Below are 57,671 nucleotides of genomic sequence, written 5' to 3'. Positions count from 1 at the left end.
AAGCCCGCCGGGGCGGGCGCGGCGGGCCCGGCGGCGACGGCCGGTCCCGCGAGGGCACACAGGGCGGTCACGGTGGTGGCGGCGCCGACGGCAATGCGGAGAAGTTGGTTCACAACGGGATCCTTCATGTCATAGGCGTGGTACTCGATCGCACGACGGGACCCGGGAGTGGAGGTTCCGCCCTTGTCGATGTCTGGATTGTTTCTTGAGTACCGTCCCCGCAACCAGGAGTGATGCCTGTCATTAAAGTGTCATTTCACCGGGGGACAGGGGGAGAAATATGATCAGAACAGACAAAACGGAACTAACGCATGGTCAGGCCGGATGCCAGACCGACGCAGTACGGCCGGAAGACACCGGCGCGACCGATGTGCGGGTCTATGACCACGTCCGCACGCACGGCCGCCTCGATGTCACCGACCTCGGCCGGGCACTCGGCATCTGCGCGCAAGAGGCCGGCGCGGCCCTGGACCGGCTCGCCGAACGCCATCTGGTCCGCCGCGATCCGGCCGACCCCCGGCAGGGCCACGCCCTGCCACCGCAGATAGCCCTCGCGGACCTCACCGCTGAGACCGAGGCCCGCATCGCCGCCGAAACCGCTGTCCACCAGCAGCGTTTGGCCGCCATGCGCGAGGAGATCCAGCGCTTCACCCGGCTCGCCCACCCCGGTGTCCCCGACACCGGGCAGGACGGGGTGACGCTGCTGCCCGACATCGAGACGGTGCACACCCTGCTCCAACAGGAGGCCGCCCGCTGCCGCCACGAGGTCATCGCCTGCCAGCCCGGCGACGTCTCCCGCAACCCGGCCAACCTCGAACCGGCCCTGGCGCGCGACCGCGCCCTGCTCGAACGAGGCATCCGGATGCGCACGCTCCAGCAGCACTCGGTCCGCTTCCACGGCCCCACCCAGGCCTACGTCGCCGCGGCGACCGCCCTGGGCGGCCAGTACCGCACGGCCCACGAACTCTTCGGCCGCCTCATCGTCTTCGACGAGACCGTCGCGTTCCTGCCCGCGGACACCACCACCTGGGGCGCCGTCGTCGTCCGGGAACCCCATCTCATCGCCTACCTGCGCGGCATCTTCGAACAGGCCTGGACCCACGCCCGCGTCTTCGTCGACGCCACCACCCTGGGGGCCGAAGCCCTCGAACAGGCCGCCCGCGACATCGACACCACCCTGCTGAGACTGCTCGCGGCCGGCCTCAAGGACGAGACCATCGCCCGCCGCCTGGGCCTGTCGCTGCGCACGGTGCGCCGTCGCGTCGCCGACATCCTGGAACGCCTCGGCGCCGAGAGCCGCTTCCAGGCCGCCGTCATCGCCACCCGCACGGGCCTCCTCGCCACCGACGACGACGCCCCCGACCCCCGCCCGCCCCTCTGACCGACCACCCCCGAGGACCGAGGCCCTGGCCTCGGTCCTCGGGCATCCGGACGTACCGCTCGAAGGCCACTTCGACCACCCGCCGCGCCCTTGCCCAGCTCGGTCAGGGTGACCTCGAACCCGCCCTGGCCACGGCGATGAAGGTCGCCACTGACGCCGCCACGCGGCACCCGCGCGTCACCGGGATGCTGCGCACCTTCGGCGCTCAGCTCAATGCCGCGGCGCCGGACAGCACGCCGACCGGGACCTGGACCCAGTACGCCCGCGACACCCGGAGGACCACCGCATGACGCCATCCGCCGGTACGGCTCTGGTTCTGCCGGCACGAGGAAGCCCCCGCCGGCCGGCTCAGTGCCGGTGCGGAGGCTTCCCGGGGCCTGTGGTTTCGGGGCTTCGGGCTGTGTCCCGCCCGGGCCCCGGGCGGTCGGCTTCCTAGGCCGTTTCTTACCGATCGTCTGATCGTTGGTTGATGTGTGTCGTTGACTGACGCCCAGTGGCGAGGATTGAGCCGTTGCTGCCGGCCCGGATCCCTCGGCGGAGTGGGCGGTGGCGGGATCACCGGCATGTGATCGACGCGATCGCGTTCAAGTACCGGACCGGGACGCCGTGGATGGACCTGCCCGAGCACTTCGGGTCGTGGGAGGGTGTCCATAACCGGCTGCGGATGTGGGCGGCCGACGGCATTTGGGAGACGGTCTTCACCACCCTGCTGGCTCAGGCCGACGCTGAAGGCGACCTGCACTGGGTCGTCGCGGTCGATTCCACGATCGTGCCTGCTCACCAGCACGCCGCCGGGGCCCGCCAAGAGGGGCCCCGGCTGGCGAGCCGGCCGACCATGCCCTCGGACGCTCCCGCGGCGGCCTGACCACGAAGATCCACCTCGCCGCCGACAGCCGTTGTCGACCTCTGGCCTTCGTCATCACGCCCGGCCAGGCAGGTGACGCGCCCGCATTCGAGCAGGTCATGACCCGGTTGCGGGTGCCACGACGGACCGGCCGTCCCAAAGTCACGCCGGACATGGTCCTGGCCGACAAGGCCTACTCGTCCCGGGCGATTCGCCGCCACGTTCGACGGCGCGGCATCCGGGCCGTCATTCCACAGCCCGCGGGCCAAGCCGCCAACCGCAAACGGCTCGGCCGGTTCGGCGGCCGCCCGCCGGCCTTCGACCGCGAGGCCTACAAGCAGCGGAACACCGTCGAGCGGTGCATCAACAAGCTCAAGCAGTGGCGAGGCCTGGCCACCCGCTGCGACAAGACCGCCACCATCTACCTCGCCGGGCTCCACCTCGCTGCCATTTTCATCTGGTCGGCAAGATGATCCGAGTCTGCGTGCTATTGGTTCCGCCAGTTCACGAAGGACGCCTCGTCCGGTAGGACGATGTTGATCTTCCCTTCTCGAAACGCCGCATCGCTCAGGAGCCGATGAAGGAACTCCGCCATCCCTAGAGGGACCAACCGCATGACGTCGTTGCCCCTTGAGAAGATCAGGACCGGCCATCGTTCCGGGTCGTCGCCCGCGGTCACCCAGGAGTAGATGTCCGCGCCCGAGGTCACGCCCCACGCAACGATGGACTCGGGGTCCACGTCGAAGTCGGTCTCGTCGCGAAGCATCTCCCACGTCTCGCGAGCGACGTCGGTCTCGTCCTGGAGGCCCGGGTCAGTTTGGTAAGGCCACCCCTCGACACGCGGTGTCGGCAGCAGGATGCTGATCGTCTCGCTGATTGCCCCCGCCCCGTACACCTCCATGAAGCGGACGTAGTCCGAGGGGAATCGGGTCCCCCAGACGGCCTCGACCTCGCCCCAGTCGACGCGCTCGTCGACCCCGTCAGTCACCGGCATGAGCTCGGCAAGTGCCGCCACCGCGTCCGTCCCGCGCATGTCTCCCCCTTCGCCCCGCCGCCCACACAGCGCGGTCTGTCGTCTCCGAGGGGCAATCTACGAGGACCGGCTCTACAGCGAACTCCTGGGGTGCAGCCTTCTGAACCCTGCTAGATCCGAAGAAAACGGCCTACATGTCCCAGAACTGTGCTGCATGCGCTCTGAGCTGGACCGAGCACTCCCTCGATCCGGTGGCGAAGGAGTGCAGGACACTCGGCCGTGCGGGGTCAGACGAGTGAGGGCAACAGCCCGCGGGGGAAACGGCCGAGCCAGAACGCTGCGGCGGACGGCTGGTCCTGGTCCTCGGTCGAGCCGTCGTGCAGCAGGTACTCCGTGGGGGCTATGTAGCCGTCGCCGGGTTCGAGGCGGATACGGATGATGCGGATGGGGTAGCCAGCCGCGACGTAGGCCCGGAAGTCGTTGGTGTGGGGGTAGCGGTGCTCGTGGCCGGCGCCTTGGACCGCGCGGCACACGGTCTGGGCGTCCAGGGCGCCGAGGATGATGTACCGGGTTCCGGGCCCCAGGTTGATCGCGAGCCTGCGGCGGCCGGTGTGACGGTCGGAGCAGCGGAGCTTGTCCCAGTTGTCGAGGTGCAGACCGATCAGGCGCCCGTCCTCGTAGTTGTCCGTGGTGGTGACCATGCCCGGTTTGGCCGGGGCCTGCCCCAGGTACACCGCGTCCGGATCGCCCAGGGGCCGGGTCAGGTCTTCGAGGGCCTGGCCCTCCTGGAAGGGGGGCCTGACGATCTCCACCATGATGCTGTCCAGGGGCCTGCGTGGGGCCGAGGCGGTCTTGACCTCAGCAGCGGTCATGCGGCGCCACTGTCCGTCCGGGACCACTGCACCGGACTCGTAGGCGGTCTCGTTCTCGCGGGTGGTCCGGACGGTGCCAACTTCACAGCGGTCGCGCAGCGCGGCCGGGTCGCTGTGGGTGAGGTGCAGGGGCGTGTGGGTCTCCGGTCAGTCGTCGCTGACGTCGATGTCGAGGTCGGCCACCAGGGCCTGGGCGAGGTCGGCCCGCTGGGCGGGCGTGATGCGGATCTTCGACAGGTTGGCGACGCCGCGGATGCTGGAGAGATCGTTGCCCCGGAGATCGGCGTCCCCGTACCGGCCGGCGCCGAATTCGGTCAGCCGCAGCGTGCACTCCGAGAACACCACGTCGGACAGGCCGGGGTCGTACACGCGGGCGCCCTCGTGGAGCCACCCCGGCAGAGACTTGTGGGACGCGGGGCGCGGGGTATTGATCACCCTTCGTTCTCCGGCTGCATCTCGCTGCGGCGCAGGAACCGTTCCCAGCCGCCCGCCGCCCCTATCCGCAAGTCCCGGCTCGGCGCTCCGGGGAGCGGCCCGGGGGTGGCACTACCGGAATCCGCGGAGGGTGCGAGTGCTACGCCCCGTAGCAGTTAGGCGAGGGTGGCGCTGATGATCTTCGCGACCTTGCGGGATCGAGAGGTGGTGGCGTGGCCGGCGCGCTGGGCGATGACGCCGGGGAGCGTTTGGTGGCGCACCCATTCCGGGTGTTCCGTGCAGACCGTCAGCAGGGTGTCCAGGCAGGTGTCGTACTGCTTCGTGTCGCACTGGGCGAGGGCGATGTCGAGCTGGAGGCGGTTCTGCGCGGCCTGGTGCAGAGAGGAGGTGTCGTGCAGGTCCCGGGCGAGCTGGAGGGCTTTCCCGGCCTTCCCGGTGGACACGGCGATGCCAACGGCCTGGGCGGTGACGGCGGCGGGTCCGAACGCGGTTCCGTTGACCATGACATCACGCCCCAGCCGTGCGGCCACGGCGGAACCCTGGGACAGCAGGTCATCGGCGGAGGTGGTGTCGCCCTGGCGGGCGGCGACGACGGCCGCGAAGGTCACGTGCCATCCGTAGGTGGCGAGGAGTACGGGATCCCGGTCGCCGTAGGTCGGTTCGATGCTGGTGTACGAGATACCTGCGGTGTGCTCGGCGTCGTCGAGGCGGGCGTCACGCAGGTAGACCCACGAGCGCCCGGAGGCCACGGAAGCCTCGCGCACCGGGTCTCCGCCCTGCCGGGCCTGGTCGGCGGCGTGGCCGATGGCGGCGTATGCGAGGTCACGGGCACCGAGTTGGTTGGCGACGTAGGCGGAGAGGCGGTATGCGTCGGCGAGGACTCCGCGGGCGGTCATGCGGCGGCCTTCGGGTGCGGCGGTGATGGCCGTTGCAGCGTCTCTGACGCAGGACGTCGCGAACTGGCCGGCGACCCCGATGCGCCCGGCCCGGTAGGCGTCCCACCCTGCTGCGAGATCGGCGGCGAAGTCGACGGGTTCCCTGTCGGTGCCGATCCCGGCTGCGGTGTCGTGGACCGCTCGGGACAGTTCGCGCAGGGTGAGGCGGTCGTCCGCGAGCATGGCCCTCCTGGGGGCCTGCTGACCCACGATCACCGAGACGTCGGCGCCCAGGGCGTGGGCGAGCCGCAGCAGGGTGGGGAGTGAGACCTGCCCCCGGTCCTGTTCGGCTTTGCGGATCGTGGCGATGGACAGACTTGCGTTCTCGGCGAGTTCTTCCTGAGTGACGGCTCCGCGCAGCAGCTTGATCCGCTGGCCGGTGGTGTGCTCGTTCCACTTCATGGCGTCCCCTTCGTCTACTGGGACGGTACCGCCGAGGAGTGGTTGGTGGCGGTCCTTGGCCAAGGGATCCCAGAACATGGAGAGCGCCCGATTCCGTTACGCGGATACCCACTTCCACGTGACCTGATGAACCGTCAAGTGCTCGGGATGAGCAGACATCGCTTGCTGCCGGGCCACGAGGAACCTGACGAGTACGAGACCGCAAAGACCATGTACGAGACGTACGGGGCGCCAGACAGCAGGTACGGATAGTCGGGCTGGAGGGCCATCGGGAAATGTTCGACGCGGCGAACAAGCGGGTCGAGGAGGAGGTGTCGGATCCGATCCTGGTGAAGCTGGGGATCACGTCGGACCAGCAGTCGCAGGTGTACAACCAGATGCTGCGCAAGGCGAAGGAGAAGCACGGCTGACCTGATCCCCGCCAGGAGACGCGAAGGCCCCCACCTGATCCGGATCACTCCGGGGGCGGGGGCTGTCTTGCGCAAGGCGATGGAAAACGCGGGAAGGCGTCGACAGGTGCTGGAAGCTGTTTCCGCAGGTCAGGGGCCTATTTCGAGGGCTTCGAGCGATGCCCTCCTTGATCCCTTTTCGTCTTGATGCCTAGATGTCGCGGAAGATTTCGATCTGCGCTCCGACCGAGTTGAGGCGCTCGGCGAGTTCCTCGTAGCCGCGGTTGATGACGTAGACGTTGCGCAGGACCGAGGTGCCCTCGGCGGCCATCATGGCGAGGAGGACGACCACGGCGGGGCGCAGGGCCGGGGGGCACATCATCTCGGCGGCGCGCCAGCGGGTGGGGCCCTCCACCAGGACGCGGTGCGGGTCCAGGAGCTGGAGGCGGCCGCCGAGGCGGTTGAGGTCCGTCAGGTAGATGGCCCGGTTGTCGTACACCCAGTCGTGGATCAGGGTCTGGCCCTGGGCGACGGCGGCGATGGCCGCGAAGAACGGGACGTTGTCGATGTTCAGCCCGGGGAAGGGCATCGGGTGGATCTTGTCGATCGGCGCCTCCAGCTTGGAGGGGCGGACCGTGAGGTCGACCAGGCGGGTGCGGCCGTTGTCGGCCACGTACTCCGCCGAGCGGTCGTGGTCGAGGCCCATCTCCTCCAGGACCGCGAGCTCGATCTCCATGAACTCGATCGGGACCCGGCGGATCGTCAGCTCCGACTCCGTGACGACGGCGGCGGCCAGCAGGCTCATCGCCTCGACCGGGTCCTCGGAGGGGGAGTAGTCGACGTCGACGTCGATGACGGGGACGCCGTGCACGGTGAGCGTCGTGGTGCCGATGCCCTCGACCTTGACGCCCAGCGCCTCCAGGAAGAAGCACAGGTCCTGGACCATGTAGTTCGACGAGGCGTTGCGGATGACGGAGACGCCGTCGTTGCGGGCCGCGGCCAGCAGGGCGTTCTCGGTGACCGTGTCCCCGCGTTCGGTCAGCACGATCGGGCGGTCGGGGGAGACCCCGGCTTCGATCTGGGCGTGGTAGATGCCCTCGGTCGCGGTGATGTCCAGGCCGAAGCGGCGCAGGGCGATCATGTGCGGCTCGATGGTGCGGGTGCCGAGGTCGCACCCGCCGGCGTAGGGCAGCTTGAAGCTGTCCATCCGGTGCAGCAGCGGCCCGAGGAACATGATGATGCTGCGGGTGCGGCGGGCCGCGTCCGCGTCCATGGCGTCCATGTCGAGGCGGGCCGGCGGGACGATCTCCAGGTCGACGCCCTCGTTGATCCAGCGGGTGCGGACGCCGATGGAGCCCAGGACCTCCAGGAGCCGGTAGACCTCTTCGATGCGCGCCACGCGGCGCAGCACGGTCCGGCCCTTGTTCAGGAGCGAGGCGCACAGCAGGGCCACGCACGCGTTCTTGCTCGTCTTGACGTCGATGGCCCCGGACAGCCGGCGGCCCCCGACGACGCGCAGGTGCATCGGTCCCGCGTAGCCCAGAGAGACGATCTCGCTGTCGAGTGCTTCACCGATTCGGGCGATCATCTCAAGGCTGATGTTTTGATTGCCGCGTTCGATGCGGTTCACCGCGCTCTGGCTGGTGCCGAGTGCGTCGGCGAGCTGACTCTGTGTCCAGCCGCGGTGCTGCCGGGCGTCACGGATGAGCTTGCCGATGCGTACGAGGTAGTCGTCTGCCATGGATGCACCGTATCTCAGATATGAGATGCCTTCTGTTTCTGGTGGGGCAGACGGGTGTTACCGACCGTCAGGTCACCAGATTTTCCGAACATCGCGCCGATTACGGACATCTCACCTCGTAAGCACACCGGCCGCCCGTCAGTGCCGCTCGGTTCCGGCCGCCTCCCGTCAGTGCCCGCAGGCGTGGTGGCGCCCGCCGTGCACCGCCGCGTACGTCGCCGGGCGCGGCCCGGATCCCGCGCGCGCCGCCCGCGCCACGGCGGCCCGGCCCGCCGCCGAATCCGCGTCGTGCACCACGCGTCCGCCGACCAGGGTCATCCGTACGCCCGTCCCGCTGATGTCGGCCACCGGACAGCGGGTCACATCCCGGTCCAGCAGCACCAGGTCCGCCGCCTTGCCCGGCTCCACCGTGCCCGTCAGCCCCTCCTGCCTCAGCTGCCACGCCGTCCCGGCCGTGTGCATCCGCAGCACCGAGGTCCGGCCCAGCCCCTCCAGCTCCCGGTGCAGCGCCCCCGAACCGAAGGCGCCCTGCCGGTCGATCGCGGTCCGCAGCTGGTTCCACACCTGGAGCGCGTCCACCGGCCAGTCCGAGCCGCCGCTCAGCCGGGCCCCGGCGCGCTCCAGGCTGCGCGCCGGGTACATCCACCGGTGCCGCCGCTCACCGATGTACGGGAGCAGGGCCTCCATCGTCCAGGTGTCCTCGGCCGCCCACTGGAGCTGCATGCAGGCCGCCACGCCCAGCTGCGCGAAGCGCCGCAGGTCCGCCGGGTCCACGATCTGAAGGTGGGCCACGGCGTTGCGCGCGTCCCGCCGCCCGTTCACCCGGAGGGCGTACGCGTACCCGTCCAGGGCCGTCCGCACCGCCCGGTCGCCGAGCCCGTGGGCGTGCATCTGCCAGCCGGCCCTGTTGAACGCCGCCGTCAGCCGGCCGTAGTCGGCCGCCGAGGTGTACAGCTCGCCGCGGTTCCCCGTCGGCTTCCCGTTGCCGTCCAGGTACGGCTCCAGCAGCGCGGCCGTCTGCGCCGGGTACTCGATGACCCCGTCCAGGAACACCTTGACCATCCCGAACCGCAGGTCCCGGACCCCCTCGAACTCCCCCCGCAGCCCGCGCGCGTACGCCAGCGCCGCCGCCGGGTCCGTCGTCTGCCCGGCGTCGAGCCGGATCGCCGGCACGATCCGCTGCGGCAGCTTCCCCGCCGCCGACAGGGCCTGGTAGAGCTCCAGCTCGTGCCGTCCGACCAGGGCGTCCATCATCGTCGTGACCCCGGACGCCGCCGCCAGCTCCAGCACCTTCGCGCAGGCCGCGACCAGTTCGGCCCGGGAGGGCTCCGGTACGCGGCGCTTCACCAGATCCTGCGCGTCGTCCTTCAGGACGCCCGACGGCTGCCCGTCTGGCCCCTTCACGATCCGGCCCCCGACCGGGTCCGGGGTGGCCGCCGTGATCCCGGCGACCTCCAGGGCCCGCCGGTTCGCCCAGAGGTTGTGGCCGTCGCCGCCGACCAGCGCCAGGGGTCTACGGGTCTCCAGCGCGTCCAGCATCGAGTGGTGCGGCACGCTCCCCGTCGGCAGCAGCCCGACCGGATTCCAGTCCTCCACCACCAGCCAGCGGTCCGGCTCGGCGCCCGCGCCCCCGGTGTCGGCGAGGAAGCCGGCCAGCAGCTCCATCAGTTCGGGCAGCGTGGTCTCCGCCCCCTCCAGGGAGGGCCGCAGCGAGCGGTCGCCGGCGCCCAGCGGGTGCACGTGCCCGTCGTGGATGCCGCTCATCACGGTGTTCCCGCGGGCGTCGAGGACCTCGGTGTCCCGCCCGACGTGCCGGCGCACCTCCGGCCCGCTCCCGGCCGCGAGGATCTTCCCGTCCCGCCCGACCGCGACCGCCTCCACCGGCGCGCCGCCGGCCGCGGTCCCGGTGAACACCCGGGCGTTGTGGATCACCAGGGCGGCCGAGCCGCGCCCGCCGGAGGACCCGGCGCCCGAAGGGTCGGCCGCGGCCGGCCCGGCCCCCAGCAGACCGGCCGCCCCCGCCGCCCCGACGGCCCCGAGGAGCCCGCGCCGGGAGAAGGGCGGAGCGGAAGCGAACGAGGAACCAGAAGCGGAACCAGAAGCGGAACCGGAACCGGAAGCGGAACCAGAATGCGGTACGGAAGCGGATGCAGAAGAGGTCACGGCCACTCCAAAGGTCGGTGTGGCCAGGACACTGGGTGATTAACCCCTTAACCAGAACCCTCCGCGACCGACGAAATCCGCACCGCCCTCCGTACGATGACCCCGTGCCCGGGCCCGTACCGACCATCGCCGACATCGCGCGCGCCGCCGAGGTCTCCACGGCGACGGTCTCGCACGCCCTGGGCGGCACCGGCCGCGTCGGCGAGTCCACCCGCCGCCGGGTCCGCGAGGTGGCGGCCGCCCTCGGCTACGGCGGCCGGCGCGGCCCCCGCACCCGTACGCTCGGCCTCGCCGTCACCACGTACGCGGGCTCCGCCTGGAACTACGTCGAGGTCGCCTACTTCTCCCGGCTGCTGACCGCCGCCACCGCGGCCGCCCACGCCCGTGGCTACGCCCTCACCGTGCTGCCCGCCGACCGGGGCGCCGAGCCGCTGTGGCACACCCTGGCCGTCGACGGGATGCTGCTGCTCGACAGCCCGGCCGGCGATCCGGTGCTCCGCGCCCTGCGGGCCCGGGGCCTGCCGGTGGTCTTCGACGGCCGCCCCCCGGACCCCCGGCCCGCGGACATATGGGTGGACAACGACCACGAGGCCACCACCCACGCAGTCCTCGACCACCTCGCCGCCTCCGGGGCCCGGCGGATCGCCCTGCATTCGGCGTACGGCCGGGAGTACTACACCGGGGCCGTCACCGAGGCCTACGCCCGCTGGTGCGCCGCGCGCGGGGCGCGGCCGCTCGTGGTCCCGTTCGACCCCGAGGACGCCCCGGGGCACGCCTTCGACCCCATCTTCGCCGCGCCCTCCCGTCCCGACGCCGTGTACTGCGTCTACGATCCGGGCGGCCGCCAGGTGCTGGCCGCCGCCGCGCGGCACGGGCTGCGGGTGCCGGAGGAGCTGCGGCTGGTCTGCGCGAGCGAGGACCCCTCGTACGCGGCGGGAGATCCGCCCGTCAGCACCGTGACCCTGCGGCCGGACGTGATCGGCCGGAGCGCCGTGGCCGCGCTGGTGGGGCTGCTGGAGTCCCCGCAGGACGCGGCGCCGGGGCAGCGGACCGTCCCGGCCGCGCTGACGGTGCGCGCGTCCTCCTCCACCCCCTCGCGGTGAGAGCCCGAGGGGCCGGTGCTGTTGTGGCCCATGCCGCATCACCCAGGGCGCGGCGATGTACTAGAGTTATCTCGACATCGAGATATCTGCCGAAGGCGCACCGCAGCCGCCCCCGCTGGTAAGGGTTACCTAACTTAGCCCTGCCTTAGCGGATTGGCCAGAGGGCGTGGCGGCAGGATTGCGGTAATACGCGCGAAAAATCATGCATGAAGGAGACTGTCGTGTCGGCGAACAGCTTCGACGCCCGCAGCACGCTGCAGGTGGGCGACGAGTCGTACGAGATCTTCCGGCTGGACAAGGTCGAGGGCGCCGCGCGCCTTCCCTACAGCCTGAAGGTCCTTCTGGAGAACCTGCTCCGCACCGAGGACGGCGCGAACATCACCGCCGACCACATCCGGGCGCTCGGTGGCTGGGACTCCCAGGCCCAGCCCAGCCAGGAGATCCAGTTCACGCCGGCCCGCGTGATCATGCAGGACTTCACCGGCGTCCCCTGCGTCGTCGACCTCGCCACCATGCGCGAGGCCGTGAAGGCCCTCGGCGGCGACCCCTCCAAGATCAACCCGCTGGCCCCGGCCGAGCTGGTCATCGACCACTCCGTCATCGCCGACAAGTTCGGCACCAACGACGCGTTCGCCCAGAACGTGGAGCTGGAGTACGGCCGCAACAAGGAGCGCTACCAGTTCCTGCGCTGGGGCCAGACCGCCTTCGACGAGTTCAAGGTCGTCCCCCCGGGCACCGGCATCGTCCACCAGGTCAACATCGAGCACCTGGCCCGTACGGTCATGGTCCGCGGCGGCCAGGCGTACCCCGACACCCTCGTCGGCACCGACTCGCACACCACCATGGTCAACGGCCTGGGCGTGCTGGGCTGGGGCGTCGGCGGCATCGAGGCCGAGGCCGCGATGCTCGGCCAGCCGGTCTCCATGCTGATCCCGCGCGTGGTGGGCTTCAAGCTGACCGGCGAGCTGCCGGCCGGCACCACCGCCACCGACCTCGTGCTGACGATCACCGAGATGCTGCGCAAGCACGGCGTCGTCGGCAAGTTCGTCGAGTTCTACGGTGAGGGCGTCTCCGCCACCTCCCTCGCGAACCGCGCCACCATCGGCAACATGTCGCCGGAGTTCGGTTCCACCGCCGCGATCTTCCCGATCGACGACGAGACCCTGAAGTACCTGCGCCTGACCGGCCGCGACGCCCAGCAGGTCGCGCTCGTCGAGGCGTACGCCAAGGAGCAGGGTCTGTGGCTGGACCCGGCCGCCGAGCCGGACTTCTCCGAGAAGCTGGAGCTCGACCTCTCCACGGTCGTCCCCTCCATCGCCGGCCCCAAGCGCCCGCAGGACCGCATCGTCCTCGCCAACGCCTCGCAGCAGTTCGCGCTGGACGTGCGCAACTACGTCAGCGACGACGAGGAGGCCGGCAAGGAGTCCTTCCCGGCGTCCGACGCCCCGGCGACCTCCAACGGTGTGCCCACCAAGCCCACCCCGGTGACCCTGGCCGACGGCACCTCCTTCGAGATCGACCACGGCGCCGTCACCGTCGCCGCGATCACCTCCTGCACCAACACCTCGAACCCCTACGTCATGGTCGCCGCGGCGCTCGTGGCGAAGAAGGCGTCCGAGAAGGGCCTGACCCGCAAGCCCTGGGTCAAGACCACCCTGGCCCCGGGCTCGAAGGTCGTCACCGACTACTTCGACAAGGCCGGCCTGACCCCGTACCTCGACAAGATGGGCTTCAACCTCGTCGGGTACGGCTGCACCACCTGCATCGGCAACTCCGGTCCGCTGGACGAGGAGATCTCGAAGGCGATCAACGAGGCCGACCTTGCCGTCACCTCGGTGCTCTCGGGCAACCGCAACTTCGAGGGCCGCATCAACCCCGACGTCAAGATGAACTACCTGGCCTCCCCGCCGCTGGTCGTCGCGTACGCCATCGCGGGCTCCATGAAGGTGGACATCACCAAGGACGCCCTGGGCACCGACACCGACGGCAAGCCGGTCTACCTCCAGGACATCTGGCCCTCCGAGGCCGAGGTCAACGACGTCGTGGCGAACGCCATCGGCGAGGACATGTTCAACAAGTCCTACCAGGACGTCTTCGCGGGCGACGCCCAGTGGCAGGCGCTGTCCATCCCCACCGGCAACACCTTCGAGTGGGACCCGCAGTCCACCTACGTGCGCAAGCCCCCTTACTTCGAGGGCATGACGATGGAGACCACCCCGGTCTCCGACATCGCCGGCGCCCGCGTGCTGGCGAAGCTGGGCGACTCGGTCACCACCGACCACATCTCCCCGGCCGGTGCGATCAAGGCCGACACCCCGGCCGGCAAGTACCTCACGGAGCACGGCGTCGAGCGCCGCGACTTCAACTCCTACGGTTCCCGCCGCGGCAACCACGAGGTCATGATCCGCGGCACCTTCGCGAACATCCGCCTGCGGAACCAGATCGCCGAGGGCACCGAGGGCGGCTTCACCCGCGACTTCACCGTCGAGGGCGCTCCGGTCTCCTTCATCTACGACGCCTCCCAGAACTACCAGGCCGCCGGCATCCCGCTGGTCATCCTGGCGGGCAAGGAGTACGGCTCGGGCTCGTCCCGCGACTGGGCCGCCAAGGGCACCGCGCTGCTCGGCGTCAAGGCCGTCATCGCCGAGTCCTACGAGCGCATCCACCGCTCGAACCTGATCGGCATGGGCGTCCTGCCCCTGCAGTTCCCCGAGGGCGCCACCGCGGCCTCCCTGGGCCTCACCGGCGAGGAGACCTTCTCCTTCACCGGTGTGGAGGAGCTGAACAACGGCACCACCCCGCGCACGGTCAAGGTCACCACCGACACCGGCGTGGAGTTCGACGCGGTCGTCCGCATCGACACGCCGGGTGAGGCCGACTACTACCGCAACGGCGGCATCATGCAGTACGTGCTCCGCAACTTGATCCGCGGCTAGTCACCGCCGGGTCGCCCCGCGGCACCAGAGGGCCGTATCCCCGCACAGGGGGTACGGCCCTTTCGCGTACCCGGAGCCGGAGTGAGGTTTCGGAGAGGTCTCAACTCGGAAAAGCTGACGGACATGTCTGTGCATGATCTTGCTCACACGAGCGGAAGTGGACTATACCTGTGCCCGTCCGGCCCACCGAGCTTCGAACGGCACCGGACCGGGGGATGGGCGGGGACCTGCGGTGACGTCCGCATGCACGGCGCTGGCCGTGATTTCCGGCCTCCTTCACACTTCTGACGAAGGCGAGGACATGAGCATGGGATCCACTGGTGAGGGCCTCGGACGTCGCGACCTGATCAAGCGCTCGGCGGCGCTCGGACTGATCGCCGTCCCGACGATGAGCTTCCTGTCCGCCTGCGCCTCCGGCGGGGACGACACCTCCACGAAGGGCCCCGACAAGGGGCTGGTGAGCAAGGAGAACCCTTTCGGCGTCGCCAAGGGCGGCAAGCTGGAGGTGGTCGTCTTCAAGGGCGGCTTCGGGGACGACTACGCGAAGGCCTGGGAAGCGGCGTTCGACAAGAAGTGGGGCACCACCAGCGCCCACCTGGGCACCCAGGAGATCACGGCCAAGCTCCAGCCCCGCTTCAACGGCGGCACCCCCCCGGACGTCGTCGACGACGCGGGCGCCCAGCAGATCAAGCTCGACGTCCTGGCCAAGGGCGGCCAGCTCGCCGACCTCGCGGTGGTCCTCGACGCGCCCTCCCTCGACGACCCGTCGAAGAAGGTCCGCGACACCCTGATCGCCGGCACCGTCGAACAGGGCACCCAGGGCGGCAAGTTCGTCGCCCTGAACTACGTCTACACCGTCTTCGGCTTCTGGTACTCCGGCAAGCTCTTCAAGGACAAGGGCTGGACCGCGCCCAAGACCTGGGACGAGTTCCTGGCCGTCTGCACCAAGGCCAAGGAGGCGGGCATCGGCGGCCTCGCCCACCAGGGCAAGTTCCCGTACTACATCAACGTCGTCATCATGGACCTGATCGCCAAGAAGGGCGGCCTGGAGGCCATGAAGGCGATCGACAACCTGGAGCCCAACGCCTTCGAGGGCAGCGCCGCGGCCCTGGCCGCCGTCGAGGCCGTCTACGAGGTCGTCGAGAAGGGCCTCCTGATGCCGGGCACCAACGGCCTGACCCACACGGAGTCCCAGACCGCCTGGAACCAGTACAAGGCCGCCTTCATCCCCTCCGGCTCCTGGCTGGAGAACGAGCAGCTCAAGCAGACCCCCGAGGACTTCGACATGAAGTTCCTCCCGGTGCCCGTCCTCGCCGACAGCAAGCTCCCCTTCGAGGCCATCAGGGCCGGGGCGGGCGAGCCCTTCATCGTCCCGGAGAAGGCGGGCAACAAGGCCGGCGGCCTGGAGTTCCTGCGCTCGATGCTCTCGCGCGAATGGTCGACCCTCTTCGCGCAGCAGGCCAACTCGCTCACCGTCGTCAAGGACGGCGTGGACCCGGCGGTCAAGCTCCGCCCGGGCACCCAGTCCGCCGTCGAGGCGCTCAAGGGCGCAGGCGACAACACCTTCAACTACCTCTACACCGAGTGGTACAGCGAGATGGGCACGGAGCTCGAGAACGCGTCCAATGAGCTGATGGCCCAGCGGATCCAGCCGAAGGAGTGGATCAAGCGGGCCCAGGCTGCGGTAGACAAGGCGGCCAAGGACCCGAACGCCAAGAACAACCACCGCAGCTGACGCCACGTCCACCGGTCACCCGGCGACACCAGGGACGGACACCATGAGCCAAGTAGCACAGGGGAAAGGGAAGTACGGCTTCATCGCCGGCTTCCTCATCGCACCACTCGCGCTGTACCTGACCTTCGTCATCTGGCCCTACATCCAGACGTTCGGATATTCCTTCACCAACTGGACGGGTCAGTCGCCGGTCTTCGACTTCATCGGTCTGGACAACTACTCCGCCCTGATGAAGGACGAGATCTTCCGCGGCGCGCTGCTGCACAACCTGCTGCTCCTGGTGTTCGTCCCGGTGATCACCATCCTGCTGTCCCTCTTCTTCGCCTTCATGGTGAACGCGGGCGGGCGCAGCGGGGCCGGCGGCGTCCAGGGCGTCGCCGGATCGCGGGTCTACAAGATCGTCTACTTCTTCCCGCAGGTCCTTTCCCTCGCGATCCTCGCCGTCCTCTTCGGCGCCGTCTACCGCAGTGACGAGGGCGGCCTGCTCAACGGGTTCCTCGTCCGACTGGGCCTGATCGACGCGCAGCACCCCATCGAATGGCTCAACGAGCCCAAGTTCGTCCTGTGGTGCCTGCTGTTCGTGGTGGTCTGGTCCGGGGTCGGCTTCTACCTCGTGCTCTTCTCCGCGGCCATGCAGTCCGTCCCCAAGGACATCTACGAGGCCGCGCTGCTCGACGGAGCCGGACGCGCCCAGACCTTCTTCAAGGTCACCCTGCCCCTGCTGTGGGACTCCGTGCAGACCGCCGCGGTCTACCTGGGCATCGCCGCGATGGACATGTTCGTCCTCGTCTCCACGACGACTTCCGGCCAGTTCGGCGGCGGCCCCGACCACCACAGCGAGGTCATGGCCACGGTGCTGATGCGCAACTTCCTGTACTTCGGCAAGAGCGGTTACGCCTGTGCCATGGGCGTGGTCATGCTCGTGCTGACCATGGCCCTGTCCGTCATCACGCTGCGCGCCACCCGCCGCGAGCGCATCGAGTTCTGAGCGGGAGACCTCATGACCACAGTGACCAAGGTTCCGGGCGAGGCCGCCGCGGAACGCTCGGGCGGACCGGTGAAGACCGAGCGGCGCCGCGGGCGCGAGTCGCAGGGGACGGTCCTCAACGTCTTCTCGCACGGCTTCCTCGCCCTCTGGGCGATACTGATCGTCCTGCCGCTGATCTGGCTCGTCCTCGGTTCCTTCAAGACGGACGCGCAGATCGGCGGATCGGCCCTCAGCTGGCCCTCCAACTGGCACTTCGACGCCTTCGGGCGGGCCTGGACCAAGGGCATCGGCGGCTACTTCGCCCACACCCTGATCGTGCTGGTGTTCTCGGTCCCGCTGACCATGCTGTTCGGCTCGATGGCGGCGTACGTGCTGGCCCGCTACCCCTTCAAGGGGAACCGGGTCATCTACTACTTCTTCGTCAGCGGCGCGATGTTCCCGGTGTTCCTCGCGCTCGTCCCGCTGTTCTTCATGGTCAAGCGGTTCGACATGCTGAACACCTACCAGGGCCTGATCCTCGTGTACATCGCGTACTCGATGCCCTTCACCGTCTTCTTCATGCACTCCTTCTTCCGGACGCTGCCCAGCGCCGTCCACGAGGCGGCGGTCATCGACGGGGCCTCCGACACCCGGATCTTCTTCCAGGTGATGCTGCCGATGGCCAAGCCCGGCCTGATCAGCGTCGGGATATTCAATGTCCTGGGGCAGTGGAACCAGTACATCCTGCCCGCGGTGCTGATGCAGCCGCAGTCCAGCTCCGACCCCGAGCGCTACATGCTCACCCAGGGTCTGATCCAGCTCCAGCAGCAGGTGGGCTACGCCTCGGACCTGCCGGTGCTGTTCGCCGGGGCCACCATCGCGATCATCCCGATGCTGGTGGTCTACCTCTCCTTCCAGCGGCAGATCCAGGCCGGCCTGACCTCCGCCACCCTCAAGTAGCGGAGGCCGTGGAGTCGGGTACCACCGACCAGCTGACCGCCGAGACCGAGGGGTCGAGCGAGAGATTGCTGACCGCTCCCTCCAGCATCCGGCCCCCCGCCGCCCCTTCGGCGGTCAGCAGCGCGGACACCGTGACCAGGCCGGCCCCCGGGCCGTCCTGGCTGCGGATCGAGCGCAGCGTGTAGCCGGGCCGGCCGAGCGCGTCGACCAGCCGGTGGCGGATGTGGGCCTCCTCCGCCTCCAGGCACACGGCCTCGAAGTGGAAGTCGGTGGCCACCTCCGCCCCGCCGCGCGGTTCGCGGTCCAGGCGCCGGCCCAGCGGGCGCAGCAGGAGGTTCGCCCCCACCACGCCCGCCGTGCCGAAGGCGGCCAGGACGAACAGGCCGACACCGGCCAGGCAGCCGACCGCGGCCGAACACCACAGGGTGGCGGCCGTGTTCAGCCCGCGCACGCTCAGCCCGTCCCGCATGATCACCCCGGCGCCCAGGAAGCCGATCCCCGAGACGATCTGGGCGGCGACCCGGGAGCCGTCGTAGTTCACCTCGGAGACCGCGCCGAGGAACCCGTACTGCGAGAGCAGCACGAACAGCGCGGCCCCGCCCGCCACCAGGGCGTTGGTCCGCAGGCCCGCCATCCGGGCCCGCCACTGCCGTTCCAGGCCGATGACCGCCCCGAACCCGAGCGCGGCCGCCAGGTGCCCGGCCATCTCCCACTCCGTGAGCAGTGTCATCGGTCCTTCCCCCTCCTACAGCCAGGTCTTGAACGTGCGGATGTACCAGGTCTTCACCAGCTGGGTGAGCGTGCAGTAGGCGAGCAGCACGCCGATGAGCCAGGGGAAGTAGCCCGCCGGCAGGGCCACGAAGCCCAGCGAGGGAGCCAGCGGCGAGAAGGGCAGCCAGAGCCCGGTCAGCACCGCGAGGACGGTCATCACCATCACCGGCCAGGAGGCGCGGGACTGGACGAAGGGGATCTTGCGGGTACGGATCATGTGGACGATCAGGGTCTGCGAGAGCAGGCCCTCGACGAACCAGCCGGACTGGAAGAGCGACTGGGCGGCCTCGTTGTCGGTGGCGAAGACGTTCCACATGATCACGAACATCGCGATGTCGAAGATCGAGCTGATGGGTCCGATGGTCACCATGAAGCGGAAGATGCCCTTGGCGTCCCAGTTGCGGGGCTTGCGCAGGTACTCCTCGTCCATCCGGTCCCACGGGGTGGCCAGCTGGGCGATGTCGTAGACCAGGTTCTGCACCAGCAGCATGATCGCGAGCATCGGCTGGAAGGGGATGAACGCGCTCGCCACCAGCACCGAGAAGACGTTGCCGAAGTTCGAGGAGGCCGTCATCTTGATGTACTTGATGGTGTTGCCGAAGGTGGTCCGGCCCTGGACGACGCCCTGCTCCAGGACCGTCAGGTCCTTCTCCAGCAGGATGATGTCCGCCGACTCCTTGGCGATGTCGACGGCGGTGTCGACGGAGATGCCGACGTCGGCTTCGCGCAGGGCGGCCGCGTCGTTGATGCCGTCGCCGAGGAAGCCGACGGTGTGCCCCTCGGCCCGCAGCGCCCGTACGATGCGGGCCTTCTGGACGGGGTTGACCTTGGCGAAGACCGTCGTACGGGCGGCCAGCGCGCGCAGCGCCTCCTCGTCGAGGGCGTCCAGCTCGCAGCCGGAGACCACGTGGCCCACCTCGATGCCGACGTCCGCGCAGACCCGGGCCGCCACCAGCTCGTTGTCGCCGGTGACCACCTTGACCGCGATGCCCTTGTCGGCCAGGCCCCGCAGGGCCGTGGCCGCGGAGGCCTTCGGCGGGTCGAGGAAGGCGAGGAAGCCGACCAGCGTCAGCCGCTCCTCGTCGGCGACGCAGTAGGCGGCGCGCGGCGCGTCCACCGTGCGGGTGGCGACGGCCAGGACCCGCAGGCCCCGCCGGTTGTTCTCCTCGGCGAGCCGGGTGACGTCCTGCCGCAGCCGCTCGGTGAGCTCGACGCTCTCGCCGCGGTCGCGCAGGTGGGTGCACAGGTCGAGGACCTCCTCCACCGCACCCTTGGTGATCATGACGTGCTCGGCCCGGCCGCCCGCGCCCAGCACGCTGTTGCGGTTGAGGACCACGGACATCCGGCGCCGGGCGAAGTCGAAGGGGATCTCGTCGACCATCGAGAACCGTGCGTCGACGACAACCTCCTCGACCTCATCCACGCGGTCGATGACCGCCTGGTCCATCAGGTTCTTCAGGCCCGTCTGGAAGTGGGCGTTGAGGTAGCCGTACTCCAGCACCTCGGCGTCCTCGGCGCCGTGCACGTCCAGGTAGCGGTCCAAGGCGATGCGGTCCTCGGTGAGGGTGCCGGTCTTGTCGGTGCACAGGACGTCCATCGCGCCCAGGTTCTGGATCGCGTTGAGCCGCTTGACGACGACCTTGCGCCGGGACATGGCCACCGCCCCGCGCGCCAGGTTCGCGGAGACCACCATCGGCAGCATCTCGGGGGTGAGCCCGACCGCCACGGCGACGGCGAAGAGGAACGCCTCGTCCCAGTCGCCCTTGGTGAAGCCGTTGACCATGAAGACGACCGGGACCATGACCAGCATGAAGCGGATCAGCAGGAAGCTGACCTTGCGCACGCCGTCGTCGAAGTTGGTCTGCGGGCGCTCGCCGGCCAGCGAGCCGGCCATGGAGCCGAAGTAGGTGTCGCCGCCGGTGGCCACGACCACGCCGGTCGCGGTGCCGGAGGTGACCGAGGTCCCCATCAGGCAGAGGTTGTCGGCCTCGACCGGGTCGGCCGTCTCGTGCTGGCCGAGGTCCTCGGCGCGGGTGTCGGCCTTGGCCACCGGCAGGGACTCGCCGGACAGCGAGGCCTGCGAGACCATCAGGTCCTTCGAGGTCAGCAGGCGCAGGTCGGCCGGGATCAGGTCGCCGGCGGCCAGCTTGACCAGGTCGCCCGGGACCACCTGCTCCAGAGGCACCTCGAAGGTGGTGGGGGCCGATCCGCTGCCCGCCCGGCGCTGCACCGCGCAGGTGGTGGTGACGAGCTTCTTCAGCGCGTCGGCCGCCCGGCCCGAGCGGTACTCCTGCCAGAAGCGCAGGAGACCGCTGATCCCCACCATCGCGGAGAGGATGACGACGCCCGGATCGGCGGGGTCCTGCCAGAACATGACGGCGGCCAGGAAGACCAGGACGCCGATGAAGGGGTTCCAGAACGCCTTGGCGAGCTGGGCGAACCAGCGCGGGGCCCGCTCGTGGGCGATGGTGTTGGCGCCGTGGCGCTCCAGCCGCAGCGCCGCCTCGGCGTGGGTGAGGCCGCCGCGCGAGGTGTCCACGTCCTGGAGGACCCGGACGGCCGGGCGGGAACTGACGTCGGCGAGGCGCTCGCCGACGCGGCGGGTGCCGGCCTCCAGCTCGGCGGCCTTGCGCTCGCGGCGGGAGCGGCCCGGCGGTGCGAGCTTCGCGGGGGAACGGGGGGTGAGCATGGTCATGACGAATACCTCCCTCCACGGTGTCCGGGCAGCGCGGAGCCGAGCGGTCACGTGGAGTGATCATGGGTCGGCGCGGGAGGGCACGCAGGGCCCCGGACGCGCCGGTGGGCATGGAGGACGCACGCCCGTCACGAGGTGCAGGGCATGCGGAAGGAATGAAAAGATGCACGCAGGCGGCGAAGGGCCGCCGGGCCCGGTGGGGCCGTGCGGAATCGGATACAGGTCAGCTGGTCAACGGATCAGCTGACGCGGGCGCTGCGAGGACTTCGATCGGGACTCATCCCGAACACCTCCTCGCGTAGCGCCGTCATCACAGGGCGCCAGGTCCGGCCGGAAAGGCCGCAGAGGACCGGCGCCTCAGCGACCGTAGCACGATCCAGGAGGCCCCAGTTCCTCCTTTTGGTCAGTGGTGTCCCATTCGTGCTGCGTCAGCCTCTTGACGTCTGGATAGCCAAAGGCTCGACTTAAGGTTCACAAGTTGGAGAGACGCCGGGGTCTCGGAGCGCACAGCCGCGACGACCGGCCGGGGGGCGACGGCTGGCCGTCGCTTATGGGCAGGAGTGGATGAGTCGTGCAGACTCCCGGATCGCAGTCCTCGCTGCATCGCGCGAACCTCGAACGGGTCGTGCGGGCCGTGCGCCTCGCGGGTTCGCTGACCCAGGCGGAGATCGCCCGTACCACCGGACTGTCGGCGGCCACGGTCTCCAACATCGTCCGCGAGCTCAAGGACGCCGGGACCGTGGAGGTCACCGACACCTCGGCCGGTGGCCGCCGGGCCCGCAGCGTCTCGCTCAGCGGGGACGCGGGCATCGTGATCGGCGTGGACTTCGGCCACACCCACCTGCGGGTGGCCGTCGGCAACCTCGCCCACCAGGTACTGGCCGAGGAGTCCGAGCCGCTGGACGTGGACGCCTCCTGGGTGGACGGCTTCGACCGGGCGGAAGCGCTGGTCGGACGGCTGGTCCAGGGGGTCGGCGTCAGCCGGGACAAGGTCATCGGCGTGGGGCTCGGCGTCCCCGGGCCCATCGACGTGGAGTCCGGGACCCTCGGCTCCACCGCGATCCTGCCGGGCTGGGCCGGGATCAACCCGCGCCAGGAGCTCTCGCAGCGCCTGGGCGTGCCCGTGTACGTGGACAACGACGCGAACCTCGGGGCGCTGGGCGAGCTGGTCTGGGGCAGCGGCCGGGGGGTCAAGGACCTGGCGTACATCAAGGTCGCGAGCGGTGTGGGCGCGGGCCTGGTGATCAACGGCCAGATCTACCGGGGTCCCGGCGGCACCGCCGGGGAGATCGGGCACATCACCCTGGACGAGTCCGGGCCGGTCTGCCGCTGCGGCAACCGCGGCTGCCTGGAGACCTTCGCCGCCGCCCGCTACGTGCTGCCGCTCCTCCAGAGCAGTCACGGGCCGGAGCTGACGATGGAGCGGGTGGTCGAGCTGGCCCGCGGCGGGGACCCGGGCTGCCGCCGGGTCGTCACCGACGTCGGCCGGCACATCGGCAGCGGCGTGGCCAGCCTGTGCAACCTGCTGAACCCCAGCCGGGTGGTGCTGGGGGGATCGCTCGCCGAAGCGGGTGAACTCGTCCTGGCCCCGATCCGTGAATCAGTGGGGAGGTACGCGATTCCCAGCGCGGCGCGCCAGCTGTCCGTCCTGACGGGCTCGTTGGGCGGCCGCGCGGAAGTGCTCGGCGCGCTGGCCCTCGTACTGAGCGAGATGGGCGATTCGACGCTTTTGGCGGAAAATGGAATGGGCGTGCGCGCTCCCGCCGTCATGTCTTCAGTTAGATAACGGATGGCACCGTTGTCATCTCGTTAAGGATTCACTCCTTGACGGCAAAGTTGCGGCCGGGGTTGACTCACATCCACCTCGGCCGCAACGTTGCGGCCTCGTCAGGGAGGTTCAAGTAATGAACACGCGTATGCGTAGAGCCGCCGTAGCCGTCGCCGCCGGTGCCATGGCCGTTTCGCTGGCCGCCTGTGGCAGTGCCAAGGAAGCGGGCGGCGAGAAGAAGCCTTCGGGCGCCGCGGCGGGCGACGCCATCAAGGTCGGTCTGCTCCTGCCGGAGAACCAGACCGCGCGCTACGAGAAGTTCGACAAGCCGCTGATCGAGAAGAAGGTCTCCGATCTGACGGGCGGCAAGGCCGAGGTCGTCTACGCCAACGCCAAGCAGGACGCGACCACGCAGAACTCCCAGGTCGACACGATGATCACCAACAAGGTGAACGTCCTGATCGTCGACGCGGTCGACGCCAAGGCCATCGCGGGCTCGGTCAAGAAGGCGAAGGAGGCCGGCATCCCGGTCGTCGCCTACGACCGCCTCGCCGAGGGCCCGATCGACGCCTACACCTCCTTCGACAACGAAGAGGTCGGCAAGGTCCAGGGCAAGGCGCTGCTGGAGGCCCTGGGCGACAAGGCCAAGGACGGCCAGGTCGTCATGATGAACGGCTCCGTCACCGACCCGAACGCCGCGCTGTTCAAGAAGGGCGCGCACTCCGTCCTGGACGGCAAGGTGACCATCGGCAAGGAGTACGACACCAAGGAGTGGAAGCCGGAGAACGCCAACACCAACATGGCGGGAGCGCTCTCGGCGATCGGCAAGGACAAGGTCGTCGGCGTCTACTCCGCCAATGACGGAATGGCCGGCGGCATCATCACCGCCCTCAAGGCCGCCGGTCTGAGCCCGCTCCCGCCGGTCACCGGTCAGGACGCCGAACTCGCCGGTGTGCAGCGCATCGTGGCGGGCGAGCAGTTCATGAGCGTCTACAAGCCCTACGCCCCCGAGGCCTCCGCGGCCGCCGAGATGGCCGTCGCCCTCGCCAAGGGCGAGAAGATCGACGGGATCATCAACAACAACATCGACAGCCCCACCACCAAGGGCGTCCCGTCGGTGCTGATCCCGGTCGTCTCGCTGACGAAGACCAACATCAAGGACACCGTCGTCAAGGACGGCGTCTACACGGTCGACGAGATCTGCGCCGACAAGTACGCGGCCGCCTGCACCACCCTCGGCCTCAAGTAAGCCCCCGCGGGACCCGCGAAGGTTCCGCCGAGGCCCGCCAGAGCCCGCAGAAGACCCGCGGAAGCCCGCGAAGAAACGTCTCCTCATACGAGACGGCCCCGCGCCTGCCCGGCGCCCCGCACCTTCTCACCCCGCCACCCGCGGGGCGCCGGGCAGAAACGATCCCCCTTCCGGGCCGGCTCCGCCCCCGCGGTCCCGCTCCACATATCCCCGTCCGCCCCGCTCCTGCTCTTTTGCACGACATCCCCGCCGGTCAGGCGGCGAAGGAGATGGTTCATGTGTCCGCTGCGCCCGTGCTGGCGTTGCGAGGGGTCTCGAAGCGGTTCGGTGCCGTCCAGGCCCTGACCGACGTAGAACTCGAGATCCACTCCGGTGAGGTGGTCGCCCTGGTCGGCGACAACGGCGCCGGCAAGTCCACGCTGGTCAAGACGATCGCCGGCGTGCACCCCATCGATGACGGAGTCATCGAGTGGGAGGGCCGTCCGGTCTCCATCAACAAGCCCCACGACGCCCAGAACCTCGGCATCGCGACGGTCTACCAGGACCTCGCGCTGTGCGACAACATCGACGTCGTCGGCAACCTCTTCCTCGGCCGCGAGCTCAAGCGCTTCGGCGTCCTCGACGAGGTGGAGATGGAGCGCCGCGCCCGCGAGCTCCTGACCACCCTGTCCATCCGGATCCCCAGTGTCCGGATCCCCATCGCCTCGCTCTCCGGCGGTCAGCGCCAGACCGTGGCGATCGCCCGCTCGATGCTGGGCGAGCCCAAGCTCGTCATCCTCGACGAGCCCACCGCCGCCCTCGGCGTCGAGCAGACCGCCCAGGTGCTGGACCTGGTGGAGCGGCTGCGCGAACGCGGCCACGCCGTCATCCTCATCAGCCACAACATGGCCGATGTGAAGGCCGTCGCCGACAAGGTGGCGGTCCTGCGGCTGGGCCGCAACAACGGCGTCTTCCGTGTCGCCGACACCTCGCAGGAAGAGATCATCTCCGCCATCACCGGGGCCACGGACAACGCCGTGACCCGCCGGGCGGCCCGCACCGGGGAGGCCCGCAAGTGAGCACCCACCAGCCCGCCGCCGATCCGCTGGACAAGGGCCCGGGGCGGCACACCGACCCGGTCAACCCGTCCGCGGCGGCCGACGCCATCCCCGCGGTGGACCCCCGCCTGCTCGTGCGCGAGCAGGGCCTGTCCGGCTACCTGAACGAGTTCGGCCGCAAGATGAAGGCCGGCGACCTGGGCTCCATCCCGGTCGTCATCGGTCTGATCGTCATCTGGAGCATCTTCCAGAGCCTGAACTCGAACTTCCTCTCCCCGGAGAACCTCACCAACATCGCGATCACGATGGTCGCCACCGGCATGATGGCCGTCGGCATCATCTTCGTGCTGCTGCTCGGCGAGATCGACCTCTCGGTCGGTTCCGTCAGCGGTGTCTCGGGCGCGATCGTGGCCGTCCTCGCCGTCACCCACGGCGTGAACGAATGGGCCGCGATCCTGGCGGCCGTCGCGGGCGGCGCCCTGATCGGCGCGATCCACGGCTTCTTCTTCGCCAAGATCGGCGCCCCGGCCTTCGCCGTCACCCTGTCGGGCCTGCTGTTCTGGTCCGGCGCGATGCTCCAGATCCTGGGCAGCAACGGCACCATCAACCTCGACTCCGAGGGCGTGGTCGGCAAGCTCACCACGTACTACTTCTCGGACGTGGCCGCCGGGTACGGCCTCGCGGCGGTCGCGGTGGCGGCGTACTTCCTCGCCACCTTCTTCGACAACCGCCGGCGGGAGGCCGCCGGGGTCCCCTCGCGGCCGCTCACCGAGATCCTGCTGCGCACCGGCGTGCTCGCGGTCTTCACCTTCGGGCCGGCCGTGGTGTTCAACCAGTACAAGGGCCTGCCGCTCGCGGTGGTGCTCTTCGTGCTGGCGCTGGTCGCCACGGACTTCCTGCTGCGCCGCACCTCCTTCGGCCGCAACGTCTTCGCGCTCGGCGGCAGCGTCGAGGCCTCGCGCCGCGCGGGCATCAACGTGGCCGGGATCCGCATCGCGGTCTTCGCGATCGCGGGCACCTTCGCCGCCGTCGGCGGGCTCTTCTGGGCCTCCAAGATCGCGGCGGCCAACCAGAGCGCCGGCGCCGGCGACCTGCTGATGAACGTCATCGCGGCGGCCGTCATCGGCGGCACCAGCCTCTTCGGCGGCCGGGGCCGGACCTGGAACGCCCTCCTCGGCGTCATGGTCATCACCTCCATCCAGTACGGTCTGGCCCTGGAGGGGATCGCGACACCGATCCAGTACATGATCACCGGTGCGGTGCTGCTCGCCACGGTGGTCATCGACTCGGTGACCCGCAAGACCCAGAAGACGGCCGGGCGCGCCTGACCGCGGGCCCCGCGGGGCCGCGCGCAACGGTAAGACCCGTCACAGTGCCCGGTGCCACTTCGTGTGGCGCCGGGCACCTGTGCGTACATCGGTGCGTACAACTGTGCGGATATACACCCGTTTGGGAGGTGTGATTCCCCGATGAGGTGTACAGGTATGACAAAGGTGTGACCCTCGCGGTACCGCCCGATGACCGCCCCCGCGAGCGGAACATTAGACTCGACAGACCAGCAAGCAACTGCAAGGAGGCACGGGTGCTGCTGCCCCGCATCAAGGGACCGCGCGATCTGGACCGGCTCAGCCAGGAGGAGCTCGACCAGCTCGCGGCCGAGATCCGGTCCTTCCTGGTCGACGCCGTCTCCAAGACCGGCGGGCACCTCGGCCCCAACCTCGGCGTGGTCGAACTGACGATCGCCCTGCACCGGGTCTTCGAATCGCCCAAGGACAAGATCCTCTTCGACACCGGCCACCAGGCCTACGTCCACAAGCTGCTCACCGGCCGCCAGGACTTCGGCGGCCTGCGCACCAAGGGCGGCCTGTCCGGCTACCCGTCGCGGGCCGAGTCCGAGCACGACGTGATCGAGAACTCGCACGCCTCCACGGTGCTCGGCTGGGCCGACGGCTTCGCCAAGGCCAACGAGGTGCTCGGCCGCGAGGACCACCACGTCGCCGCCGTCATCGGCGACGGCGCGCTGACGGGCGGCATGGCCTGGGAGGCGCTGAACAACATCGCCGCCGCCAAGGACCGTCCGCTGGTGATCGTCGTCAACGACAACGAGCGCTCGTACGGCCCCACCATCGGCGGCCTCGCGAACCACCTCGCCACCCTGCGCACCACCGACGGCTACGAGCGCTTCCTCGCCCGCGGCAAGGACCTCCTGGAGCGCACCCCGGTCGTCGGCAAGCCCCTGTACGAGACCCTGCACGGGGCCAAGAAGGGCCTGAAGGACTTCATCGCCCCGCAGGGCATGTTCGAGGACCTCGGACTGAAGTACATCGGCCCCATCGACGGCCACGACATCGAGGCCCTGGAGTCCGCCTTCCAGCGCGCCAAGCGCTTCAGCGGCCCGGTCATCGTGCACTGCCTCACCCAGAAGGGCCGCGGTTACACCCCGGCCCTGGAGCACGAGGCGGACCGCTTCCACGCCGTCGGCGTCATCCACCCGGACACCGGCCTGCCGGTCAAGACGGCCGCCGCGAGCTGGACCTCCGTCTTCGCCGACGAGATGGTCAAGCTCGGCCACGACCGCGAGGACATCGTCGGCATCACCGCCGCCATGCTCCACCCGGTCGGCCTCAACAAGTTCGCCGAGGCCTTCCCGGACCGGATCTTCGACGTCGGCATCGCCGAGCAGCACGGCGCGACCTCCGCGGCGGGCCTGGCCAGCGGCGGCGTCCACCCGGTCTTCGCCGTCTACGCGACCTTCCTCAACCGCGCCTTCGACCAGGTCCTGATGGACGTCGCCCTGCACAAGTGCGGGGTCACCTTCGTCCTGGACCGGGCCGGTGTCACCGGTGACGACGGCGCCTCCCACAACGGCATGTGGGACATGTCCATCCTCCAGGTCGTCCCCGGCCTGCGGCTGGCCGCCCCGCGCGACGCCGAGCAGCTGCGCGCCCAGCTGCGCGAGGCCGTCGAGGTCAAGGACGCGCCGACCGTCGTGCGCTACTCCAAGGGCGTCGTCGGCCCGGCCGTCCCCGCCGTCGGCAGGATCGGCGGCATGGACGTGCTGCGCGCCGCGGGCGCCGAGGTCACCCGCCCCCTCGGCCCTTCGGGCCTGGGGGGACCCCTTGGGGACGTACTGCTCGTCTCGGTCGGCGCGCTGGCCCCGATGTGCCTGGAGATCGCCGACCTGCTCGACAAGCAGGGCATCTCGACGACCGTGGTCGACCCCCGCTGGGTGAAGCCGGTGGACGAGGCCATGGCCCCGCTCGCCGACCGTCACCGGGTCGTCGTCACCGTCGAGGACAACGGCCGCACCGGCGGTGTCGGCTCCGCCGTCGCGCAGGCCCTGCGGGACGCGGGCGTCGACGTACCGCTGCGCGACTTCGGGATCCCGCAGCGCTTCCTCGACCACGCGCTGCGCAAGGAGATCATGGCCGAGATCGGTCTGACCGCTCCGGACATCGCCCGTCAGGTCACCGGCCTGGTGGCCAAGCTGGACGGACGCTACGACAGCGAGCAGGCCGCAACGGTCGACTAGAGCGCGCGGTTGCACGTCACGGGCCGGGAGATCACCCTGGAAGGGGTGGGCCTCCCGGCCCGTTCGCGTACGTCGTCGCCCGTCGGAGGTGCGTCGGTGAGCAAGGACCTGAACAGCGTCTTCCGCACCAAGACGGTGGAGCAGTCCATCCGTGACACGGAGGAGCCGGAACACGCACTCCGCAAGTCGCTCTCCGCCTGGGACCTGACGGTCTTCGGTGTGGGCGTCATCATCGGCACCGGCATCTTCGTGCTCACGGGCATCGCAGCCCGGAACAACGCCGGACCCGCCACCGCCCTCGCCTTCGTGGCGGCGGGCGTCGTCTGCGCCCTCGCGGCGCTCTGCTACGCCGAGTTCGCGTCCACCGTGCCGGTGGCCGGATCGGCGTACACCTTCTCGTACGCCTCGATCGGCGAGCTGCCCGCCTGGATCATCGGCTGGGACCTGGTGCTCGAATTCGCGCTCGGCACCGCGGTCGTGGCGGTCGGCTGGTCCGGGTACGTGCGCCACCTCATGCACACCAACCTCGGCTGGAACCTGCCCAAGACCCTGGAGGGGCCGGACGCGGGAGGAAGCTTCGACCTGCTGGCCTTCCTGCTGATCCTGGTGCTGACCGTGATCCTGGTCGTCGGGACGAAGCTCTCGGCCCGGATCACGGCGATCGTGGTCGCGATCAAGGTCGCCGTGGTGCTGCTCGTCATCATCGCGGGCCTGTTCTTCATCAAGGCCGACAACTACTCGCCCTTCATCCCGCCGGCCCAGCCACAGGAGGCGGGAAGCGGCCTGCACGCGCCGCTGGTCCAGTTGATGTTCGGTTACGCGCCCACCAACTTCGGCGTCATGGGCATCTTCACGGCGGCCTCGCTCATCTTCTTCGCCTTCATCGGCTTCGACGTCGTGGCCACCGCGGCGGAGGAGACGAAGAACCCCCAGCGGGACATGCCGCGCGGCATCCTCGGCTCGCTCGTGATCTGCACCCTGCTCTACGTCGCCGTGACGCTGGTGGTCACCGGCATGCAGAAGTACTCGGAGATGTCGCCGACCGCGCCACTGGCCGAAGCCTTCAAGTCGGTGAACCAGCCCTTCTTCTCCGGCGCCATCAGTCTCGGGGCGGCCGTCGGCCTGATCACCGTGAGCATGATCCTGCTGCTCGGCCAGACCCGGGTGTTCTTCGCGATGAGCCGTGACGGACTGCTGCCGCGCGTCTTCTCCGTCACCCACCCCAAGTACCGCACCCCCTACCGCGCGACCATCCTGCTCGGCGGGATCATCGCGATCGTCGCCGGCTTCACCAGCCTGGAGAAGCTCGCGGAGCTGGTGAACATCGGCACGCTGTTCGCCTTCGTGCTCGTCGCCCTCGGCGTGATCATCCTGCGCCGGACCCGGCCCGACCTGCACCGGGCGTTCCGTACCCCGTGGGTGCCGGTGATCCCGATCCTGTCGATCGCGGCCTCGTTCTGGCTGATGCTCAACCTGCCGGCCGAGACCTGGATCCGGTTCGGCGTCTGGATGGCCATCGGCTTCATCGTCTACTTCCTCTACGGCCGCAGCCACAGCCGCCTCGGCCGCGGCGAGGGCGTCCGCGAGGACGTCCGCGAGGACCGCTAGGGCATCGGGGAGGGCGAGGCCTTCGGTGCCTTGGGGGCCTTGCCCGAACCGCCCTTGGCGGGGGAGTCCTTCGCCGCGGCGGGGACCTTCTGGTCGCTCCGCAGGGCCTCCCACAGCAGGGAGGCCTGCTCCTGTGCGACGACGACCCGGTTGGGGTCCACCTTGTCGTAGGCCACCGGCAGCATGATGGTCTCCATGGTGGACGGGTCCACGCCCCGCATGCTCCGCGCGAAGTCGGACAGCGCGGTCAGGGAGGCCAGATCGGAGTCCGTGGTCAGCGACTTGGTGCCGGCGTCCGCGAGCTTGTACAGCCGGGCCGGGTTGCCGAAGGCGTCCTGCTTCTTGATCTCGGAGAGCATCGCCAGCATGAACTGCTGCTGGAGGCCTATGCGTCCCAGGTCGCTGCCGTCCCCGTAGCCGTAGCGGGTGCGGACGAACTTCAGCGAGTCCGTGCCGTTCAGCCGGTGCGTGCCCGCGTCCAGCTTCAGGCCGCCCTTCGCGCCGCTCATCGGCTGGTCGAGGGTGACGGTGACCCCGCCGAGCGCGTCCACCAGGCCCTTGAACCCGGCGAAGTCCACCTCCACGAAGTGGTCCACGCGGATCCCGGACAGCTGCTCCACCGTCTTGACCACACAGGCCGGACCGGCCACCGAGTACACCGAGTTGAACATGACCCGGTTCGCCGGGGGCACCGTCTTGCCGTCGGCGTCCTTGCACTCGGGCCGGGAGATCAGGGTGTCGCGCGGGATGCTCACCGCGGTGGCCCTGGCCCGGCCCTCGGGTATGTGCACCAGCATCGCCGTGTCGGAGCGGGCCCCGCTGACGTCGCCGTGGTCGAGCTCGCCGTTGGCGCCGGCGCGCGAGTCGGAGCCGAGCACCAGGACGTTCTGCGCGTTCCCCGCCACCTTCGGCGGCCGGTTGTCGGTGCCGATCGCCTGGTCCAGGTCGACGCTGGAGATGTTCCCGTTGAGGTGGCTGTAGAGCCACCAGCCGGAGCCGGCCGCGCCGAGGACCAGTACGGCCGCCGTCCAGGCCACCCCCCGGCGGATCCTGCTCGCGCGCGAACGGGGCGGACGTCCGGGGGACGCCTGGCCCTCGGCCGGGCTCGTCGTCGCGGTGGTGTCTGAAGTCATGCCCGGGGACCGGCCTTCCGGAGGGGAAGCGGGGGAATCTCGCGGGCTACAAGATAAGCGCAGGATCACGCCAAGAGGCCTCCGGGGTATCCTGATTCTGTTCGAACGGTGAAGCGGAAGGGTTGCTTGCGGTCCATGGCGACGCGATCCAGGCGCACCTCGCCCCCGAACGGCCCCCGTTCCGCCGCCCCCGCCGGCGCACCCGCGCGCGACTGGAACACGGTGGCCCTCGGCCCCGTACGCGGCCGCTGGCTCCTGGCCGGCAAGGACGGCCGGCTCACCGCCTACGCGCGCACCGAGGGCGGCCTGCTGCGCTGGACCGAGCCCGCCCCCGGCGGCCCCGGCTGGAGCGGCCCCGACCTCTTCCCCGCCGAGGGGCTGACCGACCTCGCGGTGGGCCAGGGCCCCGACGGGTACGCGCACTTCGTGGGCCGGCGCCGCCACCGGACCGGGGACACCGACACCGTCACCTACCACCACGCGGTGCAGTACCAGAGCGGCCGTCCCATGGGCCCCTGGGACTCCCTCGGCACCCTCTACCGCAAGCCCGACATGTCCCACCGCGGCGGCCCGCCCGCCCTCGCGGTGGACGCCCTCGGCGCCCCCCACGTCTTCGTGCGCAACGCCGGGCGCGGGGTCCACGTACGGCGCCAGGACAAGAAAGGCGGCTGGGGCGCGTGGGACGACCTGCGCGGAAGCAAGACCTTCGAGGGGGCCTGCGCGGCCTCCACCGCCGAGGGCCGCGTCTGGTTCGCCGCGCCGGGCGAGAAGGGCCTGTCGCTGTGGGCCCAGAGCGCGCCCGGCGGCCCCCTGAAGAAGGGGGCCGACCTCCCCTACCTCGCCCAGGACGGTTCGCTCTGCGCCCTGGAGACCGCCCCGGGCCGGATCACCCACTTCTGGCACGCCGCCGACGGCAGCGGGGTGTTCGCCCACCGAGAGGGCGCCGGGGTGCTCGCCCTCGGCGGCGGTCCGGCGTACGGGACGGTCGCCGCCGCCCGCGCGCTGGTCGACGGCTACGACTGCACCGTGCTGGCCTTCCGTACCGTGGGCGGCCGGACCGCGCTCGCCGCGTACCCCACGGAGCACGAGGCCGCCGGACTGTGGTGGACGGAGATCGGCGAGGAGTGCCTGGAGTCGCCGGCCCTGGCCGTCGACGCGCGCGGACTGCTCGTCGTCGCCTCGATCGGCGCCCGCGGCGAACTGCTGGTCAACCGGCAGAAGGACGCCTCAAGTCTCTCGCTGGGCCGCTGGCAGCGGTTCTGACGGCTCGTACGCGGTACCCCGCGCCCGCTCCCGCCCGCGCGGCTGCGGCGGGATCCGGGTCAGGCCGTGCCGGTCCACCGCCAGCGCGGAGATCCGCCGCAGGAAGTCCACCGAGCGCTCCGCCGTGTCCGGGGTGATCCAGGCGTCGTCGATCTCGCAGAGCTCCACCCGTACCGGCGCACCGCGCAGCACGATCGGCAGGGTGTAGGCGATGGTGGACGCGAAGGTCAGCACGGAGCGGCCGATGGGTTCGGTGAGCGCGGTGAGCTCCAGCGGGAGTTCGGGGTGGACGATCTCCATGCCGGTGGCCCCGGCGATCCGGGCCAGCTTGGCCGGGCTCTCGCGGCGGTGCGCCAGGTAGCGGCCGGCCGCGCGGGACCGGGCGATCCATCCGACGGCCTCCACGTACCGGTCCTCGTCGACGACCCCGGTCTCCACCAGGGAGCTGCCCGCGAGGTCGACGCCGGGGCGGACGCGGACCGGGCCGAAGGTCTCCCGGCTCCAGGCGTACTCGTTGGGCCGGATCTCGGTGCCGGGGGGCGCGGTGACGGGCATGCAGGTGAAGAAGACGGTGCGGTCCAGCTCCTCGCGGGCCAGCCAGCGGTTGACGGGGCCGCCCTTGACGGACGGTTTGACCTCCCCCTGGTGCCAGCGGGTCAGCTGCCGGTGCCCGTCGGTGAGCAGGCTGACCAGCTCGGTGGTGGCGGTGCCGTCGTCCACGACGACCACCTCGCGGGCCTTGGAGCGGGGCAGCAGCAGCTGGATGGTGCGGGAGAACAGGTCCCCGATGACGAGCCGGTCGGCGGCCCCGACCGCGCGGCCCAGGCGCATCAGCTCGCCCGCCCGGCCCAGGTATCCCGCGCGCACCTCGTAGCGCCGCCACACCACCTTGGACCGGGAGGCGAACCGGCACAGCCGGCGGACCTGTTCGCGCGAGCGCGGGTCCACCGGCTGGAGCACGGCGAGGGTCAGGGACGCCGCCTCGCCCGGGTGGACGTGGGCCCATTCCAGGACGTTCAGTAGCTGAGCCGGGCTCTCCACCAGGGCGAGGGTGTTTCTCATGCCGTGGCCGTCACGCCCTCGGCGGCGGGGGTGCCCTGGACGCGGCGGAGCTTCTTCATGGGGCCGAGCTCGGAGGCGTAGACGCGCTTGACGCCGTCGCCGAGGGCGGTCTCGATGGTGCGGATGTCGCGCACGAGGCGGGCGAGGCCGCCGGGTTCGACGGAGGCGGCCTGGTCGGAGCCCCACATGGCCCGGTCGAGGGTGATGTGCCGCTCGACGGCGCAGGCGCCCATGGCGACGGCGGCCACCGTCGTCTGCAGGCCCGTCTCGTGGCCGGAGTAGCCGACGGGCACGTTCGGGTAGGCCGCCTCCAGGCTGTGGATGACGCGCAGGTTCAGCTCCTCGGCCTTGGCCGGGTACGTCGACGTGGCGTGCAGCAGGACGATGTTCTCGCTGCCCAGCACCTCCACCGCGTGCCGGATCTGCTGCGGGGTGGACATGCCGGTGGACAGGATGACCGTCTTGCCCGTGGCGCGCAGGGCCCGCAGCAGTTCGTCGTCGGTCAGGGAGGCGGAGGCCACCTTGTGGGCGGGGACGTCGAACTTCTCCAGGAAGGCCACGGCCTCGGTGTCCCAGGGCGAGGCGAACCAGGCGATGCCGCGCTCGGCGCAGTGCTCGTCGACGGCCCGGTACTCGTCCTCGCCGAACTCCACGCGGTGGCGGTAGTCGATGTAGGTCATCCGGCCCCAGGGGGTGTCGCGCTCGATGTCCCACTGGTCGCGGGGCGTGCATATCTCGGGCGTGCGCTTCTGGAACTTCACCGCGTCACAGCCCGCGTCCGCGGCGGCGTCGATCAGCGCCAGGGCGTTGGCGAGCTCACCGTTGTGGTTGATCCCGATCTCGCCGATCACGTAGGCGGGACGGCCCGCGCCGACCTCCTTGTTGCCGATCCGGCGGATACGGCTGCTGTGCACCACTGTTCAGAGTTCCTTTCCGATGTACTGCGAGGGCTGGGAGAGCTGGGAGGGCCGTGGGGGCTGGGAGGGCTGCGGGGGCCGTCGCGCGTCCAGCAGGGGCGCCAGGGCCCGGGCCCGGTCGAGGTCGCCGGGCTCGTCGATCTCGACGGCCCGCTCCGGGGCGGTCGGGACGAGCTGGGTACGGCCGAAGAAGCGGTGGCCGTGGCGCCGGAAGCCCTCGGCGCGCATCGCGTAGACGGCGCCCGACTCCAGGTACTCGGGCCTGCGGTCCTGGCGGCGCTGGCGTACCGCGCTGTCGTGGTTGACGCCGGCCGCGGCGTGCCCCGGCCCGGGTCCGGGCTCGGCGGTCCACAGGAAGCCGTGGAAGGGCACGGCGGTGAAGGCGGAGTCGGCGCCGTCCCGGACGACGGCGAGGACGGCCGCGTCGATCTCCTCCGCGGTGACGAAGGGGCTGGTGCACTGGACGAAGACCAGCACCTCCACCGGCTCCCCGTGCCGTTCCTCCAGCCGGTCCAGCGCGTGCAGCAGCGCCGATTCGCTGGAGGCCCGGTCGGTGCCGAGCTCCGCGGGGCGTTCGACCACCTCCGCGCCGGCCGCGCGGGCCGCGTCGGCGATGGCCCCGTCGTCGGTGGACACCGCGACCCGGGTCACGTGGGCGGCGCCCAGGCAGGCGCGCACGGCGCGGGCGACGAGGGGGACCCCGCCGACCTCGGCGACGTTCTTCCCGGGGATGCCCTTGGAACCGCCCCGGGCGGGTATGACGGCGGTGACGTTCACAGGGCTCTCCACAGGGGCCGGATCGGTGGGCTCGGAGTATTCGGTGTGCGCGGTGTGCGCGGTGTGCGCGGTGGCCGCGGTGGCCGCGGTGGCCGCGGTGTGCGCGGTGTGCTGTGTCCGCTCGGGGTATGCGGCCGGCCCGGTGTACCGGGCGTGAGCGGTCATACGCCGCCCCACTGCTGGATCTTCGGGGCCACGCGCTGGACGCCGAAGCGGTACGCGACCTTCAGGACGCGGCGGGAGGTGCGCCGCATCGGCCCGCCGGCCCGGGCCCGCGCGGCGCCCGCGCCGGGGGAGCCGTCCGGATCCAGGCCCCGGCGGCGCAGCAGCGCACCCACGTAGTCGGGTGCGCTTTCGGCGGTGTAGTACGGGGATATCGGCGGCAGCGGCCGTCCCGCCAATTGCCCGATCCGTGCCCGGAGTTCCCCGAACGGGTCTTCGGACCGTATTCCCTGGTCGGTGGTCCAGGATTCGTGTGCGAGCGGGGCGGCGCCCTCGTCTATCGCGGACCAGTCGGTGACGCAGCCGGAACCGACGAAATAGTGGTTGCCGTGGATCTCCCGTACGCCGAGATCGCTCAGGATCGCGGTGGGCATTCCCCGGTGCATCGATTCGAGCGCGGCCGTGGAACTGACCGTCACCAACAGATCGGTACGGTCCAGGGTTTCCGACATGTTGCCGTACACGAAATGCAGATTGGGCGGCAGCGGCTCTTCGAGTTGGTCCGCGAGCACCTGGTAGTGGTACGCCTCGATGTGGGTGGTCGGCTCGCCGGGCTTGCTGCGGAGTTTGACGAGCACGTCACGCCCGGGCCGCAGCCGGGCGTGGTATATCGCGCGGCGCAGCAGGTAAAGGCGTCCGGCGCGGTCGGCGGGTACCGAGGGCTGGACGGCGAAACAGACCGTGTAAGGGTGCCGGGCGTGCGTCCGGTTCATGTCGTACGGTCTTTGGTCGAGGAAAGGCAGGGCGGTCTGGACGATGCACGAGCCGGGAATTCCGAGCGGTTCGTAAATGTCGGCGAACCGGCGCCGGTCGAACGGGCTGTTGGCGAGGACGATGTCGGCGCCCGCCCGCAGCAGCAGGCCGTCGGCCATCTTCTCGTAGACGACGCCGACGTATCCGGTCATCAGGACCGGCCGGCGGGCGGCGCCCCGGAAGCGGTGCGCCAGTGCGTGCAGGGCGGCGTGCGTGGAGCCGCCGACGGTCCCCAGGATGACGAGGTCGGCGCCGTCCAGTTCGGGCGCCGCCGCGAACTCGGGGAGGGTGGCCTCGGTGATGGAGGCGGGGGTGATGCCGACCTCGGCCAGCTGGCGCGCCGTGGGAGTGCTCCTGCCGCGCAGCATGTGGGCGTGCACCTCGCTGCCCGGCGCCAGGCCCACCGCCAGCCCCGCGCCCCATTTCCAGCGGGTGTCGGAGTCTGCGAGCACGTGGATGCGCACTGGTGATTCCCGGGTCGATGGGTGGGGTCCGACGGGCGCCGCCGTGAGCGCGCCGAGTGCGTGCGGGGACGGATTGCCGCGCGGCCCGTTAGACCTTACATGCTCACCTCAGCCTTACGTGTCACGAATAGGCCTCGGCGGGCGGGGGAGTTGTACGTCACACCGGGGCGATCGTGCGGGCCCTTGGAGGGGTTCTGTCATGATGTCCGACGTGTTACCTGATCGTAGGATCGGGGAGTGCGCGGCTGCGCCCGTCCGGGCCGCATCCGGGGGAAGCGTGAAGGAATGTGAGCGGGGTGAGTACTTTCCATGGTGACCCTTTCGGTAATCGTTGCCATGTGTGACGTGCGGGAATACTGCCGGACGGCGCTCAAGTCCCTGGCGCTCAATGCCCGGGAGGATTTCGAGTTCATCGTCGTGGACGACGGGTCCGTCGACGGGACGTCAGAGATCCTCCAGGAGATGGTGCCCGCCATTCCCGGTGCCGTTTTGATCCGCAATCAGCGGAACCTGGGCATATCGGCCACCCGCAACATAGGCCTGTCGGCGGCGCGCGGACGTTTCTTCACCTTCCTCGACGGAGACGACTGGTACGCCCCCGGATATCTCGCGCAACTGGTCGGCTGGATGAGCCAGTCGGGCGTCGATTTCCTGCGGACCGGCCACGTCCGGGTCTACGGGCGCAAACGCAAGATCGTCATGGCTCCACTCGCCCCGAGGGCCCTGCCGCTGAATCCTGCGGACTACATCGGGCCGGTGGACGCCTCGACCTTCATGGACTACCCGCAGTCCTGGGCCGGCATCTATGACCGCGAGCGCCTCCTGGAGCTCGGCGCGCTGTTCTTCGACGAGCGCCTGCGCACCGCCGAGGACCGGCCCTGGTTCTACAAGCTGCACCTGCGCGCCCGCTCCTTCGGCGTCGTCGACCTCCACGGCATCTTCTACCGCCGCGATGTGTCCACTTCACTGACCAAGGTTCCGGACGAGCGCCAGCTCGACTTCCTGCCGGCCTTCCGGCTGATTTTCGAGGAGCTGGCCGCACACCCGCGCGGATATGAACTCTCGTACAAGGCGATGCGAACTCTCTGCGCGCTCATCGTGATTCACCTGGACCGCGCCGAGTCGTACGAGGAACACATCCGGGGTCTGCTGCCGGAACGGAGCGCGCAGATCCTGAAGGACCTCCCCCAGGACGTCCTGGAGGGAACGCTGGCAGGAATGGACTCGGCACGCGTGAACAAGCTCAGAGCGCTGATCTCCCGGCACCAGGGCGTCGCCGCCCGATGACCCGGATATTCGCCGCCTCCACCCTCTACGGCGCCATGACGGTGGCCGCTGCCATCGAAGCGGGCCAGCTCGGCCAGGACGACCGCGAGCGCATCCTGCTCGTGTGCAACAACGTCGACATCCCCGAAGTCGCCACCCCGCTGCACCAGATGCCCGGCGCCGCCCCCGTGCTCGCGCGCTTCCACCGGGTCGTCTACTGGAACGACCTCATCTACCCCTTCCACCCGGCGCTCTGGTCCCCGCGCGACGAGGACGCCCCGCTGTGGCGCACGGTGATGGCGGAGAAGATCGGCATCCGGCCGGGCCCGCTGGAACTCGTCGTCGAGTCCATCCAGGTCAAACCCGCCCAGACCCTCTGCAAGATCTTCTCGGACGCCACCCTCGCCGTCTACGCCGACGGCGTCATGAGCTACGGCCCCACCCGCAACGACCTGCCCCGCTCCCTGCACGGCCGGATCACGCAGGTCCTCTACCTCGACCTCGTCCCGGCCCTGCTGCCGATGCTCCTCACCGAGTACGGGATCCCCTCGCGGCCCGTGCACACCGGAGCCGTCCTGAAGCTGCTGGACGAGGTCACCCGCGCCTGCGCGCCGATCCTGGACCGGGTGATCCCGCCCCCGCTGGCGCGGCTCGGCCCGCAGACCGCCCTCCTGCTCGGCCAGTACCTCTCCCCGCTCGGCATCCTCACCGAGCAGGAAGAGGAGGAACTGCACCTGCGGATGTTCCAGAACGCGCTCCTCCTCGGCCACACCTCCGTCGTCTTCAAACCGCACCCCAGCGCCCCCTCCAGCCTCGCCGACACCCTCGGCGAGGCGGCCCGCGAGGCGGGCGTGCCCTTCCTCGTCCTGGACGTGCCCGTCCTGGCCGAGACGGTCTTCGCCTACCTGCGGCCCCGCCAGGTCATCGGCTGCTTCTCGACCGGCCTGTTCACCGCCCGCGCGCTCTACGGCATCCCCGTCGCCCAGATCGGCGCCCTGGAGGTGATCCGGCGCATGCGGCCCTACGCCAACAGCAACCGCATCCCCGCCACCCTCACCCACGCGCTGCTCCCCGACCTGGAGGCGCCGGCCGCGGGCGCCGCCCCCGCCGACCGGGTGCTGGACGTCGAGCACATCCGCACCGAGGTCACCCCGTACGTCCAGGCCGTCGGCTACTGCATGCAGCCCAAGCGGTACGCCTTCCTGCGCCCGGTCGCCGAGGCGTACGTGGCCGCCGCCATCGACCAGTGGGAGGGCCGCCCCGAACTGTCCATGCACTTCAACGAGCGCACCCGGACCCGGCTGGACCTGCCCGGCCCGCGCACCTGGAAGTGGCGCCGCGGCAAGGGCTGGACCTTCCGCGCCACCGGCGAGCGCACCGAGCCGGACGAGGTGCCCTTCACCGACATCACGCTCAGCGGGTTCGCCTCCCTGGTCGAGGCCAAGGACGACCGGGGGATCCTGGAGGTCGGCTCCCGGCTGCTCGCCGAGCACGAGAACCTCGACCTGCTCATCGGCATGGCCCAGGCCCACATCCGCCGCAAGGAGACCGACCAGGCCCAGCGGCGGCTGGAGCGGGCCGCGCAGATCTCGGCGGACAGCGGGCGCGCACTGGTCTGGCTGCGCATCGCCGAGACCGCCGCGAAGCTCGGCAAGCAGGGCGACGCACTGCGCCGCCGGGCCGGACAGCGGGCGCTGAGCATCAACCCCGACTCGCCCGCCGCCCAGCGGCTGGTCAAGAGCGGCCGCCTCGGCCGCAAGTGACGGGTACGGGAAAGGGCCCGTCCGCACACCGTGCGGACGGGCCCTTGCCTTGTGCCGAGGGGGTTACGCCGGGACGCTGGCGACACCCGGGGCGAGGAAGCGCTTGCCGTTCACCCGCTCCGAGACGCCCTCACGGTCCAGGTACGGCGTGACGCCGCCCAGGTGGAAGGGCCAGCCGGCACCGGTGATGAGGCAGAGGTCGATGTCCTGGGCCTCGGCCACGACACCCTCCTCCAGCATCAGGCCGATCTCCTGCGCCACCGCGTCCAGGACGCGGTCGCGGACCTGCTCCTCGGTCAGGACGACGTCGCCCTGCACCAGGAGCGCGGCGACCTCGGGGTCCAGCTCCGGCTTGCCGGAATCGTAGACGTAGAAGCCGCGCTTGCCGGCCTTGACCACGGCCGCCAGGTTCGGGGAGACGGTGAAGCGCTCCGGGAAGGCGCGGTTCAGGGTCTCGGAGACGTGCAGACCGATGGCCGGGCCCACGAGCTCCAGCAGCACCAGCGGGGACATCGGCAGACCGAGCGGCTCGATGGCCTTCTCGGCGGTGGCCACCGGGGTGCCCTCGTCGATGACGTTCTGGATCTCGCCCATGAAGCGGGTCAGGATGCGGTTGACGACGAACGCCGGGGCGTCCTTCGTGAGGACCGCGGTCTTCTTCAGCTTGCGCGCGACACCGAAGGCCGTGGCCAGCGAGGCGTCGTCGGTCTGCTCACCGCGGACGATCTCCAGCAGCGGGAGGATCGCGACCGGGTTGAAGAAGTGGAAGCCGACCACGCGCTCCGGGTGCTGGAGCTTCGAGGCCATCTCCGAGACGGACAGCGAGGAGGTGTTGGTGGCGAGGATCGCGTGCGCCGGGGCGACCGCCTCGACCTCCGCGAACACCTTCTGCTTGACGGACATCTCCTCGAACACGGCCTCGATGATGAAGTCCGCGTCCGCGAAGCCCTCGGCCTTGTCCAGGACGCCGCTCACCAGGGCGGTCAGCCGGTTGGCCTTGTCCTGGTTGATGCGGCCCTTGCCGAGCAGCTTCTGGATCTCGGCGCGGACGTAGCCCACGCCCTTGTCCACGCGCTCCTGGTCGATGTCGGTGAGGACCACCGGCACCTCCAGGCGGCGCAGGAACAGCAGCGCCAGCTGCGAGGCCATCAGACCCGCGCCGACGACGCCGACCTTGGTGACCGGACGGGCCAGGTTCTTGTCCGGGGCACCGGCCGGGCGCTTGGCGCGCTTCTGCACCAGGTTGAAGGCGTAGATGCCCGAGCGCAGCTCGCCGCCCATGATGAGGTCGGCCAGCGCCTGGTCCTCGGCGTCGAAACCGGCCTGGAGGTCGCCGTCCTTGGCCGCGGCGATGATGTCCAGCGCGCGGTACGCGGCCGGAGCGGCGCCGTGCACCTTGGAGTCGGCGATGGCGCGGCCCTTGGCGACGGCCGCGTCCCAGGCCTCGCCGCGCTCGACCTCGGCCCGTACGACCTCGGTCTCGCCCTTCAGGACCCGCGCGGTCCACAGGAGGGACTGCTCCAGGAAGTCGGCACCCTCGAACAGCGCGTCGGCGATGCCGAGCTCGAAGACCTGCTTGCCCCTGAGCTGACGGTTCTGGTTCAGCGAGTTCTCGATGATGACCGAGACCGCGCGCTCCGCGCCGATCAGGTTCGGCAGCAGGGCGCAGCCGCCCCAGCCGGGAACCAGACCGAGGAAGACCTCGGGCAGCGAGAAGGCCGGGATGGCCTTGGAGACGGTGCGGTAGGTGCAGTGCAGACCGACCTCGACACCGCCGCCCATCGCCGCGCCGTTGTAGTACGCGAAGGTCGGGACCGCCAGCGCCGCCAGGCGCTTGAAGACGTCGTGGCCGCCCTTGCCGATGGCGAGCGCCTCGTCGTGCTTCTTCAGCAGCTCGACGCCCTTGAGGTCGGCGCCGACCGCGAAGATGAACGGCTTGCCGGTGATGCCCGCGCCGACGACGGAGCCCGCGAGGGCCTCCTGCTCGACCTGGTCGATCGCCGCGTTCAGGTTGGCGAGGGACTGCGGGCCGAAGGTGGTCGGCTTGGTGTGGTCCAGGCCGTTGTCCAGCGTGATGAGCGCGAAGCGCCCGGCGCCGAACGGCAGGTCCAGGTGGCGGACGTGCGCCTGCGTGACGACCTCGTCCGGGAACAGCTCGGCCGCGCCCTTCAGGAGCTCAGCGGTGGTGCTCACTTGGAGTCTCCCTCGGCGTTGAAGTTGGGGTTCTCCCAGATGACCGTGGCGCCCATGCCGAAGCCGACGCACATGGTGGTCAGGCCGTAGCGGACGTGCGGCTGCTCCTCGAACTGACGGGCCAGCTGCGTCATCAGGCGCACGCCCGAGGAGGCGAGCGGGTGGCCGAAGGCGATGGCGCCGCCGTACTGGTTCACGCGGGCGTCGTCGTCGGCGATGCCGTAGTGCTCCAGGAACGCGAGGACCTGGACCGCGAAGGCCTCGTTGACCTCGAAGAGGCCGATGTCCTCGATCGTCAGGCCGGCCTGGGCCAGGGCCTTCTCGGTGGCCGGGATCGGGCCGTAGCCCATGACCTCCGGCTCGACGCCCGCGAAGGAGTACGAGACCAGGCGCATCTTGACCGGAAGGTTGTTCTCCCGGGCGAAGTCCTCGGAGGCGATGATCGCGGCGGTGGCACCGTCGTTGAGACCGGCGGCGTTGCCCGCGGTGACCCGGCCGTGCGTACGGAACGGGGTCTTCAGGCCGGCCAGGTTCTCCAGCGTGGTGCCCGGGCGCATCGGCTCGTCGGAGGTGACCAGGCCCCAGCCCGTCTCGCCCGCGGCCTCGTTGGTGTTGCGGACCGAGATCGGGACCAGGTCCTGCTGGATCTTGCCGTCGGCGTACGCCTTGGCGGCCTTCTCCTGCGAGCGCACGGCGTACTCGTCGGCGCGGAGCTTGGTGATCGTCGGGTACCGGTCGTGCAGGTTCTCGGCGGTCATGCCCATGAACAGGGCGGACTCGTCGACCAGCTTCTCGGAGACGAAGCGCGGGTTCGGGTCCACGCCCTCACCCATGGGGTGGCGGCCCATGTGCTCGACACCGCCGGCGAGGGCGACGTCGTAGGCACCGAAGGCCACACCGCCCGCGACGGCGGTCACGGCGGTCAGCGCGCCGGCGCACATGCGGTCGATGGAGTAGCCCGGGACGGACTGCGGGAGGCCCGCGAGAATGCCGGCGGTACGGCCCAGCGTCAGGCCCTGGTCGCCGATCTGGGTGGTCGCGGCGATGGCGACCTCGTCGATCTTCGCGGGGTCCAGGTCCGGGTTGCGGCGCAGCAGCTCCCGGATCGCCTTCACGACGAGGTCGTCGGCGCGGGTCTCGTGGTAGATGCCCTTCGGGCCCGCCTTGCCGAACGGGGTGCGGACGCCGTCGACGAAGACGACGTCCCTGACGGTACGAGGCACGTTGGCTCTCCTCCAGGTACGGGATGGCGCTGCTGCGCGGGGGCGGCCCGGCCGATGTGGCTGAGCGCCCGCTCACCCGGCCCATGCTACTTGCGGGTAACCCATGTGCACACCCCCTCCCCGAACAGCGGCGAAGGTCACACCGGCGCGCCCGCCGTGAGCCCCCTCGCGCCCCGCCGCGCGCCCGGCCGATCGGAGCGCCCCTGGTTACCCGAACGGGTCGGACATCCGGCCCCATGGCCGCGTCGGCGGCTCAGGTCGCACGCCTTTGCGGATTCTGGCCCCGTCCCGGGCGCCCGCCCCGGACCCGACCGACGGAACGGACCCCCGCGATGGCCGCACCTGTGCTCAAGGACTACTACGTCGATCACAAGTCGACGATCCCGGCGAACGCCGGCGACCCCGTCAAGCTCTTCGTGCGCAGGCGCAACGGCACGCCACACGGCGGCACCAGCCGGCCCGTCCTGATGCTGCACGGAAGGAGCGTCCCGGCCCTGGCCGGTTTCGACCTGCAGTACAAGAAGTACAGCTGGGCCGAGGAGCTGGCGAAGAAGGACTTCGACGTCTTCGTGATGGAACTCCAGGGCTCGGGGCTCTCGACCCGCCCGAAGATGGACGACCACAAGAACGTCAGCCCCGCGACCGCGCAGCGGGCACTCCTCTCGCCGAACCCGAACGCGAGCCCTTACACGGGCCCGGTGTCCTACGCCGCCCAGCTCAACAACTCCCAGAGCGACTGGGACGAGGTCGACAGGGTGGTCGACTTCATCCTCGGGGAGACGGGCGCCTCCAAGGTCGACCTCATCGGCTGGTCGGCCGCCGCCCAGCAGTTCGGGCCGTACGCCATCCAGCACCCCGGCAAGGTCCGCAGCCTCTTCCTGCTGGCGCCGATCTTCCCGCCGAACGGCAGGGCGAGTGCGGCCGGGACCGACTTCGGCGCGCCGGTGCCGCTGCCGGTGTCCCTTCCGGCGGCGGCCTTCGGCTTCCCGATGACCGTCGGTACGAAGGGCGGCCTCGACGCGTCGTGGGGCAACGACCTGAAGTGCCCCGACCAGCGCGAGCCCGGGATCGTCGACGAGGTGTGGAAGGCGATCATGGCCGTCGATCCGGTCGGCGCCCATTGGGGAGGACCCGCGGGGCCCCCGCAGGGGCTCAACCGCGTCCGGAACTCCTACTGGTGGGGCTGGAACAAGACCACCGTGCCGCTGCACGACGTCCTCGGCGGAAGCGTACCGGTGTGTCTCGTGTACGGGGAGCACGACTCGATCGTGAACACCGCTCCGGACCTGGGTCTGCTGTACTTCTCGGTCCCCGAGCTCTACAAGGCCATCAAGAAGCCGCAGAAGCTGATGTTCCGGATCGCCTGCGCTGGGCACCAGGCGCCCTGGGAGCGGGTGGCGCACGACGTGCACACGATGTCCGAGCACTGGCTCAAGCAGGGCAAGGTCGACGGCGCGGAAACCGGGAGCTACTACCGGGACGCGGACGGGGCCCTCACTCCCCTGGAGTAAGGGCCCCGTCCGCGTCGGCCGGCCGGCCGGTCAGTCGGTCGCCGCGAGGGCCGTGACCAGCGCGGGCGTCACCTGTTCGATCTGCCAGGGGCGGGCGCCGTAGCCCGCGAGGGCCTCGGCGACCGTGCCGGCGTCCAGCCGCTGCGGGGGCTCCCAGCACAGCCGGCGCACGGTGTCCGGGGTGATCAGGTTCTCCTGGGGCAGGTTCAGCCCCTCCGCCAGCGCCGAGACGGCGCTGCGCGCCGCCGACAGCCGGGCGGCCGCGGCGGGGTCCTTGTCCGCCCAGGAACGCGGCGGCGGCGGACCGGACGGGGTCGCCCCCGGCTGCGGCAGCTCGTTCTCGGGCAGGGCCTTCGCCCGGTCCACGGCGGCCATCCACTGGTCCAGCTGGCGCCGGCCCATGCGCTGCCCGTAGCCGGGCAGGGCCGACAGTGCGTGCACGTTCGCGGGGAGGGCCAGGGCCGCCTCCACGATCGCCGCGTCGCCGAGCACCTTGCCGGGGGACACGTCCCGGCGCTGGGCGATCCGGTCGCGGGACTCCCACAGCTCCCGCACGACGGCCATCTGCCGGCGGCGGCGCACCTTGTGCATGCCGGACGTACGGCGCCACGGGTCCTTGCGGGGCGGGGCGGGCGGGGCCGCGGCGATGGCCTCGAACTCCTGGTGCGCCCAGTCGAGCTTGCCCTGCCGGTCGAGCTCCTTCTCCAGCGCGTCGCGCAGGTCCACCAGCAGCTCCACGTCGAGCGCGGCGTAGCGCAGCCACGGCTCGGGCAGCGGCCGGGTGGACCAGTCGACGGCGGAGTGCCCCTTCTCCAGTACGTAGCCCAGCACGCTCTCGACCATCGCCCCGAGGCCGACCCGGGGGAACCCGGCCAGCCGTCCGGCCAGCTCGGTGTCGAAGAGGGAGGTGGGCGTCATGCCTATTTCGCGCAGGCACGGCAGGTCCTGGGTGGCGGCGTGCAGGATCCACTCGGTGCCGGACAGGGCCTCGCCCAGCGAGGAGAGGTCCGGGCAGCCGACCGGGTCGATCAGCGCGGATCCGGCACCTTCCCGGCGCAGCTGCACCAGGTAGGCGCGCTGTCCGTAGCGGTATCCGGAGGCGCGTTCGGCGTCGACGGCCACCGGTCCGGTGCCCGCGGCGAAGGCCGCGACGACCCGGGCCAGCGCTTCCGCGTCGGCCACGACCGGGGGGATTCCCTCACGGGGTTCTAGCAACGGAACAGGCAGCCCATCGGACGAAACCTCGTCGTCCGGGGGGCCGCCCCCGGTGGTGGTGCGCAGGCCTGCTGCGGTCTCTTGGGCGTCGGTCACCGGTCAAGGGTATCCGTGGATGTGACGCGCCCGTCGCCGGAACGTTCCGTCGACGGGCGCGAGGGGGAGGGGAGGGCGGCTCCGGGGGTTCGGGGAGGCGGGCCCGGGGCCTGCGGGCAAGGTCAGTGGATGATCCCGGTGCGCAGGGCGACGGCGACCATCCCGGCGCGGTCGCCGGTGCCCAGCTTGCGGGCGATCCGGGCGAGGTGGGACTTGACGGTCAGGGCGGACAGGCCCATCGAGACGCCGATGGCCTTGTTGGACTGGCCCTCCGCGACGAGGCGCAGGACCTCGACCTCGCGGCCGGAGAGCTCTCGGTAGCCGCCCGGGTGGCTCGGGGCACCCGGGGGGCGGCGGTGCATGCGGGCGGCGGCGGCACCGATGGGGGCGGCGCCGGGCCGGGTGGGGAGCCCGATGTTGGTCCGCGTACCGGTGACGACGTAGCCCTTCACTCCGCCCGCGAGGGCGTTGCGCACGGCGCCGATGTCGTCGGCGGCGGACAGGGCCAGGCCGTTGGGCCAGCCGGCGGCACGGGTCTCGGAGAGCAGGGTGAGTCCGGAACCGTCGGGCAGGTGTACGTCGGCCACGCAGATGTCGCGCGGGCTGCCGACGCGGGGGCGGGCCTCCGCGATGGACGACGCCTCGATCACGTCACGGACTCCGAGGGCCCACAGATGGCGGGTCACGGTGGAACGGACGCGCGGGTCGGCCACGACGACCATGGCCGTCGGCTTGTTCGGGCGGTAGGCGACCAGGCTTGAGGGCTGCTCGAGAAGAACGGACACCTAGGCCTCCTGGGGGAGTGGCGGGACGGGCCGGCTGGGGGAAGGAAGCCGGTGCGAACCGTGCGGATGGTCACTGACTCCTTCGGCACGTCACCCGCCCGGCTTTAGGGAATGATCACGATTTGGTGAGTAACAATTCGGGCAATTCGGACGCATGATCGATCAGTGGACGATCAGAAGGCCGCAACGGACGCACAGTTCTGACATTCCGTTACGGACCGGGCGGGCCCGGCCGGCCGTTCCCGGCCCCTCCCCGCGCCCCCGCGCGCCGCGGGACGGCCCCCGAGGGGGCTGCCTACGGGTGGTGCGGACCGCGCCGCTGTGGCAGGGACACCACGCCCGTGGCGGTGTCCGTCGGCCCGACCGGGGGCAGCCCCGCGATCTGGCACAGCAGCTCGCACCAGGCCGCGAGGTGCGAGGCGGTGTCGGGCACCCCGCCCACGCCCTCGCGCGGTGTCCACGAGGCTCTGATCTCGATCTGGGTGGCCGGACGCCGCTCCGCGAGCCCGCCGTAGTAGTGCGAGCTCGCCATGGTCACGGTCCCGCTCGCCTCCCCGTACGCCAGCCCGCGCGCCTCCAGCGCCCCGGTCAGCCAGGACCAGCACACCTCGGGCAGCAGCGGGTCCGCGGCCATCTCCGGCTCCAGCTCCGCCCGGACCAGCGTCACCAGCCGAAAGGTGCCCTGCCAGGCGTCGTGCCCGGCCGGATCGTGGAGCAGGATCAGCCGGCCGTCGGCCAGGTCGTCCTCACCGTCCACGACCGCCGCCTCCAGCGCGTACGCGTACGGGGCCAGTCTCTGCGGCGGCTTCGTCGGGTCGATCTCGATCGCGGACCGCAGCCGCGCCTTCTTCAAGCCGTCGACCGCCCGGCGGAACGGGAGCGGGACGGAGCTCTCCTTCGCGCTGTCCGTACCGTCAGCGCCATCTGAAAATCGTCCCTGAGCCGCAGCCATGCCGGGAAGACTAGGCGGAACGAGCGCCCGTACGGCGCAGGGACACCCGCACCGGGCCGGGCACTTCTTCATACGTGCGAAGATTTGCCGCGTGAGCGCCACTACCCGCCCCACGGGCCAGCCGAGTCAGACGTACGATTCCGCCTTCCTGAAGGCGTGCCGGCGCGAGCCGGTCCCCCACACGCCCGTGTGGTTCATGCGGCAGGCGGGCCGCTCACTGCCCGAGTACCGCAAGGTGCGCGAGGGCACGGCCATGCTGGAGTCCTGCATGCGCCCCGACCTGGTCACCGAGATCACCCTGCAGCCCGTGCGGCGTCACGGTGTCGACGCGGCGATCTTCTTCTCCGACATCGTGGTCCCCCTCAAGGCCATCGGCGTCGACCTGGACATCAAGCCGGGCGTCGGTCCCGTCGTCGCCTCGCCCATCCGTCGCCGCGAGGACCTCGCACAGCTGCGCGACCTCACCCCGGAGGACGTCTCCTACGTCACCGAGGCGATCGGCATGCTCACGGGTGAATTGGGCGGCACGCCGTTGATCGGATTCGCGGGCGCGCCTTTCACCCTCGCGAGCTACCTCGTCGAGGGCGGCCCCTCCAAGAACCACGAGCACACCAAGGCCCTGATGTACGGGGACCCCCAGCTGTGGGCCGACCTGCTGGACCGTCTCGCGGAGATCACCTCCGCCTTCCTCAAGGTCCAGATCGAGGCCGGCGCCTCCGCCGTGCAGCTCTTCGACTCCTGGGTCGGCGCGCTGGCCCCCGCCGACTACCGCCGCTCGGTGATGCCCGCGTCGGCGAAGGTCCTGGAGTCCGTCGCCGCGTACGGGGTCCCGCGCATCCACTTCGGCGTGGGCACGGGCGAGCTCCTCGGTCTGATGGGCGAGGCCGGCGCCGACGTCGTGGGCGTCGACTACCGGGTCGCGCTCGACGACGCGGCCCGCCGCGTCGGCCCCGGCAAGGCGCTCCAGGGCAACCTGGACCCCGCGGTGCTCTTCTCCACCACCGAGGCCGTCGAGGCCAAGACCGACGAGGTGCTGGCCGCCGCCGCGGGCCTGGAGGGCCACGTCTTCAACCTCGGCCACGGCGTCCTGCCGACGACGGACCCCGACGCCCTGACCCGCCTGGTGGACTACGTCCACACCAAGACGGCGCGCTGACCCGCCGCGGCGGGGGTCGCTCAGACCCCCGCCGCGCGGACCGCGGAGACCGCCTTGCGGGCCGCCACCAGGACCGGGTCCCAGACCGGGGAGAACGGCGGGGCGTAGCCCAGGTCCAGGGAGACGACCTGCTCGACGGTCATGCCCGCCGTGAGGGCGACGGCAGCGACGTCCACGCGCTTCGCCGCGCCCGCGCCGCCGACGATCTGGACCCCGAGCAGACGGCCCGTGCGGCGTTCCGCCAGCATCTTCACCGTCATCTCGGCGGCCCCCGGGTAGTAGCCGGCCGTGTTCGTCGAGCGGATCGTGGAGGTCACGAACCGCAGGCCCGCCTCCCGCGCGTCCCGCTCGCGCAGTCCCGTACGGGCGATCTCCAGGTCGCACACCTTGCTGACGGCCGTGCCGACCACCCCGGGGAAGGTCGCGTAGCCGCCCGCCACGTTCGAGCCGATCACCTGGCCGTGCTTGTTGGCGTGCGTGCCGAGCGGGATGTGCCGGGTGCGGCCCGCCACCAGGTCCAGGACCTCCACGCAGTCGCCGCCCGCCCAGATGTCCTCGTGCCCGCGCACCCGCATCGACAGGTCGGTCAGCAGGCCGCCCGAGGGGCCCAGCGGCAGCCCCGCCGCGCGGGCCAGGGCCGTGCGCGGCTCCACGCCCATGCCGAGCACCACCACGTCCGCCGGGTACTCCTGCCCGGCCGCCGTGGCCACCGCCACCGCCCGGCCCTCCCCGTCGGTGCGGACCCGCGTCACCTCGGCGCGGGAGACCGTGACGATGCCCAGGGCGTTCATCGCGCTGTGCACGAGGCCGCCCATGTCCGGGTCCAGCGTGGCCATCGGCTGCTCGCCCCGGTGCAGGACGGTGACCTCGTAGCCCCGCCGCACCAGCGCCTCCGCCATTTCCACGCCGATGTAGCCCGCGCCGACGACCACCGCCCGGCGGCCCGGCGTACGGTCCAGGGAGTCCATGAGGCGCTGCCCGTCGTCCAGGGTCTGCACCCCGTGCACCCCGTGCGCGCCGATGCCCGGCAGGCGCGGGCGCACCGGCCGGGCCCCGGTCGCCAGCACCAGCCGGTCGTACGCCGTCCAGGACTCGGCGCCCGTCTCCAGGTCCCGCGCGCGCACCCGGCGCCCGGCCGGGTCCAGCTCCACGACCTCCGTGCGGGTGCGCAGGTCGATGCCCCGGGCCCGGTGCTCCTCGGGGGTCCGCGCGATCAGCTCGTCCCGCCCGGCCACCTGCCCGCCGACCCAGTACGGGATCCCGCAGGCGGAGTACGAGGTGAAGTGCCCGCGCTCGAAGGCGGTGATCTCCAGCTCCGCCGGGCCCTTGAGCCTGCGTGCCTGTGACGCGGCGGACATCCCCGCCGCGTCACCGCCGACCACCACCAGTCGCTCCGTCGCCATCGCCCGCCCCGTTCCGTTCCGCCGCGTCGTTCGATTTACGGGGACCACGCTACGGGCGGATCACCGCTCACCGCGCCGGATCGGCACCGGCCGGGGCCGATCCGGCCGCCGCCGGCTCCTCGCGGGGCGCCGGGACGACGGCCGGACGCGCCTTCGGCCGGGCCGGGCGCAGCCTGCGGTACCCGCGGAACCCGAGCACGGCCAGGGCCGCGGCCAGCGCGAACGGCAGCGCCACGGCGACGGCCAGGGCCAGGTACCGCACCAGGGTGGTGAACACCGACCAGCCCGCGCCCAGGGCGTCGCCGAGGGAGGGGCCGCCGTCCTCGTCGTCCCGCGCCGCGCGGGGCGCGGCCGGCTCCGACACCGACAGGGTGACCGTGCCCATCGCCGTCTGGTCCTTCAGGGCGTTCTGCTGGGCCAGCAGCGACTCCAGGTCCGACTGACGCCGGCTCAGCTCGCCCTCCAGCATGACCACGTCACCGAGCGCCGAGGCCTTCTCCATCATCTCCCGCACCCGGGCCACGCTGGCCTGCTGCGACTTCACCCGGCTGTCGACGTCCGCGACCTTCTCGGTGACGTCCTGCGCCTCCACCTTGCGCCGCAGCAGCTTCCCGCCGCCCTCCAGGGCGGCGATCACCGCGTCGAAGCGCTCGCCCGGCACCCGCAGCGTCAGCGTCGAGGTCATCCGGCCGTCCGGGCCCCGCTCGGTGGACTCGTCGCCCACGTACCCGCCCGCGCCCTCGGCCGCCGTACGGGCCGCCGCGAGGGTCTTCTGCGGATCGGCCGTCTCCACGGCCAGCGATCCGGTGCGGATGACGTGCGGGCGGACCGCGGCCGGAGCCTGCGGCGAACCCTTCGCGTCCGCCGCCGGGGGCGCGGCCGCCCCCGGCTTGGCGGCCCCCGGCTTGGCCGCCTCCGCCGGGGCGCCCGCCGCGTCCTGGCGGGGCCCGGCCGCCGCGCTGCCGGAGGAGGCCTGCCCGTCGGCGCCGCAGCCGGTGAGCGCCAGGGCGGCGGCCAGGGACAGCCCGGCCAGCGCCGCCGCCGAACGGTGTCTCGCGTGGAACCTGCGCATCGTCAGTACCCCCGTGGGATCGGCTGGTGTCGCCGCTTCGACGTAGGGGGCCCGGCCGCGGGTTCCGCACACACGGTCCCGGGGCGGTTCCGATGCGGTCACGGTCCGGCCTCGCCGAGCGGTCTGAGACGATGTGTCCATGCTTGATGCGGACACACGTACGGAACCGCCGGGCCCCACCGGCCACGTCGTCGTCGTGGGCGGCGGGATCGCCGGCCTCGCCGCCGCCCACCGGCTGCTCGCCGACGGCTTCCGCGTCACCCTGCTGGAGGCCTCCGAGCGCCTCGGCGGCAAGCTGTACGCGGGCGAGCTCGCCGGCCTGCCCGTCGACCTCGGCGCCGAGTCCGTCCTCGCCCGCCGCCCCGAAGCCGTCGCCCTCGCCCGGGCCGTGGGCCTCGGCGACGCCCTCCAGCCGCCCGCGACCGCCACCGCCCACCTGTGGACCCGGGGCGCGCTGCGGCCCATGCCGCGCGGCCACGTCATGGGCGTCCCCGGCGACACCGCCCCGCTCGCCGCCTCCGGCGTCCTGTCCGCCGAGGGCCTCGCCCGCATCGACGCCGACACCGCGCTGCCGCCCACCGAAGTCGGCGAGGACGTGGCCGTCGGCGAGTACGTCGCCGCCCGGATGGGCCGCGAGGTCGTGGACCGGCTCGTCGAACCGCTGCTCGGCGGGGTCTACGCCGGCGACGCCTACCGCATCTCGATGCGCGCCGCCGTCCCCGCCCTCTTCGCGGCCGTCCGCACCCACCCCACGCTCACCGAGAGCGTCCGCGCCCTCCAGAGCGGGGCCGCGGACCGCGCCGCCGCCGACCGGACCACGGTCACCGGCGCGGCCGCCACCGGCCCCGTCTTCGCCGGGATCGCCGGCGGCATCGGCCGGCTGCCGCTCGCCGTCGCCGACGCCTGCCGGGCCGCGGGCGCGCGGATCCGCACCGGCACCCCGGTGAGCGGCATCAGCCGCACGCCCGGCGGCTGGCGGCTCACCGCCGGCGAGGAGACCCTCCACGCCGACGCCGTGGTCCTCGCCACCCCGGCCGGCCCGGCCGCCCGGCTGCTCGACACCCTCGCCCCGGCCGCCGCCGGCGCGCTGCGCGAGGCCGAGTACGCCTCCATGGCCCTGGTCACCATGGCCTTCCGGCGCCGCGACCTGCCCCCCGCGCTCGCCGCGGGCGGCGCCAGCGGGTTCCTCGTCCCGCCCGTCGACGGCCGCACGATCAAGGCCTCCACCTTCTCCAGCAACAAGTGGGCCTGGTCCGGAGCCGATCCGGAACTCTTCCTGCTGCGCACCTCCGTCGGCCGGCACGGCGACGAGGCCGACCTCCGGCGCGAGGACGGCGAACTCGTCGACGTCTCCCTCGCCGACCTCGGCGAAGCCGTCGGCCTCACCGCCCGGCCGGTGGCCTCGACCGTCACCCGCTGGGACGGCGGACTGCCCCAGTACCCGGTCGGCCACCTCGCCCGCGTCGCCCGGATCCGGGCCGCGGTGGCCGAGCTGCCGGGCCTGGCCGTCTGCGGAGCCCTCTACGACGGGGTCGGCATCCCGGCCTGCGTCGAGAGCGCCGGGAAGGCCGTCGAAGCGGTGTCCGCCGCGATGGCCACCCCTGGCACGGACCACTGATCAGCACACGGGACAATGGACACATGACTGCACCAGAGAAGATTCCCAACGCGGGGAAGAAGGCGAAGGACCTCAACGAGGTCATCCGCTACACCCTGTGGTCCGTCTTCAAGCTGAAGGACGTGCTTCCCGAGAACCGCGCCGGCTTCGCCGACGAGGTCCAGGAGCTCTTCGACCAGCTGGCCGCCAAGGACATCACCGTCCGCGGCACCTACGACGTCTCCGGCCTGCGCGCCGACGCCGACGTCATGATCTGGTGGCACGCCGAGACCTCGGACGAGCTGCAGGGCGCGTACAACCTCTTCCGCCGCACCAAGCTGGGCCGCGCGCTGGAGCCGGTGTGGTCGAACATGGCCCTGCACCGCCCCGCCGAGTTCAACAAGTCCCACATCCCGGCCTTCCTGGCCGACGAGACGCCGCGCGACTACGTCAGCGTCTACCCCTTCGTGCGCAGCTACGACTGGTACCTGCTGCCCGACGAGGACCGCCGCCGCATGCTCAAGGACCACGGCATGATGGCCCGCGGCTACCCGGACGTGCGTGCCAACACCGTCGCGTCCTTCTCGCTGGGCGACTACGAGTGGATGCTGGCCTTCGAGGCCGACGAGCTCTACCGCATCGTCGACCTCATGCGTCACCTGCGTGCCTCCGAGGCCCGCATGCACGTCCGCGAAGAGGTGCCCTTCTACACCGGGCGCCGCAAGTCCGTCGCCGATCTGGTGGACGGGCTCGCCTGAGACCTCCCCTGGGGGGAAGGACCGGAGGACTGACCTCCTCCGGGGATCGGGAGGCCCTGCCCCCGAATCGACGCAGCCGGAGACCCCGCCCGGAAGTTCAGACGACTGGCGGCAGCAGCGCCCTGGGAGCGCTCGCTGCCCGGTCGTCCAGCGACACCGGTGCGGGCTCCGGATGCGGCGCACACGTGGTGCGCCACCCCGAGGTGGCCCCCGTGAGCAGGTACCGCTCCACCTGCCGGTCCACGCACGCGTTGCGTCCGCCGGCCACCCCGTGGGCGCCCGCCCCCACCTCCGTCACCAGCGCCGCCCGCCCGCCGAGCCGCCGTTGCAGCTCCAGCGCACCGGGGTACGGGGTCGCCCCGTCCCGCTCCGCCGCGACGATCAGCGTGCGCGGCAGCGGCACGGCCCCCGCCGCCCCGACCTCGGCCGGACGCTGCCGGGCGGCCACCGGCCAGGAGGCGCAGGGCAGGTTCAGGAAGGCGTTCGCCCAGGTCTCGAAGGGCGCGCGGCGGGCCAGTGCGGTGTTGTCGCGGTCCCAGGTCTCCCAGTCGGCGGGCCACGGGGCGTCGTTGCACAGCACCGCCGTGTAGACGGCCGTCGCGTTCGCGGCCTCCGCCGCCCGCTGCGGATCGCGCGCCGCCTGCCGCGTCAGCGGGGCCGGGTCCCCGCGCAGGAAAGCGGCGAGGGCCGCGGCCCGCTCCGGCCAGACGTCGTCGTAGTAGGCGGTCTGGAGGTACGCCGCGTGCAGTTCGCCCGTCCCCACGACCCCGCCCGCCGGATCCCGCGCCACCGCCGCGCGGACCCGCTCGTAGCTCGCCCGGACGGCCTCGGGGGTGGTGCCGAGCCCGTACACCGCGTCGTGCCGGGCCGCCCAGGCGCGGAAGTCGGCCCAGCGGCGCTCGAAGCCCGGCGCCTGGCCGAGGTTGTCGAGGTACCAGATGCGGCGCGGGTCGGGATCGACGGCCGAGTCGAAGACCATGCGGCGCACGTGCTCCGGATGGCGCGACGCGTAGACCGCCCCCAGATAGGTGCCGTACGAGGCCCCGACGAAGCTCAGCCGCCGTTCGCCGAGCGCGGCGCGCAGCACGTGCAGGTCGCGCACGTTGTTCAGGGTCGTGAACTGCCGCAGCGCCGCCCCGGCACGGCGCGCGCAGCCCCGCGCGTACGCCCGGGCGGCGTCGAGCCGCTCCCGCTTGTAGGCGGCCGAGGGCACGGCCGGGACCTGGGTCGGGCCGTGCGGCAGCTCGCCGGGGCCCTGGCAGGACAGCGGGGCCGAGCGGCCCACCCCGCGCGGGGCGTAGCCGACGAGGTCGTAGGCGGCGGCGATCCGGCTCCAGGCGGGCCGGCCGCCGAGCAGCGGGAAGAACATCCCCGACGCGCCGGGCCCGCCCGGGTTGTAGACGAGGGCGCCCTGCCGGACGGCGTCCCCGCGGCCGGTCGCGGGGACCCGGCTGACGGTGAGGGAGATCCGGGGGCCGCCGGGGACGGCGTAGTCCAGCGGCACGGGCAGCGCGGCGCACTCCACCGGCCGGGGCAGCCCCTCGACGGCGGGGCAGGGCCCGAAGCGCAGCCGGGTGGCTGCCGCGCGGCGGGCGACGAGCTCGGCCCCGGCGTCCTCGGCAGCGGTGCGCGCCTGCGCCGGTGCCTCCGCGGGCGCCTCCGCGGGCGTGGCGGTGGCGCGGGCCGGGGCGCAGACCGAGAGGGGCAGGGCCGCGGCGAGGGCGGCCGCGGCGAGCCCATGACGTACGAGCCCCGTCGGCGTCCTCCGCATGGCGTCCCCTTCATCTCATCGTCCGATCTGATGAGATGTCACATCCGGTGCGCTGTACAGGGCTGCCCCCGGGGTGTCGGACCGGCTACCCCCGGTTGCCGTACGGACGCCCGGTCAGGAACCGCTGGAGCAGCTGGAGCCGCTGCTCCCGCAGCTCCCGCAGCTCGAACTGCTGCCCCCGCAGCTGGAGCTGCTGCTTCCGCAGCTGGAACCGCCGCCCCCGCACCCGGAGCCGCCGCTCGCACAGCCGGAACCACCGCCGCCGCACCCGGACCCGGAGGAGCCCCCGCAGCCGGCGGACCCGGAGGAGCCCCCGCCGTCGCTCCCCGCGCACCACACCAGCGGCAGGAGCTCGGCGGACGGAGCCGACGAGCTGGGCGAGGAGGGGTACGGGCCCGGACGGCCACCCGTACGGCCGCGCGACTGCGCGGCGGCCAGCCGGGTGCTCCGCGCGGCGGGCACCAGCTGCTCGCGCAGGTACGGGTCCCGCAGCCCGCGCAGCCCGAACAGGGCCGTCCGTACGTGTTCGGCCGGATCGGCCGCGTACCGGACCCGCGCCGCGGTCAGCGCCGCCCGCCCCGCCGGGGTGATCCGCCGCACGGCCCGCTTCGCGCAGGCGGAACCGAGCACGATGCCGCCCAGCAGAACCGGGAGCACCTTGACGATGAACGGCACCTGGGGGCCCGGCCGCAGGGACCACGCGACGAAGGTCAGCGGCAGCGACAGCGGCACCAGCAGCCCGCACACCGCCGCCTGGAGCACGCCCCAGCGCCGCAGCCGGCGCCCCGAGCCGGGCGCGGAGACCAGCCCGCGGGCGGCGAGGACGTCCCCCGTCTCCTGGACGGCCGGATCGAGCATGGCCGCGTAACGCACCTGGTAGAGCCACCCGGACGGCGCCTGCCGCAGCGCCTGGAGCACGGCGCGCTCGGCGGGGTCCGCGCCGCGCGCCCCGGGCCGCGCCGCGACGAGGCCCGGGCCGCCGCCGACCAGCCGGCCGTCCCCGAACAGCGAGACCAGCGCGGCGTCGACGACCGTGCCGGGACCGCCCGCCAGGAACGCGGCCTCCGACAGGTCGTGCAGCCCGGGCGCCGCCCCGGACGCCCGGGGCCGGGCCCGCAGCACGGCCCGCAGCAGCAGCCCGCCGGAGCACAGCACGGCGGCCCAGACGGCCACGGCGAGCAGGTTCACGCCGCTCTCCGCACCAGGGCGCGGGCCCAGCGCGAGACCCGGCCCGGCGGCCTGACCCCGGCCCGGTCCTGCCACCAGGCGGTGAGCCGGCGCCGGGCGGCGGGGTCGGCGGGCAGGTCCTGGATGAGCAGGTGTTCGGCGAAGTCCAGCGCGTCGCGGCGGTACCCGGCCGTCATGGGGCGGCGGCGGGCGTAGCCGAGGAACGCGGCGCGGTAGGCATCGGGCCCGCCGAGGATCTCCGGCAGCTCGGGAGCCACCTTCGCGACCACCGAGGCGCGCTTGGCGGCCAGCGCCCGGGACTGGACGCGGATCCGCTGCCGGTCGAACCCCTCGGGCACGGGCGTCCCGGCGACCAGCGCCGACAACAGGGCCGCCTGTCCGAGCCCGAGCCGGGTCCGGGCCGCGTCGAGCTCGCGCCCGCCGGGCCGCGGACCGCCGGGCCGCGGACCGCCGGGCCGCGGACCGCCGGGCTCACCCGCGGCGTCCGCGCCGGCAGCGGCTGCCGCCGGCGGGAGACCCCCGCCCGTCACCACCTCGCGGATCCGGGCCAGTTCGCCCGCCAGTTCCGCTTCCGCCGGGAAGTCGTCGTCCCGTTCCAGCAGGACGCCCGGCGGGTCCACCCGTTCGCACAGTGC

The 57,671-nt window shown here is 71.4% G+C and carries 45 protein-coding genes and 1 pseudogene (2 of these 46 only partly in view); 22 read left to right on the top strand and 24 right to left on the bottom strand.

The window, feature by feature from the left end:
- On the bottom strand, positions 1-113 hold the 5' portion of the coding sequence (locus tag ACFYYT_RS14575; protein WP_351817771.1) for a hypothetical protein. It extends 91 nt beyond the left edge of the window; the window shows 113 of its 204 coding nt (coding positions 1-113); its start codon is at positions 111-113; its stop codon lies beyond the left edge, outside the window.
- Between the two features lie 257 nt (positions 114-370).
- Between ACFYYT_RS14575 and ACFYYT_RS14570 the strand changes: the two genes are divergently transcribed.
- From ACFYYT_RS14570 to ACFYYT_RS14560, 3 genes and pseudogenes are all read left to right on the top strand, one after another.
- The gene (locus ACFYYT_RS14570; protein WP_351817774.1) at positions 371-1,381 is read left to right on the top strand and encodes a helix-turn-helix transcriptional regulator; all 1,011 of its coding nucleotides are present in this window, start codon (positions 371-373) and stop codon (positions 1,379-1,381) included.
- 137 nt (positions 1,382-1,518) lie between these two features.
- Entirely contained in the window at positions 1,519-1,671 is a 153-nt protein-coding gene (locus ACFYYT_RS14565; RefSeq protein ID WP_351817776.1) for a hypothetical protein, read from the top strand.
- A 183-nt stretch (positions 1,672-1,854) separates the two neighbouring features.
- A pseudogene (locus ACFYYT_RS14560) lies at positions 1,855-2,698 on the top strand (IS5 family transposase).
- Positions 2,699-2,712: 14 nt separating this feature from the next.
- Here the strand turns inward: ACFYYT_RS14560 and ACFYYT_RS14555 are convergent.
- From ACFYYT_RS14555 to ACFYYT_RS14540, 4 genes are all read right to left on the bottom strand, one after another.
- On the bottom strand, positions 2,713-3,258 hold the full coding sequence (locus tag ACFYYT_RS14555; protein WP_351817779.1) for an SMI1/KNR4 family protein: 546 nt from the start codon (positions 3,256-3,258) through the stop codon (positions 2,713-2,715).
- A 227-nt stretch (positions 3,259-3,485) separates the two neighbouring features.
- Positions 3,486-4,070 (bottom strand): hypothetical protein, encoded by a 585-nt coding sequence (locus tag ACFYYT_RS14550; protein ID WP_351817782.1) that lies wholly within the window; start codon positions 4,068-4,070, stop codon positions 3,486-3,488.
- 147 nt (positions 4,071-4,217) lie between these two features.
- The gene (locus tag ACFYYT_RS14545; RefSeq protein WP_351817785.1) at positions 4,218-4,505 is read right to left on the bottom strand and encodes a hypothetical protein; all 288 of its coding nucleotides are present in this window, start codon (positions 4,503-4,505) and stop codon (positions 4,218-4,220) included.
- Positions 4,506-4,660: 155 nt separating this feature from the next.
- Positions 4,661-5,842, bottom strand: coding sequence for a helix-turn-helix transcriptional regulator (locus ACFYYT_RS14540; protein ID WP_351817788.1), 1,182 nt, complete (start codon positions 5,840-5,842; stop codon positions 4,661-4,663).
- Between the two features lie 275 nt (positions 5,843-6,117).
- On the opposite strand from ACFYYT_RS14540, the gene ACFYYT_RS14535 reads away from it, so the two are divergent.
- Positions 6,118-6,252, top strand: coding sequence for a hypothetical protein (locus ACFYYT_RS14535; protein WP_351817791.1), 135 nt, complete (start codon positions 6,118-6,120; stop codon positions 6,250-6,252).
- 190 nt (positions 6,253-6,442) lie between these two features.
- On the opposite strand, the gene ACFYYT_RS14530 is transcribed toward ACFYYT_RS14535, so the two are convergent.
- Together ACFYYT_RS14530 and ACFYYT_RS14525 are read right to left on the bottom strand one after the other, a co-directional pair.
- The gene (locus tag ACFYYT_RS14530) at positions 6,443-7,972 is read right to left on the bottom strand and encodes a UDP-N-acetylglucosamine 1-carboxyvinyltransferase (protein ID WP_351817794.1); all 1,530 of its coding nucleotides are present in this window, start codon (positions 7,970-7,972) and stop codon (positions 6,443-6,445) included.
- A gap of 168 nt (positions 7,973-8,140) precedes the next feature.
- Entirely contained in the window at positions 8,141-9,886 is a 1,746-nt protein-coding gene (locus tag ACFYYT_RS14525; protein WP_351817796.1) for an amidohydrolase, read from the bottom strand.
- A 353-nt stretch (positions 9,887-10,239) separates the two neighbouring features.
- Between ACFYYT_RS14525 and ACFYYT_RS14520 the strand changes: the two genes are divergently transcribed.
- The 5 genes from ACFYYT_RS14520 to ACFYYT_RS14500 all read left to right on the top strand — a co-directional run bounded on the left by ACFYYT_RS14520 (position 10,240) and on the right by ACFYYT_RS14500 (position 17,836).
- A complete protein-coding gene (locus tag ACFYYT_RS14520) occupies positions 10,240-11,238 on the top strand; it encodes a LacI family DNA-binding transcriptional regulator (RefSeq protein ID WP_351817799.1) in 999 nt (332 codons plus the stop codon).
- A 221-nt stretch (positions 11,239-11,459) separates the two neighbouring features.
- Positions 11,460-14,174: an aconitate hydratase AcnA gene (acnA, locus tag ACFYYT_RS14515; RefSeq protein WP_351817802.1), complete on the top strand. Its 2,715-nt coding sequence runs from the start codon at positions 11,460-11,462 to the stop codon at positions 14,172-14,174.
- 307 nt (positions 14,175-14,481) lie between these two features.
- The gene (gene ngcE / locus ACFYYT_RS14510; protein WP_385316267.1) at positions 14,482-15,909 is read left to right on the top strand and encodes an N-acetylglucosamine/diacetylchitobiose ABC transporter substrate-binding protein; all 1,428 of its coding nucleotides are present in this window, start codon (positions 14,482-14,484) and stop codon (positions 15,907-15,909) included.
- Between the two features lie 43 nt (positions 15,910-15,952).
- Positions 15,953-16,897, top strand: a complete 945-nt coding sequence (locus ACFYYT_RS14505; RefSeq protein ID WP_351817809.1) for a sugar ABC transporter permease — start codon at positions 15,953-15,955, stop codon at positions 16,895-16,897.
- Positions 16,898-16,909: 12 nt separating this feature from the next.
- Positions 16,910-17,836 carry a carbohydrate ABC transporter permease gene (locus ACFYYT_RS14500; RefSeq protein ID WP_351817812.1) on the top strand — a complete coding sequence of 309 codons (927 nt, stop codon included), beginning with the start codon at positions 16,910-16,912 and terminating at the stop codon, positions 17,834-17,836.
- Here the strand turns inward: ACFYYT_RS14500 and ACFYYT_RS14495 are convergent.
- Positions 17,829-18,566 (bottom strand): MgtC/SapB family protein, encoded by a 738-nt coding sequence (locus ACFYYT_RS14495; RefSeq protein WP_351817815.1) that lies wholly within the window; start codon positions 18,564-18,566, stop codon positions 17,829-17,831. The genes ACFYYT_RS14500 and ACFYYT_RS14495 overlap by 8 nt on opposite strands.
- Positions 18,567-18,581: 15 nt before the next feature.
- Entirely contained in the window at positions 18,582-21,302 is a 2,721-nt protein-coding gene (gene mgtA, locus ACFYYT_RS14490) for a magnesium-translocating P-type ATPase (RefSeq protein WP_351817818.1), read from the bottom strand.
- 571 nt (positions 21,303-21,873) lie between these two features.
- Here mgtA and ACFYYT_RS14485 point away from each other — a divergent pair.
- From ACFYYT_RS14485 to ACFYYT_RS14460, 6 genes are all read left to right on the top strand, one after another.
- Positions 21,874-23,088 (top strand): ROK family transcriptional regulator, encoded by a 1,215-nt coding sequence (locus tag ACFYYT_RS14485; protein WP_351817820.1) that lies wholly within the window; start codon positions 21,874-21,876, stop codon positions 23,086-23,088.
- A gap of 118 nt (positions 23,089-23,206) precedes the next feature.
- Complete coding sequence (locus ACFYYT_RS14480; protein WP_351817823.1) at positions 23,207-24,319, top strand: substrate-binding domain-containing protein; 1,113 nt, start codon at positions 23,207-23,209, stop codon at positions 24,317-24,319.
- A 269-nt stretch (positions 24,320-24,588) separates the two neighbouring features.
- Positions 24,589-25,377: an ATP-binding cassette domain-containing protein gene (locus ACFYYT_RS14475; protein ID WP_351817825.1), complete on the top strand. Its 789-nt coding sequence runs from the start codon at positions 24,589-24,591 to the stop codon at positions 25,375-25,377.
- A gap of 26 nt (positions 25,378-25,403) precedes the next feature.
- On the top strand, positions 25,404-26,684 hold the full coding sequence (locus ACFYYT_RS14470; protein WP_385316269.1) for a sugar ABC transporter permease: 1,281 nt from the start codon (positions 25,404-25,406) through the stop codon (positions 26,682-26,684).
- Between the two features lie 254 nt (positions 26,685-26,938).
- Complete coding sequence (dxs, locus tag ACFYYT_RS14465) at positions 26,939-28,888, top strand: 1-deoxy-D-xylulose-5-phosphate synthase (RefSeq protein ID WP_351817828.1); 1,950 nt, start codon at positions 26,939-26,941, stop codon at positions 28,886-28,888.
- 96 nt (positions 28,889-28,984) lie between these two features.
- A complete protein-coding gene (locus ACFYYT_RS14460; protein ID WP_351817831.1) occupies positions 28,985-30,496 on the top strand; it encodes an amino acid permease in 1,512 nt (503 codons plus the stop codon).
- Here ACFYYT_RS14460 and ACFYYT_RS14455 read toward each other — a convergent pair.
- Positions 30,493-31,629, bottom strand: a complete 1,137-nt coding sequence (locus tag ACFYYT_RS14455; RefSeq protein ID WP_351817834.1) for an LCP family protein — start codon at positions 31,627-31,629, stop codon at positions 30,493-30,495. The two genes, ACFYYT_RS14460 and ACFYYT_RS14455, sit on opposite strands and share 4 nt — an antisense overlap.
- Before the next feature lie 135 nt (positions 31,630-31,764).
- On the opposite strand from ACFYYT_RS14455, the gene ACFYYT_RS14450 reads away from it, so the two are divergent.
- On the top strand, positions 31,765-32,892 hold the full coding sequence (locus tag ACFYYT_RS14450; RefSeq protein ID WP_351817837.1) for a hypothetical protein: 1,128 nt from the start codon (positions 31,765-31,767) through the stop codon (positions 32,890-32,892).
- On the opposite strand, the gene ACFYYT_RS14445 is transcribed toward ACFYYT_RS14450, so the two are convergent.
- The 4 genes from ACFYYT_RS14445 to ACFYYT_RS14430 are packed head-to-tail and all read right to left on the bottom strand — an operon-like array spanning position 32,857 to position 37,087.
- A complete protein-coding gene (locus ACFYYT_RS14445) occupies positions 32,857-33,954 on the bottom strand; it encodes a hypothetical protein (protein ID WP_351817840.1) in 1,098 nt (365 codons plus the stop codon). The two genes, ACFYYT_RS14450 and ACFYYT_RS14445, sit on opposite strands and share 36 nt — an antisense overlap.
- Positions 33,951-34,868: an N-acetylneuraminate synthase family protein gene (locus ACFYYT_RS14440; RefSeq protein WP_351817843.1), complete on the bottom strand. Its 918-nt coding sequence runs from the start codon at positions 34,866-34,868 to the stop codon at positions 33,951-33,953. The genes ACFYYT_RS14445 and ACFYYT_RS14440 overlap by 4 nt, the downstream gene beginning before the upstream one ends.
- Before the next feature lie 6 nt (positions 34,869-34,874).
- The gene (locus tag ACFYYT_RS14435; RefSeq protein WP_351817846.1) at positions 34,875-35,813 is read right to left on the bottom strand and encodes an acylneuraminate cytidylyltransferase family protein; all 939 of its coding nucleotides are present in this window, start codon (positions 35,811-35,813) and stop codon (positions 34,875-34,877) included.
- The gene (locus ACFYYT_RS14430) at positions 35,810-37,087 is read right to left on the bottom strand and encodes a DUF6716 putative glycosyltransferase (protein WP_351817849.1); all 1,278 of its coding nucleotides are present in this window, start codon (positions 37,085-37,087) and stop codon (positions 35,810-35,812) included. Before ACFYYT_RS14430 ends, ACFYYT_RS14435 begins: the two co-directional genes overlap by 4 nt.
- A gap of 309 nt (positions 37,088-37,396) precedes the next feature.
- Here ACFYYT_RS14430 and ACFYYT_RS14425 point away from each other — a divergent pair, with 309 nt between their 5' ends.
- Complete coding sequence (locus ACFYYT_RS14425) at positions 37,397-38,374, top strand: glycosyltransferase family 2 protein (RefSeq protein ID WP_351817852.1); 978 nt, start codon at positions 37,397-37,399, stop codon at positions 38,372-38,374.
- Positions 38,371-40,116: an alpha-2,8-polysialyltransferase family protein gene (locus tag ACFYYT_RS14420; RefSeq protein WP_351817855.1), complete on the top strand. Its 1,746-nt coding sequence runs from the start codon at positions 38,371-38,373 to the stop codon at positions 40,114-40,116. The genes ACFYYT_RS14425 and ACFYYT_RS14420 overlap by 4 nt, the downstream gene beginning before the upstream one ends.
- A gap of 63 nt (positions 40,117-40,179) precedes the next feature.
- On the opposite strand, the gene ACFYYT_RS14415 is transcribed toward ACFYYT_RS14420, so the two are convergent.
- Complete coding sequence (locus tag ACFYYT_RS14415; protein ID WP_351817858.1) at positions 40,180-42,309, bottom strand: 3-hydroxyacyl-CoA dehydrogenase NAD-binding domain-containing protein; 2,130 nt, start codon at positions 42,307-42,309, stop codon at positions 40,180-40,182.
- Positions 42,306-43,532 (bottom strand): acetyl-CoA C-acyltransferase, encoded by a 1,227-nt coding sequence (locus ACFYYT_RS14410; protein WP_351817861.1) that lies wholly within the window; start codon positions 43,530-43,532, stop codon positions 42,306-42,308. Before ACFYYT_RS14410 ends, ACFYYT_RS14415 begins: the two co-directional genes overlap by 4 nt.
- A gap of 332 nt (positions 43,533-43,864) precedes the next feature.
- On the opposite strand from ACFYYT_RS14410, the gene ACFYYT_RS14405 reads away from it, so the two are divergent.
- Entirely contained in the window at positions 43,865-45,043 is a 1,179-nt protein-coding gene (locus tag ACFYYT_RS14405) for an alpha/beta fold hydrolase (RefSeq protein ID WP_351817864.1), read from the top strand.
- A 30-nt stretch (positions 45,044-45,073) separates the two neighbouring features.
- Here ACFYYT_RS14405 and ACFYYT_RS14400 read toward each other — a convergent pair whose 3' ends face one another.
- From ACFYYT_RS14400 to ACFYYT_RS14390, 3 genes are all read right to left on the bottom strand, one after another.
- Positions 45,074-46,354 (bottom strand): ribonuclease D, encoded by a 1,281-nt coding sequence (locus ACFYYT_RS14400; RefSeq protein ID WP_351817867.1) that lies wholly within the window; start codon positions 46,352-46,354, stop codon positions 45,074-45,076.
- 122 nt (positions 46,355-46,476) lie between these two features.
- The gene (locus ACFYYT_RS14395) at positions 46,477-47,139 is read right to left on the bottom strand and encodes a response regulator transcription factor (RefSeq protein ID WP_351817870.1); all 663 of its coding nucleotides are present in this window, start codon (positions 47,137-47,139) and stop codon (positions 46,477-46,479) included.
- 295 nt (positions 47,140-47,434) lie between these two features.
- Entirely contained in the window at positions 47,435-48,091 is a 657-nt protein-coding gene (locus tag ACFYYT_RS14390) for a DUF3000 domain-containing protein (RefSeq protein WP_351817873.1), read from the bottom strand.
- Between the two features lie 91 nt (positions 48,092-48,182).
- Here ACFYYT_RS14390 and hemE point away from each other — a divergent pair, with 91 nt between their 5' ends.
- Entirely contained in the window at positions 48,183-49,247 is a 1,065-nt protein-coding gene (gene hemE, locus ACFYYT_RS14385) for a uroporphyrinogen decarboxylase (RefSeq protein WP_351817876.1), read from the top strand.
- A 20-nt stretch (positions 49,248-49,267) separates the two neighbouring features.
- Here hemE and ACFYYT_RS14380 read toward each other — a convergent pair whose 3' ends face one another.
- Both ACFYYT_RS14380 and ACFYYT_RS14375 read right to left on the bottom strand, forming a co-directional pair.
- Positions 49,268-50,650: an FAD-dependent oxidoreductase gene (locus ACFYYT_RS14380; RefSeq protein ID WP_351826462.1), complete on the bottom strand. Its 1,383-nt coding sequence runs from the start codon at positions 50,648-50,650 to the stop codon at positions 49,268-49,270.
- A gap of 67 nt (positions 50,651-50,717) precedes the next feature.
- Complete coding sequence (locus tag ACFYYT_RS14375) at positions 50,718-51,722, bottom strand: DUF4349 domain-containing protein (protein ID WP_351826461.1); 1,005 nt, start codon at positions 51,720-51,722, stop codon at positions 50,718-50,720.
- 139 nt (positions 51,723-51,861) lie between these two features.
- Between ACFYYT_RS14375 and hemG the strand changes: the two genes are divergently transcribed.
- Complete coding sequence (hemG, locus tag ACFYYT_RS14370) at positions 51,862-53,340, top strand: protoporphyrinogen oxidase (protein WP_351826460.1); 1,479 nt, start codon at positions 51,862-51,864, stop codon at positions 53,338-53,340.
- A gap of 23 nt (positions 53,341-53,363) precedes the next feature.
- A complete protein-coding gene (hemQ, locus tag ACFYYT_RS14365) occupies positions 53,364-54,077 on the top strand; it encodes a hydrogen peroxide-dependent heme synthase (protein ID WP_351826459.1) in 714 nt (237 codons plus the stop codon).
- A 97-nt stretch (positions 54,078-54,174) separates the two neighbouring features.
- On the opposite strand, the gene ACFYYT_RS14360 is transcribed toward hemQ, so the two are convergent.
- From ACFYYT_RS14360 to ACFYYT_RS14350, 3 genes are all read right to left on the bottom strand, one after another.
- On the bottom strand, positions 54,175-55,848 hold the full coding sequence (locus ACFYYT_RS14360; protein ID WP_351826458.1) for an alpha/beta fold hydrolase: 1,674 nt from the start codon (positions 55,846-55,848) through the stop codon (positions 54,175-54,177).
- A 114-nt stretch (positions 55,849-55,962) separates the two neighbouring features.
- Positions 55,963-57,036, bottom strand: a complete 1,074-nt coding sequence (locus tag ACFYYT_RS14355; protein ID WP_351826457.1) for a TIGR04222 domain-containing membrane protein — start codon at positions 57,034-57,036, stop codon at positions 55,963-55,965.
- Positions 57,033-57,671, bottom strand: the 3' portion of a protein-coding gene (locus tag ACFYYT_RS14350) for a DUF692 domain-containing protein (RefSeq protein WP_351826456.1). It continues 699 nt past the right edge of the window; 639 of the gene's 1,338 nt are visible here — the last part of the coding sequence; the start codon falls outside the window, past its right edge; its stop codon occupies positions 57,033-57,035. The genes ACFYYT_RS14355 and ACFYYT_RS14350 overlap by 4 nt, the downstream gene beginning before the upstream one ends.

The sequence above is a fragment of the Streptomyces sp. NPDC002032 genome (assembly GCF_042890765.1).
In the GTDB taxonomy this organism is placed as follows: Bacteria; Actinomycetota; Actinomycetes; order Streptomycetales; family Streptomycetaceae; genus Streptomyces.
The sequence above is the reverse complement of the archived record's forward strand: the minus strand, read 5'-3'. Positions and strand labels throughout refer to the sequence as shown.

What these genes read in the sequence shown, in the direction of transcription:
- ACFYYT_RS14480 (WP_351817823.1), top strand. Translation starts at nt 23,207, where the DNA reads ATGAACACGCGTATGCGTAGAGCCGCCGTAGCCGTCGCCGCCGGTGCC.
- ACFYYT_RS14495 (WP_351817815.1), bottom strand. Translation starts at nt 18,566, where the DNA reads ATGACACTGCTCACGGAGTGGGAGATGGCCGGGCACCTGGCGGCCGCG.
- ACFYYT_RS14390 (WP_351817873.1), bottom strand. Translation starts at nt 48,091, where the DNA reads ATGGCTGCGGCTCAGGGACGATTTTCAGATGGCGCTGACGGTACGGAC.
- ACFYYT_RS14535 (WP_351817791.1), top strand. Translation starts at nt 6,118, where the DNA reads ATGTTCGACGCGGCGAACAAGCGGGTCGAGGAGGAGGTGTCGGATCCG.
- ACFYYT_RS14445 (WP_351817840.1), bottom strand. Translation starts at nt 33,954, where the DNA reads ATGAGAAACACCCTCGCCCTGGTGGAGAGCCCGGCTCAGCTACTGAAC.
- ACFYYT_RS14425 (WP_351817852.1), top strand. Translation starts at nt 37,397, where the DNA reads ATGGTGACCCTTTCGGTAATCGTTGCCATGTGTGACGTGCGGGAATAC.
- ACFYYT_RS14420 (WP_351817855.1), top strand. Translation starts at nt 38,371, where the DNA reads ATGACCCGGATATTCGCCGCCTCCACCCTCTACGGCGCCATGACGGTG.
- ACFYYT_RS14540 (WP_351817788.1), bottom strand. Translation starts at nt 5,842, where the DNA reads ATGAAGTGGAACGAGCACACCACCGGCCAGCGGATCAAGCTGCTGCGC.
- ACFYYT_RS14455 (WP_351817834.1), bottom strand. Translation starts at nt 31,629, where the DNA reads ATGACTTCAGACACCACCGCGACGACGAGCCCGGCCGAGGGCCAGGCG.
- ACFYYT_RS14405 (WP_351817864.1), top strand. Translation starts at nt 43,865, where the DNA reads ATGGCCGCACCTGTGCTCAAGGACTACTACGTCGATCACAAGTCGACG.
- ACFYYT_RS14475 (WP_351817825.1), top strand. Translation starts at nt 24,589, where the DNA reads ATGGTTCATGTGTCCGCTGCGCCCGTGCTGGCGTTGCGAGGGGTCTCG.
- ACFYYT_RS14555 (WP_351817779.1), bottom strand. Translation starts at nt 3,258, where the DNA reads ATGCGCGGGACGGACGCGGTGGCGGCACTTGCCGAGCTCATGCCGGTG.
- mgtA (WP_351817818.1), bottom strand. Translation starts at nt 21,302, where the DNA reads ATGACCATGCTCACCCCCCGTTCCCCCGCGAAGCTCGCACCGCCGGGC.
- ACFYYT_RS14360 (WP_351826458.1), bottom strand. Translation starts at nt 55,848, where the DNA reads ATGCGGAGGACGCCGACGGGGCTCGTACGTCATGGGCTCGCCGCGGCC.
- hemG (WP_351826460.1), top strand. Translation starts at nt 51,862, where the DNA reads ATGCTTGATGCGGACACACGTACGGAACCGCCGGGCCCCACCGGCCAC.
- ACFYYT_RS14530 (WP_351817794.1), bottom strand. Translation starts at nt 7,972, where the DNA reads ATGGCAGACGACTACCTCGTACGCATCGGCAAGCTCATCCGTGACGCC.
- ACFYYT_RS14435 (WP_351817846.1), bottom strand. Translation starts at nt 35,813, where the DNA reads ATGACCGCTCACGCCCGGTACACCGGGCCGGCCGCATACCCCGAGCGG.
- ACFYYT_RS14550 (WP_351817782.1), bottom strand. Translation starts at nt 4,070, where the DNA reads ATGACCGCTGCTGAGGTCAAGACCGCCTCGGCCCCACGCAGGCCCCTG.
- ACFYYT_RS14565 (WP_351817776.1), top strand. Translation starts at nt 1,519, where the DNA reads ATGAAGGTCGCCACTGACGCCGCCACGCGGCACCCGCGCGTCACCGGG.
- hemQ (WP_351826459.1), top strand. Translation starts at nt 53,364, where the DNA reads ATGACTGCACCAGAGAAGATTCCCAACGCGGGGAAGAAGGCGAAGGAC.
- ACFYYT_RS14380 (WP_351826462.1), bottom strand. Translation starts at nt 50,650, where the DNA reads ATGGCGACGGAGCGACTGGTGGTGGTCGGCGGTGACGCGGCGGGGATG.
- ACFYYT_RS14375 (WP_351826461.1), bottom strand. Translation starts at nt 51,722, where the DNA reads ATGCGCAGGTTCCACGCGAGACACCGTTCGGCGGCGGCGCTGGCCGGG.
- ACFYYT_RS14505 (WP_351817809.1), top strand. Translation starts at nt 15,953, where the DNA reads ATGAGCCAAGTAGCACAGGGGAAAGGGAAGTACGGCTTCATCGCCGGC.
- ACFYYT_RS14450 (WP_351817837.1), top strand. Translation starts at nt 31,765, where the DNA reads ATGGCGACGCGATCCAGGCGCACCTCGCCCCCGAACGGCCCCCGTTCC.
- ngcE (WP_385316267.1), top strand. Translation starts at nt 14,482, where the DNA reads ATGGGATCCACTGGTGAGGGCCTCGGACGTCGCGACCTGATCAAGCGC.
- ACFYYT_RS14500 (WP_351817812.1), top strand. Translation starts at nt 16,910, where the DNA reads ATGACCACAGTGACCAAGGTTCCGGGCGAGGCCGCCGCGGAACGCTCG.